The 57671-nt window shown below is 67.0% G+C and carries 51 protein-coding genes, 1 tRNA gene and 1 pseudogene (2 of these 53 only partly in view); 19 read left to right on the top strand and 34 right to left on the bottom strand.

Going from position 1 to position 57671, the window contains the following annotated elements; translation table 11 throughout:
* The 5 genes in view from BJ972_RS16420 to BJ972_RS16400 are tightly spaced (at most 38 nt apart) and all read left to right on the top strand, a layout consistent with a single transcriptional unit that may run on beyond the window.
* A protein-coding gene (locus BJ972_RS16420; RefSeq protein WP_129175802.1) for an acyl-CoA dehydrogenase family protein crosses the window boundary here: on the top strand, positions 1–45 show its 3' end. 1122 nt of this gene lie to the left of the window's left edge; only the last 45 of its 1167 coding nucleotides appear in the window; the start codon falls outside the window, past its left edge; the stop codon is at positions 43–45.
* 38 nt (positions 46–83) lie between these two features.
* On the top strand, positions 84–260 hold the full coding sequence (locus BJ972_RS16415) for a hypothetical protein (RefSeq protein WP_164989958.1): 177 nt from the start codon (positions 84–86) through the stop codon (positions 258–260).
* Between the two features lies 1 nt (position 261).
* On the top strand, positions 262–1137 hold the full coding sequence (locus BJ972_RS16410; protein WP_129175800.1) for an alanyl-tRNA editing protein: 876 nt from the start codon (positions 262–264) through the stop codon (positions 1135–1137).
* Positions 1138–1146: 9 nt separating this feature from the next.
* On the top strand, positions 1147–1641 hold the full coding sequence (locus tag BJ972_RS16405) for a cation:proton antiporter regulatory subunit (RefSeq protein ID WP_129175797.1): 495 nt from the start codon (positions 1147–1149) through the stop codon (positions 1639–1641).
* Positions 1642–1656: 15 nt separating this feature from the next.
* A complete protein-coding gene (locus BJ972_RS16400; protein WP_129175795.1) occupies positions 1657–2850 on the top strand; it encodes a cation:proton antiporter in 1194 nt (397 codons plus the stop codon).
* On the opposite strand, the gene BJ972_RS16395 is transcribed toward BJ972_RS16400, so the two are convergent.
* Positions 2836–3903, bottom strand: a complete 1068-nt coding sequence (locus tag BJ972_RS16395; protein ID WP_129175793.1) for an LLM class flavin-dependent oxidoreductase — start codon at positions 3901–3903, stop codon at positions 2836–2838. The two genes, BJ972_RS16400 and BJ972_RS16395, sit on opposite strands and share 15 nt — an antisense overlap.
* Before the next feature lie 110 nt (positions 3904–4013).
* Here BJ972_RS16395 and BJ972_RS16390 point away from each other — a divergent pair, with 110 nt between their 5' ends.
* Entirely contained in the window at positions 4014–4670 is a 657-nt protein-coding gene (locus tag BJ972_RS16390; RefSeq protein ID WP_164989957.1) for an NADPH-dependent F420 reductase, read from the top strand.
* Here the strand turns inward: BJ972_RS16390 and BJ972_RS16385 are convergent.
* From BJ972_RS16385 to BJ972_RS16370, 4 genes are all read right to left on the bottom strand, one after another.
* Positions 4667–5884 carry an MFS transporter gene (locus BJ972_RS16385; protein WP_129175789.1) on the bottom strand — a complete coding sequence of 406 codons (1218 nt, stop codon included), beginning with the start codon at positions 5882–5884 and terminating at the stop codon, positions 4667–4669. The two genes, BJ972_RS16390 and BJ972_RS16385, sit on opposite strands and share 4 nt — an antisense overlap.
* Entirely contained in the window at positions 5881–6495 is a 615-nt protein-coding gene (locus BJ972_RS16380; RefSeq protein WP_129175786.1) for an ArsR/SmtB family transcription factor, read from the bottom strand. The genes BJ972_RS16385 and BJ972_RS16380 overlap by 4 nt, the downstream gene beginning before the upstream one ends.
* 41 nt (positions 6496–6536) lie before the next feature.
* Complete coding sequence (locus tag BJ972_RS16375; RefSeq protein ID WP_129175784.1) at positions 6537–6986, bottom strand: helix-turn-helix domain-containing protein; 450 nt, start codon at positions 6984–6986, stop codon at positions 6537–6539.
* 201 nt (positions 6987–7187) lie between these two features.
* On the bottom strand, positions 7188–8201 hold the full coding sequence (locus BJ972_RS16370; protein WP_129175782.1) for an NADP-dependent oxidoreductase: 1014 nt from the start codon (positions 8199–8201) through the stop codon (positions 7188–7190).
* A gap of 73 nt (positions 8202–8274) precedes the next feature.
* Between BJ972_RS16370 and BJ972_RS16365 the strand changes: the two genes are divergently transcribed.
* The 4 genes from BJ972_RS16365 to BJ972_RS16350 all read left to right on the top strand — a co-directional run bounded on the left by BJ972_RS16365 (position 8275) and on the right by BJ972_RS16350 (position 13924).
* Complete coding sequence (locus BJ972_RS16365; protein WP_129175780.1) at positions 8275–8865, top strand: TetR/AcrR family transcriptional regulator; 591 nt, start codon at positions 8275–8277, stop codon at positions 8863–8865.
* A 32-nt stretch (positions 8866–8897) separates the two neighbouring features.
* Complete coding sequence (locus BJ972_RS16360; protein ID WP_129175778.1) at positions 8898–9362, top strand: hypothetical protein; 465 nt, start codon at positions 8898–8900, stop codon at positions 9360–9362.
* A 117-nt stretch (positions 9363–9479) separates the two neighbouring features.
* Positions 9480–11036 carry an RICIN domain-containing protein gene (locus BJ972_RS16355; protein WP_129175776.1) on the top strand — a complete coding sequence of 519 codons (1557 nt, stop codon included), beginning with the start codon at positions 9480–9482 and terminating at the stop codon, positions 11034–11036.
* Positions 11037–11089: 53 nt separating this feature from the next.
* Positions 11090–13924: a LamG-like jellyroll fold domain-containing protein gene (locus BJ972_RS16350; RefSeq protein WP_164989956.1), complete on the top strand. Its 2835-nt coding sequence runs from the start codon at positions 11090–11092 to the stop codon at positions 13922–13924.
* A 65-nt stretch (positions 13925–13989) separates the two neighbouring features.
* On the opposite strand, the gene BJ972_RS16345 is transcribed toward BJ972_RS16350, so the two are convergent.
* From BJ972_RS16345 to BJ972_RS16330, 4 genes are read right to left on the bottom strand one after another with little or no spacing between them, the layout of a single operon-like run.
* The gene (locus tag BJ972_RS16345; RefSeq protein ID WP_129175772.1) at positions 13990–15708 is read right to left on the bottom strand and encodes a choice-of-anchor G family protein; all 1719 of its coding nucleotides are present in this window, start codon (positions 15706–15708) and stop codon (positions 13990–13992) included.
* Between the two features lies 1 nt (position 15709).
* On the bottom strand, positions 15710–16492 hold the full coding sequence (locus tag BJ972_RS16340) for a hypothetical protein (protein ID WP_129175770.1): 783 nt from the start codon (positions 16490–16492) through the stop codon (positions 15710–15712).
* A gap of 46 nt (positions 16493–16538) precedes the next feature.
* Positions 16539–17093, bottom strand: a complete 555-nt coding sequence (locus BJ972_RS16335) for a signal peptidase I (RefSeq protein ID WP_164989955.1) — start codon at positions 17091–17093, stop codon at positions 16539–16541.
* 34 nt (positions 17094–17127) lie between these two features.
* Positions 17128–17838 carry a SipW-dependent-type signal peptide-containing protein gene (locus tag BJ972_RS16330; protein WP_129175766.1) on the bottom strand — a complete coding sequence of 237 codons (711 nt, stop codon included), beginning with the start codon at positions 17836–17838 and terminating at the stop codon, positions 17128–17130.
* Positions 17839–18157: 319 nt separating this feature from the next.
* Between BJ972_RS16330 and BJ972_RS17005 the strand changes: the two genes are divergently transcribed.
* Together BJ972_RS17005 and BJ972_RS16320 are read left to right on the top strand one after the other, a co-directional pair.
* A complete protein-coding gene (locus BJ972_RS17005) occupies positions 18158–20116 on the top strand; it encodes a helix-turn-helix domain-containing protein (RefSeq protein WP_206736528.1) in 1959 nt (652 codons plus the stop codon).
* 159 nt (positions 20117–20275) lie between these two features.
* A complete protein-coding gene (locus tag BJ972_RS16320; RefSeq protein ID WP_241830837.1) occupies positions 20276–22315 on the top strand; it encodes a phosphatase PAP2 family protein in 2040 nt (679 codons plus the stop codon).
* A 117-nt stretch (positions 22316–22432) separates the two neighbouring features.
* Here BJ972_RS16320 and BJ972_RS16315 read toward each other — a convergent pair whose 3' ends face one another.
* The 10 genes from BJ972_RS16315 to BJ972_RS16270 all read right to left on the bottom strand — a co-directional run bounded on the left by BJ972_RS16315 (position 22433) and on the right by BJ972_RS16270 (position 30140).
* Positions 22433–23425 (bottom strand): diacylglycerol/lipid kinase family protein, encoded by a 993-nt coding sequence (locus BJ972_RS16315; RefSeq protein WP_129175764.1) that lies wholly within the window; start codon positions 23423–23425, stop codon positions 22433–22435.
* A gap of 135 nt (positions 23426–23560) precedes the next feature.
* Positions 23561–23824, bottom strand: a complete 264-nt coding sequence (locus BJ972_RS16310) for a GlsB/YeaQ/YmgE family stress response membrane protein (RefSeq protein WP_129175762.1) — start codon at positions 23822–23824, stop codon at positions 23561–23563.
* Positions 23825–23943: 119 nt separating this feature from the next.
* Entirely contained in the window at positions 23944–24117 is a 174-nt protein-coding gene (locus BJ972_RS16305) for a CsbD family protein (protein ID WP_129175760.1), read from the bottom strand.
* 70 nt (positions 24118–24187) lie between these two features.
* Positions 24188–24793 (bottom strand): hypothetical protein, encoded by a 606-nt coding sequence (locus BJ972_RS16300; protein WP_129175758.1) that lies wholly within the window; start codon positions 24791–24793, stop codon positions 24188–24190.
* Entirely contained in the window at positions 24790–25431 is a 642-nt protein-coding gene (locus BJ972_RS16295) for an Asp23/Gls24 family envelope stress response protein (protein ID WP_129175756.1), read from the bottom strand. The genes BJ972_RS16300 and BJ972_RS16295 overlap by 4 nt, the downstream gene beginning before the upstream one ends.
* Complete coding sequence (locus BJ972_RS16290) at positions 25428–25823, bottom strand: hypothetical protein (protein ID WP_129175754.1); 396 nt, start codon at positions 25821–25823, stop codon at positions 25428–25430. Before BJ972_RS16290 ends, BJ972_RS16295 begins: the two co-directional genes overlap by 4 nt.
* A complete protein-coding gene (locus tag BJ972_RS16285) occupies positions 25820–26017 on the bottom strand; it encodes a DUF2273 domain-containing protein (RefSeq protein ID WP_129175752.1) in 198 nt (65 codons plus the stop codon). The genes BJ972_RS16290 and BJ972_RS16285 overlap by 4 nt, the downstream gene beginning before the upstream one ends.
* Entirely contained in the window at positions 26014–26448 is a 435-nt protein-coding gene (locus BJ972_RS16280; protein ID WP_129175750.1) for an Asp23/Gls24 family envelope stress response protein, read from the bottom strand. Before BJ972_RS16280 ends, BJ972_RS16285 begins: the two co-directional genes overlap by 4 nt.
* Before the next feature lie 216 nt (positions 26449–26664).
* Positions 26665–29106, bottom strand: coding sequence for an ATP-binding protein (locus BJ972_RS16275; RefSeq protein ID WP_129175748.1), 2442 nt, complete (start codon positions 29104–29106; stop codon positions 26665–26667).
* A 59-nt stretch (positions 29107–29165) separates the two neighbouring features.
* A complete protein-coding gene (locus BJ972_RS16270; RefSeq protein WP_129175746.1) occupies positions 29166–30140 on the bottom strand; it encodes a hypothetical protein in 975 nt (324 codons plus the stop codon).
* Between the two features lie 96 nt (positions 30141–30236).
* Between BJ972_RS16270 and BJ972_RS17775 the strand changes: the two genes are divergently transcribed.
* The 3 genes from BJ972_RS17775 to BJ972_RS16255 all read left to right on the top strand — a co-directional run bounded on the left by BJ972_RS17775 (position 30237) and on the right by BJ972_RS16255 (position 34571).
* Positions 30237–30722 carry a helix-turn-helix domain-containing protein gene (locus BJ972_RS17775; protein ID WP_241830836.1) on the top strand — a complete coding sequence of 162 codons (486 nt, stop codon included), beginning with the start codon at positions 30237–30239 and terminating at the stop codon, positions 30720–30722.
* Between the two features lie 451 nt (positions 30723–31173).
* Positions 31174–32586 (top strand): ATP-binding protein, encoded by a 1413-nt coding sequence (locus tag BJ972_RS16260; RefSeq protein WP_206736527.1) that lies wholly within the window; start codon positions 31174–31176, stop codon positions 32584–32586.
* A complete protein-coding gene (locus tag BJ972_RS16255; RefSeq protein WP_206736526.1) occupies positions 32547–34571 on the top strand; it encodes a Druantia anti-phage system protein DruA in 2025 nt (674 codons plus the stop codon). The genes BJ972_RS16260 and BJ972_RS16255 overlap by 40 nt, the downstream gene beginning before the upstream one ends.
* An 83-nt stretch (positions 34572–34654) precedes the next feature.
* Here the strand turns inward: BJ972_RS16255 and BJ972_RS16250 are convergent, their stop codons facing one another.
* From BJ972_RS16250 to galU, 11 genes are all read right to left on the bottom strand, one after another.
* Positions 34655–35896: a PD-(D/E)XK nuclease family protein gene (locus BJ972_RS16250; protein ID WP_129175742.1), complete on the bottom strand. Its 1242-nt coding sequence runs from the start codon at positions 35894–35896 to the stop codon at positions 34655–34657.
* Entirely contained in the window at positions 35893–41478 is a 5586-nt protein-coding gene (locus BJ972_RS16245; protein WP_206736525.1) for a DEAD/DEAH box helicase family protein, read from the bottom strand. The genes BJ972_RS16250 and BJ972_RS16245 overlap by 4 nt, the downstream gene beginning before the upstream one ends.
* A complete protein-coding gene (gene druD, locus BJ972_RS16240; RefSeq protein WP_129175740.1) occupies positions 41442–42077 on the bottom strand; it encodes a Druantia-type antiviral defence protein DruD in 636 nt (211 codons plus the stop codon). Before druD ends, BJ972_RS16245 begins: the two co-directional genes overlap by 37 nt.
* Before the next feature lie 449 nt (positions 42078–42526).
* Positions 42527–45379: a hypothetical protein gene (locus BJ972_RS16235; protein ID WP_129175738.1), complete on the bottom strand. Its 2853-nt coding sequence runs from the start codon at positions 45377–45379 to the stop codon at positions 42527–42529.
* A 209-nt stretch (positions 45380–45588) separates the two neighbouring features.
* Positions 45589–46185: a DUF3846 domain-containing protein gene (locus BJ972_RS16230; protein ID WP_129175736.1), complete on the bottom strand. Its 597-nt coding sequence runs from the start codon at positions 46183–46185 to the stop codon at positions 45589–45591.
* 292 nt (positions 46186–46477) lie between these two features.
* Positions 46478–46924, bottom strand: a complete 447-nt coding sequence (locus tag BJ972_RS16225; protein ID WP_206736524.1) for a hypothetical protein — start codon at positions 46922–46924, stop codon at positions 46478–46480.
* The gene (locus BJ972_RS16220) at positions 46917–47915 is read right to left on the bottom strand and encodes a hypothetical protein (protein ID WP_129175734.1); all 999 of its coding nucleotides are present in this window, start codon (positions 47913–47915) and stop codon (positions 46917–46919) included. The genes BJ972_RS16225 and BJ972_RS16220 overlap by 8 nt, the downstream gene beginning before the upstream one ends.
* 269 nt (positions 47916–48184) lie before the next feature.
* Positions 48185–48260 (bottom strand) — tRNA-Ala (locus BJ972_RS16215).
* 55 nt (positions 48261–48315) lie between these two features.
* A complete protein-coding gene (locus BJ972_RS16210) occupies positions 48316–49257 on the bottom strand; it encodes a hypothetical protein (protein ID WP_129175732.1) in 942 nt (313 codons plus the stop codon).
* 58 nt (positions 49258–49315) lie between these two features.
* Positions 49316–49975, bottom strand: coding sequence for a GNAT family N-acetyltransferase (locus BJ972_RS16205; protein WP_257022756.1), 660 nt, complete (start codon positions 49973–49975; stop codon positions 49316–49318).
* 4 nt (positions 49976–49979) lie between these two features.
* Positions 49980–50873: a UTP--glucose-1-phosphate uridylyltransferase GalU gene (gene galU, locus BJ972_RS16200; protein ID WP_129175730.1), complete on the bottom strand. Its 894-nt coding sequence runs from the start codon at positions 50871–50873 to the stop codon at positions 49980–49982.
* A 51-nt stretch (positions 50874–50924) separates the two neighbouring features.
* Here galU and BJ972_RS16195 point away from each other — a divergent pair, with 51 nt between their 5' ends.
* Both BJ972_RS16195 and BJ972_RS17610 read left to right on the top strand, forming a co-directional pair.
* Positions 50925–51503: a 5-formyltetrahydrofolate cyclo-ligase gene (locus tag BJ972_RS16195; RefSeq protein WP_129175728.1), complete on the top strand. Its 579-nt coding sequence runs from the start codon at positions 50925–50927 to the stop codon at positions 51501–51503.
* Positions 51504–51516: 13 nt separating this feature from the next.
* Positions 51517–51657 (top strand): annotated as a pseudogene (locus BJ972_RS17610) (FmdB family zinc ribbon protein); the annotation flags it as partial.
* Between the two features lie 14 nt (positions 51658–51671).
* On the opposite strand, the gene BJ972_RS17605 reads toward BJ972_RS17610, so the two are convergent.
* Positions 51672–51872, bottom strand: coding sequence for a hypothetical protein (locus BJ972_RS17605; RefSeq protein WP_306457514.1), 201 nt, complete (start codon positions 51870–51872; stop codon positions 51672–51674).
* Positions 51873–51908: 36 nt separating this feature from the next.
* Between BJ972_RS17605 and mscL the strand changes: the two genes are divergently transcribed.
* On the top strand, positions 51909–52349 hold the full coding sequence (gene mscL / locus BJ972_RS16185; RefSeq protein WP_129175724.1) for a large conductance mechanosensitive channel protein MscL: 441 nt from the start codon (positions 51909–51911) through the stop codon (positions 52347–52349).
* Between the two features lie 12 nt (positions 52350–52361).
* On the opposite strand, the gene BJ972_RS16180 is transcribed toward mscL, so the two are convergent.
* Genes BJ972_RS16180 through ald form a run of 3 tightly spaced genes read right to left on the bottom strand, consistent with a single transcriptional unit; the run spans position 52362 to position 57498 of the window.
* The gene (locus BJ972_RS16180) at positions 52362–52550 is read right to left on the bottom strand and encodes a hypothetical protein (protein ID WP_129175722.1); all 189 of its coding nucleotides are present in this window, start codon (positions 52548–52550) and stop codon (positions 52362–52364) included.
* Positions 52551–52570: 20 nt separating this feature from the next.
* Positions 52571–56341 (bottom strand): AAA family ATPase, encoded by a 3771-nt coding sequence (locus tag BJ972_RS16175; RefSeq protein WP_129175720.1) that lies wholly within the window; start codon positions 56339–56341, stop codon positions 52571–52573.
* A gap of 59 nt (positions 56342–56400) precedes the next feature.
* Positions 56401–57498: an alanine dehydrogenase gene (gene ald / locus BJ972_RS16170; protein WP_129175718.1), complete on the bottom strand. Its 1098-nt coding sequence runs from the start codon at positions 57496–57498 to the stop codon at positions 56401–56403.
* 126 nt (positions 57499–57624) lie between these two features.
* Between ald and BJ972_RS16165 the strand changes: the two genes are divergently transcribed.
* Positions 57625–57671, top strand: the 5' portion of a protein-coding gene (locus BJ972_RS16165; RefSeq protein WP_129175716.1) for an Lrp/AsnC family transcriptional regulator. It continues 451 nt past the right edge of the window; only the first 47 of its 498 coding nucleotides appear in the window; the start codon lies at positions 57625–57627; its stop codon lies off the right edge, out of view.

Raw genomic sequence — 57671 nt, 5'->3', positions numbered from 1 at the left:
GCGACCGCATGGCTCGGCCCGGTGCCCGACGGGGCGCCTGGCTAGACTGGAGCGATTGCCCGCCCGGTACCAGGAGGTCCCCCGTGAACGTCGTCGCGTTCCTTTTCTCGTTCGTTCTCTTCAGCTTCGGCATCTGGGTCATGTCGGTCGCCTTCCAGGTCGTCGGCTTCGAGGCTCCGGTCTTCTTCAGCGGCATCGTCGCCGTCTCGCTCTCCTTCGCGATCCCGTTCCACGTGCTCGGCAAGGCCGACGGCGCCTGACATGACGCTGCCGCGCACCGATACGCGCGTCACGTACGCGACCGGCGCGCTCGAGGAGCGGTCGACGGTCCTCCACGTCGAACCCGTCGGCGACCGCATCGCCGTGCTCACCGAGTCGACGAGCGTGCACCCGGTCGATGCCTCGTGGCCCGATCAGGGCGCGGATGTCGCGGAGATCGTCATCGGCGGACGCACCGCGACGATCGTCGACTGCGTCGTCGGCGCGACCGACGGGCGTTCCCTGTTCCTCGGCTCCGACATCCCTGCACGACCGGGCGACGACGGCTGGACCTTCGTCGTCGCGCACCTCGTCGATGCGGATTCGGGGCTGAACCCGGCCGAGGGCGACGAGGCCCTCCTCCGCGCCGACGCCGATACCCGGGGCACGCTCTCGATCGGGCACACCGCGTGCCACCTCGCTTCTCTCGCGCTCAACCGCGCCGTCGCCGACCGGTGGACGAAGGAGACCCGCCTCGATGCCCTCGGTTCGCCCGACTTCGACGCCGCGGCGATCTCCTCCTCGACGATCGAGCCGTTCGGCTCCGTCGACGTCTTCCGTCTCAACAAATCGCTCCGTCGCAAGGGGTTCACGACCGAGGGGCTCACGGGTGACCTGCCCGACCTCGCACGCGCGATCGATGCGCAGCTCTCGGAGTGGATCGACACCGCGGCGAGCGTCACGGTCGAGCGCGACGGCGAGCTGCTCACCGACCTCCGTCACTGGGTCTGCGACCTGCCCGGTGGTGCCGCTCGCATCGCGTGCGGAGGCACCCACGTCACGAGCCTCGCTGAGCTCGGACGCGTCACCGTCGACCTCGCGTCGACGACCGTCGACGGCACCGACATTCTCACGATGACGACGCGCGCCGTGCGCTAGCGTTGCCCCGTGGGCGCACGCATCGAGAAGGTCGATCTGCCGGGCATCGGAGTCCGGCACGACATCGTGACCGAGGGCGGTCGACGTGTCGGCGTGGTCTCGCACCGCGACGGTGAACGCGACCTCACGATCTTCGACGTCGACGATCCCGACGCGTCATCCGATTCGATCTCGATGAGCGATGACGAGGCCGCAGCCCTCGCCGACGTGCTCGGCGGTTCGGTCATGCTCTCGAGTCTCGCGAGCCTCGCGGAGGACATCGCGGGCATCTACGTCGAGAAGATCGAACTGCCGATCGACTCGCCGTTCGCGGGCCGCCCTCTGGGCGACTCGAAGACGCGCACCCGCACGCACGTCTCGATCGTCGCACTCTCTCGCGACGGAACCGTCATCCCCTCGCCGACGCCGTCCGACGTTCTCTACGCGGGCGACATCATCGTCGCGGTGGGCACGCGCGCGGGGCTCGACGCCGTGAGTCGCCTCTTCGCCACCGGACCGGACTGAGCCGAGGAGAGAGCCGTGCACGAGACGACGCTCATCCTCATCGAGATCGGCGCGCTCCTGTTCGGCATGAGCCTGCTCGGTCGTCTCGCGATCCGCATCGGCATCTCCCCCATCCCCCTCTACCTCGTCGCGGGCCTCGCCTTCGGCAACGGCGGCATCGTGCCGCTCGGCGCGAGCGAGGAGTTCTTCGAGATCGGCTCGGAGATCGGCGTCATCCTGCTGCTCGCCCTGCTCGGACTCGAGTACACGGCCGGCGAGCTGCTGACGAACCTCCGCCAGTCGAAGATCGCCGGGCTCATCGACGCGAGCCTCAACGCGGTTCCCGGTGCGCTCTTCGCGCTCGTGATGGGCTGGGGGCCTGCGGCGGCCGTCGCTCTCGCGGGCATCACCTGGGTGTCGTCGTCGGGCGTCGTCGCCAAGGTGATGCGCGATCTCGGTCGGCTCGGCAACCGTGAGACGCCAACTGTGCTCGCCGTGCTCGTCATCGAAGACCTCGCGATGGCGTTCTACCTGCCGATCCTCTCGGCCGTCGTCATCGGCGTGAGCCTCGTCCAGGGCGCCGTCGCCGTGGCCGTCGCGGTCGGCGTCGTCTCCGTCATCCTGTGGGTGGCTCTTCGCCACGGTCCCGTCATCTCGCGCGTCTTCACCCCCGACCACCCCGAGCCGCTGCTGCTCGGCGTACTCGGGCTGACGATGCTCGTCGCAGGGCTCGCCGCGCAGGTCAACGTCTCGGCCGCGGTCGGCGCGTTCCTCGTCGGTATCGCACTCTCGGGACGGGTAGCCGAGCACGCCGGGCGACTGCTCACCCCGCTCCGCGATCTCTTCGCCGCGGTCTTCTTCGTGTTCTTCGGGCTCACGACCGATCCGGCGGACCTGCTTCCCGTACTTCCCGCCGCGATCGTGCTCGCCGTCGTCACGATCGCGACCAAGGTCGGCACGGGATATCTCGCCGCACGCCGCGCGGGCATCGGCGTGCCCGGCCGCTGGCGCGCCGGGTTCGCCCTGACACCGCGCGGCGAGTTCTCGATCGTCATCGCCGGGCTCGCCGTGGGGGCGGGCGTCGCGCCGCAGCTCGCACCGCTCGCGACCGCCTACGTGCTCATCACCGTCATCGCGGGGCCCTTCCTCGCGCGCGTTCCCGACACGGCGTGGTTCCGCGGCTGGAGCCGCCAGCAGCGCTCGGCGGCGATGCGCTCAGCCCGCGGATGACACCGGGTCGGCCTCGGCGAGGGCCGCGAGCCGCTCTCGGACGAGAGGCGCGACGACGGTGCCGTACAGCTCGATCGTGCGCATCGACGCCTCGTGGGGCAGCGTTCCGCTCGAGTACTTGAGATCGAAGCGGCTCGCACCGATCTGCACGATCGAGTCGACGATCTTCGCTGCGACGGTCTCGGGCGATCCCGCGTAGAGTGCGCCGTCGGGGCCGGCCTCGTGCTCGAATTGCTCGCGCGACGTCGGGCCCCAGCCGCGCTCGCGTCCGATGCGGTTGTGCATGCCCTCGTAGTGCGGCCAGAGTTCTTCGAGCGCCTGCGCGTCGGTCTCGGCGATGAACCCGGGCGAGTGGATCGCGATGGGCTGGAGCGGCGTGCCGAACTGTGCGAGGGCCCGGCGGTACAGGTCGGCGAGTGGTGCGAAGCGACGGGCCGAGCCGCCGATGATCGCGAGCACGAGCGGCAGCCCGTACTTCGCGGCGCGCACGACCGATTCGGGGCTTCCGCCCACGCCGATCCAGGTCGTCAGATCGCCCGCGACCTCGGGGTACACGCGCTGGCCGTCGAGCGACGGGCGAAGCGTTCCGTTCCACGTCACCGGCTCTTGCTTGAGGAGCTCGGCGAAGAGGTCGAGCTTCTCGTCGAACAGCTGCTGGTACTGAGCGAGGTCGTAGCCGAAGAGCGGGAAGGACTCGATGAACGAGCCTCGCCCGAGGATGACCTCGGCGCGGCCGTTCGAGAGGGCGTCGAGTGTCGAGAAGCGCTGGAAGACGCGCACGGGGTCGTCGCTCGAGAGCACGGTGACGGCGCTGCCCAGGTGGATGCGCTCGGTGCGTGCCGCGATCGCCGCGAGCACGACCTCGGGTGCTGAGACGGCGAAGTCCTCGCGGTGGTGCTCGCCGACGCCGAAGAAGTCGAGACCGACGCGGTCGGCCAGTTCGCCCTCGGCGACGACGTTCCGAAGGACCTCGGCGTGCGAGAGAGTCGTGCCATCGGGTGCGACGGTCACGTCGCCGAAGGTGTCCAGTCCGAGTTCGATCGCTCCGGTCATCCGTTCGGCTCCCTTTTCATACGTTTGCATATTTGCACCAACCCGCCCTGGGTCGACCCTATTCCCCGCCCGCGCGGAATGATCGGCGACGCCCGAGCGTTGAGCACAGCGTGGAGTCAGAGAACGAACGGCCGCGAATCGGCATCTACGGCGCAGGCAAGGTGGGCACGGCACTCGCGCGACTCTTCGTCGCCGCCGGCCACCCCGTGCTGATCGCCGGCTCGCCCCGGCAGAGCGCCCTCGACCTGCTCGTCGGGGTCGTCGCGCCCGGCGCCCGCGTCGCCGACGCCCTCACCCTCGCGCGCGAGTCGGACATCATCATCGTCGCCGTGCCGTTCGGCAAGGCCGACAGTCTGCCGTGGGACGAGTTCGACGGTCGCATCGTCGTCGACGCGATGAACTACTGGCCGCCGATCGACGGCACGATCGACGAGGTCGAAGCCGACGGTCGCTCGACGAGCGAGATCATCGGCACCCGGAACACCGCGGCGCGGCTCGTGAAGTCGTTCAACCATCTCGGCTATCACGAGATGGAGGACGACGCCCTGCCGGCCGGTGCGCCGCTCCGCCGAGCACTCGCGGTGGCCGGAGACGACGACGAGGCGAAGGCCGCCGTCGCCCGCATCATCGAGGCGATCGGATTCGACGCCGTCGACATCGGTGCGCTGCGCGAGGGCGCCCACCTGCAGCCCGGCGGTCCGATCTTCGGCCGAGAGCTCGATCGCACCGAACTCGAGCGGCTCGCGCACGAGCGCGTCACCGCCTAGAGCTCCGGCCGCGGCGCGCGCCCCCGCACCCACGCACCGATCGAGGACACGAGGACGACGGCCGCCGTCACCGCGATCAACCAGCGGTAGTCGATGAGGCCGAGGAGCGCCGCACCGCCCAGGGTCGCGACGGTCTGGGGAAGGTTGAAGGCGAGATTCGACGCCGCACCGACCCTCCCCTGCAGACCGGGCGGCGTCAGCCGCTGACGTAGGGTCACGTACGCGACGATGAGCACCGGCACGCTCGCGCCGATGAACAGCATCGCCGCGATCACGAGTGGGATCGACGAGGTCAGGAGTGCCGCCGTGCCGAGGGCGAGCACGACGAGACCGAGCCCTACCGCGGCACGCTCCCCCACCCGCGAGATGACCACGGCCGAGATCGCACCGCCGACGACGGCACCACCGCCCTGGACGGCGACGAAGACGCCGAGCATCGCGGGAGCGACACCGAGCCCCTGCTCCATGATCGGGAACACCGCGACGTTCAGGAGACCGGTCGCGGCGAAGGCGATCGCGATCGTGACCGTCAGCCGACCGAGCGGGCTCGTCCGCGACAGGTGCGCGACGCCCGCGACGATCTCGCGTCGGTAGCCGCCCGATCGCGGAGCAGGGTCACTCTCGACGATGTCGAGTCGAGAGAGGAGCACGGCGGCGGCGAGGAAGGCGACCGCGGTGACGAGGATGACCGCGACGGGCCCCACGAGCACGTAGAGCGCGGTTCCGACGAGCGGCGCCCCGAGCCGGAAGGCCTGATCGATCGTCGAGAGGAGCCCGTTCCCCGCCGCGAGCTCGTCGTCGGGCAGGAGATCACGGATGACTCCGGACTGGGCAGCGGCCGTCAGATATCCCGCGCAGCCGTAGAGGAACAACACGGCGTAGACGAGCCACAGCAAGTCGACGGAATCGACCGCGAGGAGCGCGAGGACGACGGGGACCATCGCCGCGTTCGCGATGACCAGGAGCCGCTTCCGCGACACACGATCGGCCAGCTGGCCGAGGAACGGCGCGCTCACGGCGGCGAGACCGAAGGCGGCGAAGACGAGTGCTGCCGCGACATCCGAATCGCTCAGCTCCTTCACCCACACGGCGACCATGAGGAAGAGCACACTGTCGGCGAGGTTCGTGAACATCCACGCCCCGGTGAGCTGGCGATACCCGCGTCGACGCCAGGCTGCCAGAGTGCGACGACGCGCGCCGGTCGTCGCGGTCATGAGCGCGGGGCGTCGTCCGCCACCGGTCGTTCGCCCTCGGCGGGCACCGAGCCGAGTTCGGCGGGGAGCACCGACCCGAGCAGATGGGCCCGGCGCGCACCCGGCGGGCGCAGCTCGGGGTTCTCGGCCCGACCCGCGAAGCGCGCCGCGAGCGACTGGATCTCGCGGCTCAGTTCGGCGAGCTCGTCGACCGTCGCCCAGAACTCGGCGCGCGTGAGCGTCGTCGCCTGGACCCACTCGTCGGTCTCGAGATCGGCGTGCGCGTAGAACGAGCGCAGGCGTTCGGACTCGCGATCGACGTTCAGGATGGCGAGCTCCTGCACGGCGCGGAACGAGCCGGGCAGTTCGGGGTCGGGCCGGAGGTCGACCTCGCCGACGACGGCGCGCCACGGCTTCTCGCGGCCGCGCCGCTCGGCCCGCTCGATGTAGCCGTACTTCTCGAGGGTGCGCAGATGGAACGAGCAGTTCGCGACCGATTCACCCACGTGCGCCGCGCACTCGGTCGCCGTCGCCTCGCGTCCGCCGCCGAGGAAGTCGAGGAGTTCGAGACGGATCGGGTGCGCGAGGGCACGGATTCGTTCGGGGTCAGTGATGCGCTCGCGGGAGGCCATGCCTCGACACTAGATTATTAACGGTCGTTGCGCAACACTCGTTAAGAATGAACGGCGTCCGCGTCACGCCACCGTGTGACCGTCGGACGCGAGACGCCCGCGAGTTCGGAGACGCGCGCGATCGACTCTCCGAAGGCGAGCATCCCGGAGACGTGGCGGCGCACCTCCTCGCGACTGCGGTCGAGGCGATCGGCCTGGTCGGCGTACTGGCGACGAGCCTGGGCGAGACGCGAGTTGCGCGTGATGAGGATGCCGTAGCCCGACTGCACCGCGTCGATCGTGGGGTCGAACAGCTGCGTCTCCGTGAGCGCATCGACGACGCGCTGAGCGACGATCCGAGCGTCGGGCTCCGAGTAACCACCGAGGTACTCGCCGCGCTCGCCGTCGTGCTCGCGGATCGAGACGCGCCAGAGTGAGACGTTGTGCGCGTTGACGCGCGTCACGCCATCGACGAGCAGGGAGTGAAGGCTCGCCGGAAGGTAGTCGGTCATGGTTTTCCCGTCGGATGAGCTGCATCGGGCGCGCCCATTCTGCCAAAGTCGTTGCGGCGCGCAAGTAAAACGGCATGGTCCTGCGCCGACCAGGGCACGCGACTGCGGCAGATGCGACCCATGGGCTGCTACGCCGTGACGCGCCGTCGTCGCACGGGCGCGCACCTCAGGCGGGCGCGCACGCACGACGACGGCGAGGGATCACACGGCGGTACGGACGACCATCTTCCCCGTGTTCTCGCCGCGCATGAGGCCGAGGAAGGCGTCGACGGAGTTGTCGATCCCGTCGACGACGGTCTCGTCGAACACGATCGAACCGGCCGCGAACCACTCGGCCATGTCGTGCTGGAAGGCCGGGAAGTGCTCGAGATAGTTGCCGACCGTGAATCCCCTGAGAGTGAGCCCGCGCGTCACGATGTTGGACATGTTGTCGGGACCGGCCGGCGTCTCGTCGGAGTTGTAGTTCGCGATCGCACCGCAGAGCGCCGCGCGCCCGCCGTCGGAGAACGCGTCGAGCGCAGCTTCGAGGTGATCGCCGCCGACGTTGTCGAAGTAGACGTCGATGCCGTCGGGCGCAGCCGCGGCGAGGAGCTCGCGCACGGGGCCCGATCGGTAGTTGAACGCCGCGTCGTAGCCGTACTTCTCGGTGAGCAGGGCGACCTTCTCATCGGTGCCCGCCGATCCGATCACACGGCTCGCCCCGCGCAGTCGCGCGATCTGACCCGCGGCCGTGCCGACGGCGCCCGCTGCGCCCGAGATGAAGACGGTGTCGCCCTCGGCGAGGTGCGCGATCTCGAGGAGGCCGACGTAGGCCGTGAGCCCGGTCATGCCGAGGATTCCGAGGTACGCCGAGAGGGGCACGCCCGGCAGTTCGGGAACGACGCGGAAGCCGGAGGCGTCGCCCTGAGCGACATCCCGCCAGCCGAGCTGGTGCGAGACGACGGCGCCGACGGGCACGTCGGTCGACTCCGACTCGGTCACGCGGCCGATCGCCCCGCCCGTCATCGTCGCGTCGAGGGCGTAGGGAGGCGTGTAGCTGCGCACGTCGTTCATGCGCCCCCTCATGTACGGATCGACCGAGATGAACTCGTTGACGACACGCACCTCGCCGGGCGCGAGCGGCTCGAGCTCGACGACGACGCGACGGAAGTCGTCATGCGTGGGCCAGCCGACGGGGCGGGAAGCGAGTTGGATCTGCGTGCTGAGCGTCGTCACGAGAGGACCTTTCTTTGTGTACCGATTGATCCAATATATAGTGGATCGAGCGATACACAAATGGAGGTAGACGATGGGCCGCACCGCTACGTTCGAGACGGGCGCCGTCGTGCGCGCGGCGCGCGACCTCTTCTGGGAGAACGGCTTCGACGCGGCATCCCTCCCCGACCTCGAACGCGCGACGGGGCTCGCCCGGTCGAGCATCTACCACGCCTTCGGCAGCAAGCGCGGCCTCTTCGACGCCGCCGTGCAGGACTACCTCGACGACGTCGTGCGGCCGAGCATCGCGGGCCTCGTCGCCGAGGGAGCGCCCGCCGACGCCATCGTCGACTACCTCGCCCACCTCGATCGGGTGCTCGCGCGGCTCACTCCGACGGCGAAGAGAAGCGGATGTCTGCTGCTCGCGTCGACGACGGGTTCGATCGCCCGCGATGAGACCGTTCGCGCCGTCGTCGATGCGTATCGCGCCGAGCTCCGAGGAGCGCTTCGCGCGGGACTCGCCGCGCGCTACCCCGACCTCGACGCCGATCTGCTCGACCGCCGGGCGGTGACGCTCGTCTCCCTCGTCATCGCCGCGCACACGCTGGCGCGCGTCAACCCGACGGAGGCTCGGGCGACCGTCGCTGCCGCGACCGACACGCTCGACGCGTGGGACGGGGTCTAGCCAGCGCGCATCGCGTGGGTGAGGATCGAATGATGAAGATTCACTCGATCGTCATCGCCCTCATCGCCGTCGGCACCCTCGCCGCGTGCACCGACGCCTCCGACCCGACGCCGGAACCGACGGCCACCCCGTCACCCTCGGCGACCGCGGCACCCTACGCCGTGCCCGAGATCGGTGCCGGTGAGATCGCCCGCGTGACGTTCGACGAGGCCGCTGCGCCCGAATCCGGCGAGATCATCATCTCCGGGGCCATCGCCGACGACGGCGCCGTGCGCGTCGACGGCGATTGCGACGGCAGCGAGGTCGGGTTCCGGGTCATCACCGCGGCCGTCGACGGGGCGGGCGAGACACTCCTCGAAGGCAGCATCCCGTGCGGCGTCGCCGAACCCGATCCGTTCTCGTACACGGTCGACTACAGCGGCCCCGCTCAGATCATGCTCACCGACACCGATGGCTCGACCAAGGGGTGGGTGCGACTCTCCGCCGAAGCGAACTGACACGTTTCATTAACCTCTGCTTCACCCCACGGTCCCTCTCGATCGACCGCGCTGACTACGTTCTTCGTCGGCCCCCGCGCCCCCGCGCCCGGCCCCACGAAAGGACATGTCTCTCGGATGAGATCGACCCCACGCAGAACCCTGCGCACCCTGACCGCCCTGACCGGAGCCGTCGTGCTCGCCCTCTCGCTCTCGCCCGCGACGACCCCCGCGACGGCGGTGACGGAGTCGACCGTCGTCGGATCTCCCGAGCAGTTCCTCATCGAGAACGTGCACGCCGCCCGCAAGGTGCTCGAGATCGGCAACGAGAACGCGCAGAAGACGGGCCCGGGCGGCGCATGGACCGCTGCCGCCGCCATCTTCACGCGCGCGGCCCAGCCCGCCGACATCCGTGCGCAGGCCGTCACCGCCTACCCCGTGCTCGGCCGCGACCGCACGTTCGTCTTCACGAACGATGAGGGCGAGGTGCTCGCGCGCAACGCCAACGACAGCGAGCACTACCGCTACCTGACGCTCGCCGACGTGTCGATCGACGACGCGGCGGTCGACCCCTACGCGCAATGGACCGTCGTGGATGCCGGCGGCGGGGCGGTCTACCTGCAGAACGTGCAGCGCGACCGCAACGGCCGCACGGCGGCCCTCGACATGTACAACTGGGCCACCGCCGACGGCGCCGAGATCCAGACGTACGACGCGGGCACCGCCGCCGTGCAGAAGTGGTACCTGCGCTCGCTCACCCCCGAGGTCGCCGCCTTCTCCGGTCGCACCGACCGCGGTGTCGCGCCCGAGCTGCCCGCCTCGCGCACGGCTCGGTACAGCTGGGGCCCGAGCGTCGAGCTGAAGCCCCTCACGTGGGACGCCCCCGACGCCTCGGTGTGGGACGTCGACGGCACGGTCACGATCACCGGAACCGGCACGGGCTTCTTCGGCGAAGACGTCACGGTCACGGCGGAGTACCTCGTCGGGTCGGTCGGCGATGCCGTCGACGCGGCCATGACCACGAACGTCGGCACGACGGTCAAGCAGCTCCGCATGCACGCGCCGACACGCGTCGAGCGCACCGTCTCGGGCTCCGAGACGACCGTCACCGCGCCCGTCTCGTGGGACTGGTCGGGCATCACCGACGAATCCCTGCAGCAGGAGGGAACCCTCACGATCGACGCGGCGGCCGGCACCGGCTTCGCCGCACGCCTCGTCGTCACGGTCGTCGCGACCGAGACGACGAACATCGTGCGCGGCGCGGGTGTGCACTTCGGTAAGAAGTTCGGCGAGGGCTCGGGGCTCAGCGACGGCAACCGCGACGCCGTCGGGTTCTCCGACTGGAGGAGCGGCGGCGCGACCAACCGGGTGAACCCGAACACCGTCATGTTCTACTTCGACGAGCCGCGCCAGGTGACGGGAGCCTCGCTCTTCGACCGCGGCGGCGACTCGAAGCGGAACATCGGCCAGGTGACGATCCAGTACCGGGACCTCCGCGGCGGATGGGTCGACCTGCCGGTCGCCGACCTGACATGGCCGTACACGAACCCCACGGCAGAACTCGCCCTCGAGGTGCAGAGCTCCCCCGTGCTCGCGACGGGCATGCGCGCCGTCGTCTCGAACAAGTCGAACGACACGTGGATGTCGCTCTCCGAGTTCGAGGTCTACGGACCCGCCTCCGCGAACGCCCGCTGACGATGTCGGCCGCACACAGTCATCCGCCCCTCGCCCCAGCCCAAGGAAGAACCATGCCCCACACCACCTCCCGGCGACTGACGCGCGCGATCGCCGCGTCGATCAGCGTCGCCGTCGCCCTCGGGCTCGCCGTCACCGGCACCGCCGCGGCGAGCGCCGAGCCCGCCGATGCGCCGAGCGACGAGTCGCGCTCGAGCTTCATCCTGCCCGTCCTGCCGGACACGCAGTTCTACTCGCGCTACAGCGCCTCGCAGTTCTACCCGAAGTACGGCACGAACCCCTACGAAGTGCAGACGAAGTGGATCGTCGACAACAAGGACGAGCTCAAGGTTCCGTTCGTCGTGCACGTCGGCGACGTCGTCGACCAGCAGTGGGTCATCAGCGAGTGGGACGCCGCCGAGAAGGCGATGAAGAACCTCACCGACGGCGGGGTGACCTACTCGATCGTTCCCGGCAACCACGACGTCGCGAACCAGGGCGCTCGCTCGTTCGCCGACAACGCGGGCAACTACCGCTCGCGCTTCGGCGCCGCGGCCCTCACGAAGCAGGCCGAGTCGACGGGCGGCACGCTGCTCGGCACCTTCCAGGACGGACTCTCGTCGGCCTACCTGTTCGAGGCCGAGGGCCACGAGTGGATGTCGCTCGCCCTCGCCTGGAACGCATCGGACGACACGTTCGCGTGGGCGCAGGGCATCCTCGACGCCCACCCGGACACCCCCGTCGTGCTCTCGTCGCACGCCATCATCAACATCGCGGAGGACCAGGCGTCGCCGGCTCCGTGGTGGTGGGGCGACCTCCTGTGGGACCAGCTCATCCGCGGCAACGACCAGATCATCCTGACGCTCAACGGTCACTTCCACGGCGCGACGCAGCAGACGCGCCTGAACGACTTCGGCAACCCGGTGCACCAGATCCTCACCGACTACCAGATGGCCGCGGACGGCGGCAACGGCATCATGACGCTCTTCGAGTTCGACCTGACCGATCAGAAGATCGACGTCGAGACGGTCTCGCCGTGGGTCGGAGTCAAGGCCGAGGACGCACGCTCGTCGTCGGACGCGCCGTACTACACGGGAGCGAACCAATCGTTCTCGATCGCCTTCGACTTCGCGGGACGCTTCGGCTGGGACCTCGACCCGTCGAACGGCTCCAACGGCGACCTCTCCGAGCGCGCCAAGGAGATCGTCTCCGAGGGCTGGGACGGCGGTGCGGGCGGCGGAGAACTCGTCGCGGCCGGCGCATCGAACGACTACGTGCAGGTCGACGGCACGATCGCGCACTGGCGCTTCGGCTCGGTCGAGCCCGGCGTCGTCGATGAGAACACCGTCATCCCCGACATCGCCGGCGAGAGCCCGATGTACCGCAACGCGATCGAGAACACCGACTCCCCCGAAGAGCTCGAGGACGTCACGGTGACGCGCGAGAACGCCGCGGGCTACTCGGCCGACCAGGCATCCATCTGCTTCACCGACGTGTCGCGACTGCCCGACGGCCCCGACCGCCTCTCGTACATCACGACGGAGTACGGCGCCCCGGCGACGTTCGCCGACCTCAACTCGACCGACGGCTACACGATCGAGACCTTCCTCCAGCTCGACGAGAACTGGACCGAGAGCGCCAACCGCTGGGGTGCGGCCCTCACGCGCGGCGGCTCGCGCGCGTGGACCGGCATCAACGACAGCTCGGATGCCGGTGCGGGCGTCGCCTGGCTCGGAATCTCGAACCTGCGCGAGTACCAGTACTCGGCGGCCGACTCCGACACGGCGAACTCGTACACGCTGTGGTCGGGCGAGATCATGCAGGGTGCATGGCACCACGTCGCGATCGTCAACGACCCGCGTGCGGACACGGCGATCATGTACGTCGACGGCGTGCCCGTGCTGCGGAACGCCTCGGGCGTCGGCGGCATGATGGCGGCCGACTTCATGCCGTGGATCATCGGAACGTCGACGTGGGACACCGAGGCCGAGCACGGCTGGCACGGCTGCGTCGGCGAGACGCGCGTCGTCGACCACGCCCTGTCGACGGACCAGTTCCTCTACAACCGCGTCGACATCGATGCGCAGGGACCGAACTTCGGCCTCTCGACCGATCTCACGGTCGTGCACGCCCTCGACGCCGAGGTCTCGTCCTTCGCGGGCACCGGCTACCCGGGCGCCGCGGTGCGCATCGAGCACGACGGCGAGGTGCGCGGTTCTGCCGAGGTCGCCGCCGACGGTTCGTGGACGATCGAGACGGCCGAGCCCTTCGCGGGTTCGGGTTCGTACGCGGTGTCGTTCGTGCAGTCGATCGGTGAGCGCGATGGACGCGCGTTCGCCGCGAGCGTCGTCATCGGCGAGTCGTCGGAGTGGGCACCCCACCCCGACGACCTCACTCCGGAACTCGAGAACGTGATCGAGGTGACGCCGAACCCCTTCACGGCGGGCGACTCGATCACGATCTCGCTGCCGGCGGGGCGTGACGGCGAGACGACGTACGCCTTCGCCTTCTCGACACCTCTCGCACTCGGTACCGCGACGGTCTCGGCGGAGAACACCGCGACCTTCTCGACGCCGAAGGACATGGCTCTCGGTGAGCACCGCGTGGCGCTCTACACGGCCGACGGCACGGTGATCGGTTGGGACGCCGTCACCGTCGAGCAGGCACCGACGGAGCCCGGGCAGCCCGGTGAGCCGGGTCAGCCCGGTCAACCTGGGGAGCCGGGCCAGCCGGGCCAGCCGGGCCAGCCCGGTGAACCCGGCACGGGCGAGCCGGGAACCGACGGCCCCACGGCCGGCAGCCCGGGCGGACTCGCCCTCACGGGTATCTCCATCGTCGGCGCGCTCCTGCTCGCCGCAGGCGCACTCGTCGCCGGGTTCTTCTTCGTGAGGACCCGACGCGCGCGCTGACGTTCGCGCACCCCGACGGGGCGTGCGGCACCGGCCACGAGCCGGGCCGCACGCCCCGTCGTCGTTCACGGTGGTGAGATCGGGCCGACCGTCGACGTCGCGAAGGTCAGGCTCGCGACATCGCCCGGGATGACGGGCGCGAGCCCGATCCGGAGGGCCGATACGGTGAAGCCGGGCGTCGCATCGCCCACGGCCGGGGTACTGCTCTGCACATTGGCGAGCAGGCTGAGAACCTCGGGCAACGCCCCGACCACGAGCGAGAGCGCCGACACGATCGGTGCCGTCGCCGCCGCGAGCGTCGAGCCGAGCGACGTGACCGCTGCTATCGCCGTCGTCGTCACTATGTTCGCGACGGGAACGACGAGACCCGTGGCGAGACCGCCGAGCGTCGACAGGAGTGTGTTGACGTTGATACCGAGCGGCGCGAGCAATCCGTTCAGCACACTCACGAGGCCGAGCACCTCCGTGCCGATCGTGAACGTCGCCGTCTGATCGAGGAGGCCCGAGAGCGGCGCCACGAGATCGATGTCGAGACGAACGAGCTGCACCGCCCCCGTGAGGAGGCTCACGGTCGTGCGCAGGTCGACGGTGACGACGGCGGTGCGTATCTCCTCGGTCAGTGCCGAGATGATGTTCGTCGTCCACGTGTCGAGGAGCGCACCGATGCGAGCCACGAGCGCATTGACGACGGCGTCGTTGAGCACGAGCTCGGTGTTGGGAGGCAGCGTATTGAGCGATGTCGACGTGTAACCGAGCAGCGCGTCGAGGTCGACGGCGATGCGCCCCCCGGAGAGGTCGATGCTCACGACGCCGTCAGTGAGCGGCGTCGCGAGGAGGGTCGACACCGAACCGGCGAGGTCGAGCCCCGAGAGACTGACGGTTCCCGTCATCGACCCCACACCGAGACCGGAGACGAGGCTCGCGAGCACCGACGAGCGGATGGTGCTCGAGATGAGACCGTTCGTGCCGAGCAGCGAATTGACCGCGGTCTGAATCGTCGGCAAGCCCGAGTTCACGCTCGTCACGAGTCCACCGAGCAGGGGGCTGTCGATCTCGAGCCCGAGCCCGGCGATGCCGTAGCTGCGCACGACCCCCGACACCGACCCGTCGCCCCACAGGGCCGAGCGGAGCGCCGCGCAGCCGTCGAGCGTCGCGCTCGAGGCCACCGCGCCCACGCGGAGGCGCGCGTCGGTGATTCCCGCTGCGCTCGGCAGGAAGGTGCTGAGTGCGACCGTCGCCGGCTGCGGCAGCTGCGTCTGCGGTGTCGTCGGCGTCACACCGATTCCGCCCGAGTTCGAGACGAGTCCCGATGCGGCCGCTGCGGTGCCGGTCGTCGCGACCTGCGTGTACTGGTTGACGGCACCGGCCGATCCGAGCGGCAGGCCGACGGTGAGCCCCGTGAGGTCGAGACCGACGATGCCACTGAGCGCCGACACCGTGAGCGGGTTCGTGAAAGTCGCCGCGGGAGGCGCCGAACCCTGGTTGATCGACGTCGGCGGATCGACGGCCACGGCTCCCGCGGGCGAGACCGCGAGGTCGACCCCGCGGAGCGCTAGGAGCGAGTCGAGGTCTTGCCCGAGGAGCTCTCCCGAGAGGAATCGCCCCGTCGAACTCGATGCGTACCCCTCGTCGACACCGCAGCGGAACGACGACGTCTCGACCGCGCCGTGAGCCCATTCCTCGTCGGGCCACGAGGCCGTCGTCGTCGCGACCGTGCCCGGTACGAGCACGAGGGCGGCGACGGCCGCCGAGAGGATGCCGGTGAGCGAGCGGGTTCGCGACATGTCACGTACCTTCTGAGTCGTGCGACACCGCGGTGTCGCGCTCGAGCGATCGCCTCCGCCGGGTGAGCGCGAGAGCGAGGCCGAGGATTCCGGCGGTCAGGGCGACAAGCGCGAGCAGACCGGTGAACGCGGCATCCGTGCCCGTGCCGGGAAGCGTCGGTCGCGGCGGGATCGGGGTGATGGGCGCGCCGTCGACCGCGGTCGCCGTCAGCCCGATGCCGAGGGTGCCGCGGAGGCCCATGAGGGTGTCGTCCGCGCGGGCCGCCGCGGAGTCCTCGACGGCGAGGGTGACGAGCAGATGCTCGGGCGAGCCCGCGACGAGGGGGCGTAACTCGAACGACGGGCTCGACGACGAGATGTCGTCCGCCGGCGTGAAGACCGCGATGCGGGCGAGGCCGTTCGAGCACTGCGGTGCCGCAGCATCGCCCGTCGACCACGGCTCCGAGCATCGGTCGATCGTCATCGTGACACCGCGCGGATGACGGGCGACGGGTCCGCCCTGCCGCGCTTCGAGGGTGAGCGTCGCACTCTCGGCGTCGTCGAGTCGAGCGTCGATGCGCCAGAACGCCGGGTCACCCGGGCTGAGGTCGGTGAAGACCGCGGGGTACGGGTCGGAGCTCAGCACGAGCGTGCCCGGAAGCCCCGTCTCCGGCACGTCGATGAATGCAGCCTGCGCCGACTCGGAGAGGAAGAGCGCTCCGAGGGTGAGCGAGGCGAATGAGGCGACCGCGATGAGCGCGGTGACGGTGCGCGACGGCGGTGTCGCGCGGGGCGAGTGACGCATGATCCTCCCTGGAATGCGGTCGGGGGATGTCGCGGTCGCTGTTCGGTCAGTGGCGCCGGCGCGACTCGCGGCGGGGCCAGAGACCCCACGCGACGACGAGAGCGGCACCGAGGGTGATCGCGGTCATGGCGAGCGGGCTGCGGAGCGCGAGAGCGATCGCCCCGGCGCCGGGCAGGGTCGCGACGACGCGGCCCGTCTCGGAGACGACGTAGCGGTCGCGATCAGGATTGACGTTGTCGTCACCGCGCAGCGTGAGTGCGCGTTCGTCGCTCGACGCCGCCGGGTCAATGGCGACGATCCGGTGCGTGACCTGCGTTCCGGTGTCGGGTCGGGTGACGGTCACGACGTCGCCCACGGCGAGCTCGCTCGCCGCGACGGTCTGCACGATCGCCGCGGTGCCGGTCGGCATCGTCGGCGCCATCGACCCCGTGACGAACACGACGATCGACAGCGACAACGCGGCCGAGACCGCGAACCACACCACTGCGATGATGCCGAGAGAGCCGACGATCGTGACGATCACATCGCGCACGTCGACGCGTCCGCGTCGGGGCGATTCGGTCACGGGCACGACCTCGTGCTCGATCGTCGGCGCGCTCACGGTCATCCTCGCAGTGGGGGCGGAACCCGGTCGGTTACGCGGTCTCGCCGTCGAAGACCCACGCGGGCGCGAAGGTGCGGCCCATGTAGTCGTCGAGCGTCGAGCCCGGTGCCGGTGTGAAGCCGGCGGGCAGCGTCACCTCGAAGCAGTAGTACTGGGTGCTCCCCGCGAGGGCGAGGAGGCTCTGCTCGGCCGCGCCGCCCGTCGTCGCGAGCGGTCCGTCGGCGATGACGCCCGGGGCTCCCGGAGCACCGGAGAACGCGGTGAGGTCGCAATCGAAGAGCGCGTCGTCGGTCGCGACCCGCACCTCGAGTGCGTCGTAGAGCAGGTCGCCCGGGTCGTCCTGCGCGATACCGGCGGCCGGAACGGCGGACTGCAGGAGCACGTCGCCGGCGAGCGACGAGTCGGAGGTCTGCAGGGCGACGGCGGCGTAGACCGAGACGCCCGGCGACAGCGCGAGCGCGTCGACGCCGAAGGTGATCTCGCCACCGGGGTTCGCGTCCTCGTTGACCCAGTCGGCCGGGTCGTCGAAGGGCGCGACCGTGTTCTGCAGGATCTCGAACGTCGACGTTCCGATGCCGGGACCGCCGGTACCGTCGCCGCCGAACACCCACTCGGTGTCGGTCCAGGCGGCGAGCGTCGCCGTCACGCCGAGGCCGAGAACCGCTCCTCCGGCGGCGATGGCGAAGACCCGTCGTCGGGTCGTGGAGTCTCGACGCGGCCCCGTCGAACGATGTGATGTCATGTCGGCTTCCCCTTATTTCTCGTGTCCGCCACTCGCCGTGCTGCGAGGCCGGCGATCCTCGACCGGGATCTGAGAAGCACGCTAGGGCGGTGAGTGGACGGGCACACGGGTGCAGGCGGCACTTCGGTGTTAGCCCCGTACTACCGAGACGGGCGGGTAGACGCCTCGGTAGTGCGCGAGACGGATCTCGGTAGTCGACCCCCGCTCGGGGGTCGCGAGACAGGGTGGCCCCCTCGGTAACCTGGGCGGGCGACGACGCATCAGTGAACCCGAACCTCGACGCAGCGACGCATGCAGAGCACTGACCGGGGGGTTCACGATGCCTGACGTACGACCATGGTTCACGACCGACGACGAAGCCGCGCTGGCTTCGGTCACGGCGACGCTCGGCGAGTCCGTCGATCTCGTCAGCCGAACGTCGCTCGTCGCCCGAGCAGCGGGATCGCCGCGACTCCTCGAGCGACTGAGCGCGGAGGCTGCGTCGAACATCCGCGCGCACCGCGACCCGCTGGACGCGCTGCACGGCGGCGCCGCGGGCTCGACCGTCCAGGAGGCGGCACGGGAACTCGTCGAGGACTACTCCGACGACGAACGGCGCGCACTCGCGCTGCTCGGCCGACTCGACGGAGCTGCGCATGCGACGGCACTGCGGGCGCTCGACGCACGCACGGTCGACGAGCTCATCCGTCGTGCCGCCGTACACGACGGCGTGCCGCCGTCACGGGTCCTCCACGCGAACCGGCTGCTGTCGATCGAGGCGGAGAACACGGATGGCACGGAGCACGTCGACTCGGCGCTCGACGACCTCATCCGCCGCGAACTCTCCGCCTTCGGCGATCGCTCGAACCCCGCGATCCTCCGTACTCTCGCGACGGAGTGGTACGCGGATCGGCCGACCGGGCCCACCGCCGACGAGGTCGACGACCGCACGCGCAGCCGAGCGCTCGCCCTCGCCGCGGCCCGGGCGAACGCCGTCGGTGACGCCGACCTCGCTCTCGCGTTCGTGCGGAGCGACCCGTCTCACTCCTCGTGCCTCGACCTCGCCGTCGAGGAGTCGCGCGCACACGCCCGGGCCGGTCGGTTCGACGAGGCCCACGCCGTCGTCGAGGCACGCGACCCCCGCGAGGGCACGACCCGGTCGCGCCTGCGCCTCGTGCAGTGGTGGGGTGCGCTCGTCGTCTGGCACCCTCAGCGTCATCCGCTCGACGCCCTCGAACGCTGGATCGCCCGGGTCGGCAGCGGCCAGGCCACCCTGCGCGCCGAACTCGATGCGCACCGCGCCGATGCCGCGTGTCTCGACCTCGACTGGGCGGGCGCGACCCGCGCGGCCCATCGCACGTTCGACGAGCCGGAAGCGTCGCCTGCTTCGCGAATCCGTGCGAGTCTCTCCGCCGCAGCCGCGGCCGCGGCCGAGGGCCGTTCGTCGGAAGCCGACCGGCTCCTCAGCTACGCCGAACAGGCGACGCGCGATCCCGTCAGCGGCCGGCCGCTGTCGGTCTCGATGGAGCTCAGCATCATCGGGCACCGAGCGTTCATCGGTCATCTCGCCGGTCGGCCGCCGTCGTCGCGTCTCGAACAGCGACTGCAGGTCGCGGTGCGACGTACCGCCGAACGCGACGAACCGAACGTGCGTGCCCTCGCCGGCATCGTCTGCGGGATCGTGCTCGGCATCGCACGCGGCGATGACGCCGTGAGCGAGCGCGAGCTCTCGGCGGCGATCGACCGGGTGTCGCGCATCGAACTGGCCGTCATGCGACCTCTCGTCTCGAGTCTGCGTGCGGGTGCGCTCTCGCGCCTCGGCTCGCCGCACGCCGCACGCGCCGTGCTCGACGAGTCGCACATCGAACCGCTCGGGAAGCACCGGCTGTACCGCTTCGCGCGACACGTCGCCGATTACGACGTCGCCGTCGCCCAGAACGACGTCGTGTCCGCGGGGTCGAGCCTCTCGGCCGCGGCGCGCGAGCACGAGGATCGCAACCGACCGCGCGACGGTGGAGGCACGGCCCGCGCGCGGGCGCTGGATCGCTGGGCGGGGCGCGTGGCGGCCGACGCCGCGGGGCGGCACGCGACCTCGTCGCCCTTTCCGAAGGATGACGTCGCCGACCTCACCGATCGCGAGCGCGAGATCGCTGTGCTCGTCGGCCGTCGTCTCAGCAACAAGGAGATCGCGGCGCGCCTGTACATCTCGGTGCGCACGGTCGAGTCGCACGTCTACACGGCCCGCGGCAAGCTCGGTGCGGAGTCCCGCCGCGAGCTCGGCTCGATCGTCGGCCTCTGACGCCGGGGAGCACCGGGCGTTCACCCGCCGCTTGCCTCTCGTTCGCCGTGCGCTCGTAGCGTGACGCGCGGTCGTCGCCGACACGCGAGGACCGCTCTGTGTCGTCACGTGCGCCGACGCCCACGCACGGAAATCGATACGAGTGGGGACACGCGAAGCATGACGAACACCAGCACGAGACCACGCCGTCGCACGGTCGGAACGATCGGGGCGGTGATGGCGACCGCCCTCATCTGCGGATCGGGCATGAGTGCCGCGGCGGCCGAGGGCGATCAGCTCCTCGACGACACGGCGATCGCACCCGTGGCGGCCGACTACGGCTACTTCGTCGACGGCTACCGCAACAACACGACGGCGAACACGACGCCCGCGACGAACCCGGCCATCGGTGTTCTCGAGGGCATGCTCGACCTCTGGCAGCCCGGCACCACGTGGGACTCGGGCACCGCACTGAACCCCGCGATCCTCGACGAGAACATCGCGAAGAACCTCCGCATCGCCGCCGAGCGCACCCCGGCCGACGAGGATGCCGCGTACGTGATGGACCGCCGTCACCAGAGCTACAGCGCGATCGACGGTCTCGGCGCCGCCGCGGACGAGTTCCGCGAGCGCTCGAACGCGGGCACGACCATCCCCGACGAGGTGCCGGCCGACGCGACGACGACCGTCTACAACGACGGCCGGAACGCGAACGGCGCCTGGGCCGACACCGACTCCGAGCTCGGCGGCATCGTCTCGCTCGTCGATGCGCTGCGCGGCACCTACGCGACGAGCAACAACGCGAAGTCGTACTACAGCTACGCCCGCCCCTTCCGCTGGGCGAACGACGACGTCATCATCGAGTCGCTCCGCCCCGTGCGGAAGCCCGACACCGAAGCTCAGTCGGACGGAGGGTTCCCGAGCGGTCACACGAACGCCGGCTACCTCGCCTCGATCGCCCTCGCCTACGCCGTGCCCGGCCAGTACGACGGGCTCATGACGCACGCCTCCGAGCTCGGACACAGCCGCGCGGTCGCCGGAATGCACTCGCCGCTCGACGTCATCGGCGGCCGGGTCCTCGGCACGGCCCTCGCCGCGGCCGCCCTCGACGACCCCGCGAACGAGGCCGTGCTGGAGCGCGCCATCGCCGAGGGCGCAACGCTCGCCGACTACCCCACCGTCGACACGGCCGACTACGCCGAACGCGCGGCCGAGTACCGCGAGCGCATGACCTACGGCTTCCCGCAGATCGCCGAAGCCGGTCTCCCGGCCGTCGTGCCGGCCGGCGCGGAGGTGCTGCTCGAGACGCGTCTGCCCTACCTGAGCGCCGACCAGCGTCGCTGGGTGCTGCAGTCGACGGCGATCGACTCGGGATACCCCGTGCTCGACGATGCCGAGGGCTGGGGCCGCCTCAACCTCTTCGAGGCGTCGCACGGCTTCGGCGCGTTCGACACCGACCTGACGGTCACCCTCGATGCTGAGCTCGGCGGGTTCTCCGCCGCCGACGCGTGGCTCAACGACATCGAGGGCGCGGGTTCGCTCACGAAGGCGGGATCCGGATCGCTCGCCCTCGCGGGCGCGAACTCCTTCACGGGCGGCACCGTCGTCACCGGCGGCGAGCTCGTGGCCCGATCGGCCAGCGCCCTCGGCACGGGCGACGTCGCGCTCGACGGAGGCTCGCTCACCGACGAGGTCGACGGTACGGCGGTCGTCGCGGGCGACTTCAGCCAGAGCGCCGAGTCGACGCTGCGCGTCGGCCTCGAATCGCCGGCACCCGCCCTCACCGTCTCCGGCTCCGCATCGCTCGGCGGTGTGCTCGAGGTGGATGTCGCGGGCGACGTCACCGACGAGTTCACGGTGCTCGAGTTCGGGTCGCTCGCCTCGGGTTCGCGCTTCGCGGAAGTGCGCTTCTCGGGTCTGCCGGACGGATTCGAGCCGGCTCTCGAGTACCGTGCCGATGCGCTCGTCGTGGTCGATGCCGCGGCCGAGCCGACCGAGCCCACCCCCGGTCCGACGCCTGAGCCGTCGCCCGAGCCCACCCCCGGCGTCACGCCCGAGCCCACCCCGGGCGCGGGAGGCGACTCCGCCGGCTCCGGCACGGCGGGCCTCGCCTCGACGGGCATCGAGACGACGGGAGCCGTGATCGCGGCCGCGCTCGCGCTGCTCCTCGGCGCCGGTGCCTACCTGACCGCTCGCCGTCGGGCCCGCGCCACGCGCTGACCCACGGTTCGACGACGAGAGTCGCCGTTCGCGCCGAGTCGACCCGCTACAGCGGCGATTCTGGACGCTAACGGCGACTCTCGATGCGTTTCGTGAGCGCGGGGTGCGCGGGTGGGGTCAGTCGGACTCGGCCGCGTCATCCGTCTCGGGTTCGAGCGCCTCGGCGCGGGAGAGTCCGGGGCTCTTCGGGGTCGGGACGGGAAGGCGCACGATCAGCGCCCCCGGGTCGACACCGAAGCGGCCGCTCGTCGTCTCGCCGACGGGGTCGCCGTCGAGCTCGGCGAGCACGGGGCCGTCGAGCGAGAACTCGAACTCGCGCCCCGACCACTGCTTGAGCGATGCCAGTCCGTTGCGGTTGCCGGTGGCGACGTCGATCGCGACGCCCACCCAGCCCGCGACGACGTTCGGCCGCAGCATGACGAGTTCGAGGTCGCCGTCGTCGAGCACCGCGCCGGTGGCCAGCTCGATGTTCGCGACGACCGAGCTGCAGTTGCACGCGAGCACCATGAGGCACTTCTGCGGGTCTTCGGGCTCGCCGTCGATCGAGAGAGTCGCCTCGAAGCCGCCCTTGAGGAGTGCGGGCGCGCTCGCGGCGACGTACGCACCCCAGCCGACCTTCTTCTTCAGGTCGTCGTCGGTCTTGTCCATGATCTCGGCGTCGAGTCCGACGCCGCCCATGACGACGAAGACACGCTCTTCGCCGTCGTCGAACGTCGCCGTTCCGACATCGATCGCGTGATCCTGTCCGAGGAGCGCCACCTCGACGGCATCCTCGAGGGAGTTGATGGGGAGGCCGAGGTTGCGGGCGAGGAGGTTGCCCGTTCCGCTCGGCAGGAGGCCGTACGGAACCGATGTTCCGCGCAGCACGGCCGCGACGGCGCGGACGGTGCCGTCACCGCCCATCGCGCAGACGAGATCGGCGTCGGCGTCGAGCGCGGAGTGCGCGGCGGCCGTGCCGGCATCCTCGATGCTCGTCTCGAACCACAGCGGTTCGTCCCAGCCCGCGCGGCGCGCACCGTCGGCGACCGTCGCCTTCGCGGCATCGACATCGTCGAACTTGCTCGGGTTGATGACCACGGCGAGCGTGCGTCGGTCCTGTTCAGTCGTCATGGGCGGACTGTACCAATTCTGTGAGGAGGGCGGGGAAATGGGCGTTCGGGGCCCGGCTGAGCCGAGCCCCGAACTGAGGGTGATCGGGGTGCCGCGGCGGCTGGCGCGGCGGCACCCCTTCGGGTTGACGAGTGGTCAGGCCTTGCGACGGCCCACGATGAGGCCGTAGATCAGCAGAACGATGATCGAGCCACCGATGGCGAGCAGCCAGGTCTGGATCGAGAAGAACTCTTCGAGCGGGGCGTTGAAGAGGAGACTGCCGAGGAACCCGCCGAGGAGGGCGCCGACGACACCGAGGAGCAGCGTGATGAACCATCCGCCGCTCTGCTTGCCGGGAAGGATCAGCTTGGCGATGGCGCCGGCGATGAGGCCGAGGAGGAGGAATCCGAAGAAGCCCATGAGTGCTCTCTTTTCTGTGTGATGCGAGGTGGATCGTGGTGGTGAGGGCGCCGGTCCGCCCGGACCGCGGTCACCGTGAACGGTGATGCGGTCCGGGCTTCACCGGAACGTCGTCGACGTCAGTGCTTGAACGCGTCCTTGACGTTCTCGCCGGCCTTCTTCGCGTCGGCCTTGGCCTGCTCGGCCTTGCCCTCGGCGACGAGCTTGTCGTTGTCGGTCAGGTTGCCGACGGCTTCCTTCGCCTTGCCGGCGAGGTCTTCTGCGGCGTTCTTGATCTTGTCTCCAGCGCTCATGTCGAGCTCCTTTCATCTGTTCTTCGGGAAGGGCGTTCGCGGGGTGCAGACGCCGTGGGTCAGTGAACAGTCATTGCAGACGGGTCGTCGTGGTCACGCGGGCCCGGGAGCCGCCGCTGATCTGGATGAGGGTCGGGATCGAGCGGCCGAGCAGGGTGTCGAGGGCACGCAGAGCGTCTTCGACGATGTTCGCCGCGTCCTTCGGCGAGACGCCGCGTCGGCAGGTCACCGAGACCTTCAGCACGGGAGTGCGACGCACCCGGTAGGTCGAGACGTGCGAGGCGACGAACTCCGGGCGGCCGTCGATGGCCTCCTGCAGGGCGTGCTCGGCGACGGATGCCTCGATGACGGTCGTTCCGTGCTCGCTCGTCGGTTCGGTGACGGCGACGCGCGTGTGGCCGCGGCCCTGACGAACGATGAAGACGACGAGCAGGATGACGGCGAGGACGAGAACGGCGAGCCCGGCGACCGTGATCCAGCTGATGCCGGCGGTGCCGATCTGAGTCTGTTCGACCCAGGTCGCGATCTGGTCGTCCACCGCACCCGCCTGGTCCTTCCACGCATCGCGGACGACGGGGACGAGTACCGCTGCGGCTCCCGCCGCACCGACGACGAGCAGGACGAGGCCCGTGACGAGGATGAGGAATCGGTTGGCGAATCGGTTCGTGCTGTTCATGCGCCGATCCTTCCGTTCTCCGCGATCCGCACGCGTGCGCTGACGCGGGGCCGTAGTCCGTACGATTCGAGCTGCTCGTCGACGACCTCGGTCACGACCGAGCGGTCGACCGGCACGCCGGATGTCGGCGAGAGGTCGATGACGGCGCGGGTGTGCGAGACCGACACGGTGACGTTGTCGGGGTCGACGTTGCCGGCGTATGCGGTGTGGCGGGCGAGCGCCGAGGCGATCACCTCGTTGTCGACGACGACAGCGGCACGATCGGCGTTCAGCACGTGGCGGGCCCGACGCCCGGGGGCGAGGGCGGCGATCACGAGCAGGAGGCCGACGAGGGCGATCCCGATGCCCGCCGCGGCGACGATCGCGGCCGGAGCCTCCGCGAGGGAGACCGCCGAGGCGAGGGCGTCGTCGGGGTTCACGAGCAGAGCGGGTGCGCCGAGCTCGGCGATCACGATCTCGGTGCCGATCCAGAGGAAGACGAGGATGAGCAGGGCGGCGAGCGTGATCGCGAGGAGCGATCGCGGCGAGTGCGTCTCCCGTCGCACGATGCGGCGGTAGACGGTATCGAACGAGGGCGCCTCAGCCGGGCGGTCGACGATCGCCGTCGACTCGCTCGGAGCTGTGAGTGTCGTACTCATCGCACTCTCTCCTCTTCCTGGATGTCGGCTGCCGAGAGCTTCACGGTGACGCGGGCGATCTGCGATCCGGTCAGCGCGCTCACGCGCTCACGGATCGTCTCCTGTGCTCGCGCCGCTCGGTCGACGATGGTTCCGCCGGAGCGTTCGACGACGCCGGGGGCGGCGTGCACCCGGGTGAGCGACGCCACTCGGATCGGCGTCGTGACGGTGAGGACCAGGAGCCCTTTGTCGTCGGAGAGGCCGACACCGACACGCGATGCCTTCACTCCGAGTGCATCGGCGGTCACAGCGGCGACGACCCGGGTCAGCGCCTTGGCGGTGACCCTGTTCCGGCCCCGGTCCGTCAGGTCGACGGCCTCGGATGCTCTCTCGGGCGTCGCGACGGCGGTCATGACGACGAGCGCTTTCCGCGGAACGCGTTGACGAGTCCCGTGAGATCGAGCTTGCCGTCGATGATCCGGCCGATCAGCGCGCCCACCGCGATGGCGAATGCCACGAAGAAGAACGCCCAGAAGCCGAGGACGATCCAGGTCAGGGCGAGGACCGCCCCGACCAGGATGCCCGTGCGGGTGGCTGAGGGGGTCACTGGACTCGAGCCTCAGCCTGGTCAGCGTCGTCGGACGGCAGGTGCACGTCGTTGACGGTGACGTTGACTTCGGTGACCTCGAGCCCGACGATCGACTCGATCGCGCGGATGACGTTCGAGCGAACGCCGTCCGAGACCTCCTGCAGCGCGAGCGGGTACTCGGCGACGATCGTGACGTCGACGGCGACCTGGGTCTCGCCGACCTCGACCGAGATGCCCTGGGCCTGGTCGGTTCCCGCGACGGCCTCACGGATGGCGCCGAAGGCACGAGCGGCTCCGCCACCGAGGGCGTAGACGCCGCGCGCCTCGCGGGCTGCGATGCCGGCGACCTTAGCGACGACGCCGTCGTTGATGACGGTCTTGCCGCGCGTGGTCTGCACGTTCGTGGGGGTGTTGACGGTGGCGGGCGTCGGGGTGGTGTTCGTGGCCATGGTGCTCTCCTTGACGTGTCTGTCCCGGAAGCCCCGGGATCGGTGTGTTCAGAAGTGAGACGCAGCCCGGCCGCGATTCGTCACGGTCGATCTCGAAAAACTCGAAAAAGTTGTGCCACTCAACTAGATGGTCTAGTGATTAGACAATCTAGCCATTTCGGAGGCGCACAGAACGGGGTTGACAAAAGGGATCGAAGCGCGGCGAATCGCGCGTGATCAGCGCGGCGAACGGGCGCGCGCGAGCGCCGAACCGACCGCTGCGCGCGAGGTGAGCCCGAGCTTCGTGCGCACACGCGACACGTGCTCCTCGACAGTGCGCACACTGATGCTGAGGAGCGCGGCGATCTCTTTGTTCGACGATCCCTCGGCGACGAAACGGGCGACCTCGCGCTCGCGCTCGGTCAGCACCGAGAGCTCGTCGGAGCGGTGCCGCTCGTCGATGAGCGCGGCGCGCAGTTCGGCGGCGTGCTGCAGCCCGTGGAACTGCACGCGCTCGAACGAATCGCGCGCCGCCTCGATGCGCCGCGCCGCCTCATCGAGCTCGCCCGACACGAACAGCAGCTCGCTCTCGAGGTAGTCGACGCACGCCGCGTGGTACGGAACGTCGGACGCAGATGTGGCCGCGCGAGCGGCTGCGAGCATACGTGCGGCATCGCGCGGCTTGCCCTCGGCCGCTCGCGCGTAGGCGCCCGCTGCGAAGTGCAGACCGTTCCAGACACTTCGGTGCCAGGCTCCGGGGTCGCTCGGTGCCGGCCGCCTCTCGTGCACGGCCGTGACGAGGAGGATGGGGTGCGTGAGGCGCCGCACCCACGCGCTGCGCGCGACGTGCTCGGGCAGCCACGTGTCGGTGTTCGGTTCCCCCGTGACGAGACGGTGCAGTCGGCGTGCAGCCGCAGTCAGCTGCCGGGCGTCGGGGTCGCGCGACAGGCGCGCGTAGCGCCGGGCGTCGGTGATCTCGGCGCGAGCCGTCGAGTGCTCGCCCCGCGCGACGGCGGCGATGGCACGGAACGCCGAGAGCTGCGCGAGCACGGCCGTGTCGCCTGCCGCTCGCGCGAGCCGCCCGCCCACCGAGATGGCGATCGACGACTCGTGGGGCAGGTCCAGCTGCACCGTCGCCCCCGCGATCCAGACGAGCGCGAGCAACGCGGCCTCGACGTCGCGCTCCCCGACGGCGGCGATGCGATCGGCCGACGGGAGTGCGGCACGCGCGGCGTCGACATCGCCCGCTTCGACGGCACGCAGCATCCGGAAGGCGTCGAGCACGAACTCGACCTCGAGGTCCTCGGCCGCGGCCTCGACGAGCAGGGCCTCGGCTCCGCGCCAGTCATCCTTCGCGACGAGCCCCTGCGCGTGCAGCACGGTCGTCTCGCGCGAACGGCGACGTCGATCCGACGCCGCATCGGCGAGGTCGTCGATTCGCCCGAGGGCGTAGAGCGCACGTGCCCGCTCGGCCGTGACGACGACCGATTCGTCGTGTCTCGGCTCGCCGAGTCCGCGGAGCGCCCCCGCGGGTTCGCCCGACGCGAGGAGCGCACGCGCCCGCAGCACGTCGCGCCGCTCGCTCGACAGGTGCAGCGTCGCCGCCGTCCAGCGGACGACATCGTCGGGGTCGGTGGCGATCCTCGTCGCCGCGGTCGCGCAGATCTCGTCGAGCTCGGTCGCCGTGAGCTCGTCGCCGAGCAGGGCGAGATTCTCGGCGCGCTGCACGGCCGAGAGACCGTCGAGTTCGTCGAGGAGCAGGCGGTGCTGCGTGCGTCGATGGTCGAGGGGGATGCTCCGGTAGGCCGCTGCGCGGATCAGGGGGTGCGCGATCACCGTCTCACCGTCGGCGCGCACGACGAGGAGTTCGCGCGCCCTCAGGATCGCGAGCGATTGCGTGACGTCGTCGGCCGTCATCCCCGACAGCCGGCAGATCGTGGCGAGGCGGAACGTGCCGCTGAAGGCCATCGCCCGGAGCACCTCGCGTTCACCCGGAGCGAGTCGATCGAGGTCGGTGCGGAGGGCGCCGTGCGCGGACGGGAGATCGCCGAGGCGCACGCCCTTGAGCGTCGATGCGAACCGATCGGCGTCGGGGATCGCCCTCCACACCTGGGTCAGGAGGGTCACGAAGAGCGGATTTCCGTCGGCGTGCTCGACGATTGCCGGAACACCCTCGGCCGCGAGGATGTCGTCGTCGATGGCATCCGTGATGAGGGCCTCGACCGCCGCCGAGTCGAGCGGGCCGACCTGGATGCGGTCGAGCCGCGCCCCCGACCGACGAGCGGCGGCGAGGAGGCGGAGGGGAACCCCAATGGGTCGATGGATGACGATGAGCGAGAGCGGTGCCCCGAAGCCGGCGATCCACGACTCGAGCTGGTCGAGGAGAGGGTCGTCGGCCCACTGCACGTCGTCGACGACGATGACGGTGGGTCGACCGTCGTGACTCACGATGTCGATCGGGCGCGTCGCGGCGCGGTCGTCGGGGTGCGCGCTAATCCACTCGATGCGCGGGGCGAGTGCCGCGGCGTCATCCGAGTGGAGCGCGGAGAGCGCCGTGCGGACGAGCGCCGTCTTGCCGATGCCCATCGCCCCGTCGACGAAGGTCACCGAGAGATCGGAACCGAATCGCGCCGCGCGGCGAACCGCGACGACGTGCCGTTCACGACCGACGAACTCCATGACACTCCCGTGAATCGGCTATGAACGGTGAACCTCGACGCTATCTCACGCCGTGCGAGTCAGCACGGGACGAGGATGATGTACCCGGTCCAGTTGACCTCGGGGCACCAGTCGCCGCCACCACCGCCACCACCGCCGCCGCCGCCGGAATCTCCCCCGCCGCTGTTCTCGCGCGCGGCTTCCTCCTGGCGGGCGATCTCGGCCTGGCGTTCGGCCTCGATCTCGGCCACGCGCTGATCATGCGTCGCCTGCGCTGCCGGCACCGTCGCCGCGTACGCCTCGAGCCTCTCGACGAGGGGCACCCACTCGGTCGCCGCGGTGCTGCCCGCGGCGCTCGCGGCGAGCTCTCGGAGGGCGGCGGAATGCTCCGTCAGCTGAGCGCGGTAGTCGCCCGCATGTTCGAGCCGGTCGTGCGTGGCCGCCGCTCGATCGCCCGTGTCGGTGGCGATGAGCTCGAGACTCGCGACGACCTGGTCGACGAGGGCTGTTACCTCTACCGTGTGCGCATCAGCGCTCGCTCCGGCGGCCGCAAGTCGCTGCACCTCGGCGTCGGCGTCGGCCTCGACGGCGTCAGCGTCGCCCCACTGCACCGTGTCGGTGAGCTCGTCGGCGCTTCGCGCGAAATCGGCGCGGACCTCGACCGAGCCGGGCGCCGACGCGGTCTCGATGTCGGAGTCCGAGTTTCCGTCTCCCGTCACGACGGCGCTCACCTCGCGGAGAGCGGTGACGATCTCGGGCGAGAGCAGATCGGGCGAGGCGTCGGCGAGGGCGAGCACGCGGGTCACGGCCGAGTCGTTCAGGGCCACGAGCGTCGCGCTCACCTCGGCGGCGCGGGTCGTGGCGCGCTGCGCCTCCGCCTCGGCGTCGATGACCCGCGTGACGAGTGCATCAGCCCGTGCGTGAGCGTCGCTACGAGCCACACTCCACCACGTGATCGTGCCGGCGGCCAGCACGATCGCGAGCCCGAGGGCTGCGATCGTGATCACCCGGCGTCGTGGTCGGCCCGTCGTCGCGGTGTCGACATCATTCGTCACTTCTGCAGGATCGCCGGATCGCGTCGTGTCGGTACTCACCGATTCAGCGTGCTCGATCGCCGCCGCGGGCAGTACCCGTGAAACTACGGGTACGCGGTGCCGTACAACGAAAAACTGCCCCGTCGCGAGACGGGGCAGTTGATCGGTTCTGCGGGCATCCTGGGTGCTTACTCGATTACGAAAGTGGCAACTAGTCAAGTTCGTGCTCTTGTAGCTAAGGCTCGTTCGGAGACGGTGGTTCGTGAAGCTCGAGAAGTTCCGCCGCGTCGTCCAAAGAGTCTGGATGCTGACATTCAAGGTGCGATCGTCGACAGATATCTTGCTGGAAGAACCATGAAGGCTCTTGCCGCCGAAATGAAGGTGCATCGCACGACCATCCGGACAGTCTTGGATCGTCACGGCATTGCGCCTAGAGATACTCAGATTTCGGATACCGATGTTGCTCGTGCTGCCGCTCTCTACGAGAGTGGACAGTCGTTGGCCACGATCGGTGCTCAGTTGGGATTCAATCCTCAAACGATTTCAAACCGGCTTCGCCAAATTGGTGTCGCGCTACGCGATCCGCATGGACGAACTCGGTGACGACAGATCCCGCACAGAGCGGGGTCTGTCCTCGGTCTATCAGAAGAAAACACAGCAAATGTCGAACAAATAGCTCATGCGGCGCGTTTCTCGTCTTGTTCCTTTAAGGCCTATTCCAGCGCTGCCGCAACCAGAATGCGTGCAAACGCCGCTGGATCCAGATAAGGTTTCACTTCGCTAAATGCCCAGTTGAACCTCTTCGCGTTCTCTTGAAACGCGGCCGTGCCCCCGCCCATTCGAGGTAGCCAGGTAACACAGCACACCTAAGCGGCCACCGTCGCCGTTTCCCCGGCGCCGTGCCATCGACTCGCGAAGGGCCTGAGAACCGGAAGGGCCACACCGAGCATTGCCCTTCCAATCTAGCGTTCCGAGCAGCTACTCTTGAGGAGCCGGCGGATCACGGCGGAGCGGAGTGAGAATGGTGGCCCATCGACAGCAAGCAGGCGATCTCATGGTGTCGTCCAACTTCATACGGGCCATACGCGAGGCCGGCTACATCAGCGTCCCAACAGCGGTTGCTGAACTGATAGATAACGCCCTCGAGGCCAACGCCAGCGAGATCTCCGTGGGCATCACCCGCTCATCATCCAGCGGTCTGCCACAGATTGAGGTCGAAGACAACGGGATTGGAATGAGCAGCAGCGAACTCAGCGCCTGTCTTCGATTTGGCGGATCTTCACGATTCGGTGGCAAGGGCTCGTTCGGTCGCTTCGGCATGGGTCTTCCATCGGCATCACTCAGCCAGACCCGCAATGTGGAGGTGACCGCCTGGCAGAATGGCTCCCCCGCGCTGACTGTTTCGCTCGACGCTGATCGGATTGCCGCAGGCCACCCGGCCGAGTTGACCCCTCGCCCAGGACAAGCGGCCGGGACGGCGTCGGGTTGCCGGGTTGTTTGGCGGGATTGTGATCGAATCGAGTACCAACGCCTAGCCTGGCTCGAGCGCGCTTTGCACCGCGATCTCGGTCGAATGTACAGACGTTTCATCACGGCCGACCTGCGCCTCACGATCAATGGTGTGGTTGTCGAAGCCACTGATCCAACCCATCTCACGACCGTGTTGGATGGGAGCACGGCACTCCCTGCTTTCGAGCCACTCAAGTACGAAATCGCTGCCGAACCCGATGGGACCGCATTCGTCACCGTACGGTTCTCAATGCTGCCCGTAAGTAGTTGGCACGCGCTCGATAACGCCACAAAGCGCCACATGGGGATCGTTGGTAAGGGCGGGGTCTCGATCCTTCGTGCTGGGAGAGAAATCGCGAACGGCTGGTACCTCATGGGATCTAAGCGAAAGGAGAATTACGACGATTGGTGGCGCTGTGAGATTGAGTTCGACCCACTTCTCGACGAGCAGTTCGGAATAACAATCAATAAGCAGGGCATCAGGCCTTCACGCGCGCTCCGGGAAGCATTGGAGCCAGAACTTGAGTCCATTGCGCGCATATTGAACAACCGCGTTCGCCAGGCCTTCGAGGACGTCAAGTTTCGCGCAGCAGCAGAAGAGTCATGTCGGATCGCCGAAACGGCTGATGCAGACCTTCCAGTACTCAAGGGTCGCGGCGGTCCGGCCCGCCCCCTTCGCTACGAGATCCGGTCGGCGCCGTTGCCGATCGACACTATGTTTCGCACCGAACTGACTTCACAGACGCTCACACTGGTCCTCAACGTAGATCATCCGGCGTTTAGCGCCCTGTACGTGCCGCTCCAAGATCTGCAGGAACTCCGTTCATCTGAAATGCGGACGGCTCTTGAACTATTGATAATCTCGTATGCACGGGCCTCCCTTCAGGTCGGCAGCGACAGCGACGATGTTCTTCGAGCATGGAGCTCAACATACGGACGGATGCTCCAGCGGTCATGACGAAGGAACGAAAGTACATCCCGCTCAGCATGCCTGCGGCAGCCAAGCGCTCTGAGCGCCTGGGATTTGCTCGCCTCGCCTCGTACCTTGCAACCCTCGACCCAACAACGGTCGGGTCCGGCCTCGACCACGACGAGTGCGCCAAACAGGCGAATCTCGGTGTCTTGTTCGAACACCCCGCGTTGGCCGCCGCCGCGCACACCCTGATCGATCTAGTCGATCAGGGATGGATCATCACGGTCGACCGGTTGGGTCCAATGCTGAGTCCGCCCGAAGTGAGCAGTGAGAAGGACGTCGAACGAACGCGCGTCCGACGGCAAGAGCATGTGAGGCGCAACGAACAACTCCGCAAACCAAGTGTTCGCCGATTCCTCCTAGGCATGGAACGAGCCCACCAGCACGGGGACCGTGCTATCTCGGTGTTCAACCTCATGCGTGACGGGCGAGAACTGGCAGACTCGCTGGCTTCAGCTATCGACTCGAGTTCCGTAATCAAGCCATACGTGCAGATTGTCGATGGCTCAGTATGTGAACTCACCGGATTTCGCCTCCACGACATCTGGCGGTACTTCCGTCACACCTGGTCAAATGCTTACTCGACGGTGCCCGGCCGATCGATGCCGATCCTCATCCGTGACGCAGCCACGCCACATCACGCCGTCATTGGTCTCGCTGCGATTTCAAGCCCGGTAGTGCAGATCGCCGAACGAGATGCATGGATTGGCTGGGACACGGACATGTTCCTGTCCGACTTAGAAGCGAACCCGACCGAGAAGGCTGGGCGGTGGCTGGAGCACCGGATCGAGTCACAGATCGATGAGATCTACACCGACGACTTGGTGCAAGCGGGGGTTATAGAACCTGGCGGGAGGCGCAGCTACACTGCCGACACGGTCGCCCGTCTGCGCGCGGACGCGGAACGATACCGTCAAAAGCACCACCGTGGTAGCACGATTCGAGCGGTACGAAACATCGAGAAGGACGCGTGGGTCGAGCGTGCCGAGTCGCATCTCTTCAGGAGCAAGCGGTCAGCCGTCCTCGCGGATCTGTTCGAGATTGCTGAGCGCGTTGGCGGTCACTTTGCCGACGAACCAGACGCCCTTCAGGCACTAAAGCAAGCGCTCCAGGACCCGAAAGCAAGGGCCCAAGTTCGGAAGGTGATCCGTCGGGCCCGCGGAGAACGTGTAGGAACAGTTGTGGCGGACCTGACCGTGTGCGGGGCTGTCGCGCCTTATAACGCACTCGCGGCAGGCAAACTAGTCGGCGCTCTGGCTGTATCACCAAAGGTGCTGTCGGCCTACCGAGCGAAGTACACCCGCCCTAGCGAAATTGCCTCAGCGATGGCGGGTCGTGCAGTTGAGCGGGAGGCTCGGCTCTCTTTCATAGGGACCACCTCGCTATACGGCAGCGGCTCGAGCCAATACAACCGGCTCTTCTGGCCCTCGACGGTCATGGGCGGCTCGGGCACAACCAAAATGGGCTACTTTGAACTAGGCCGTTCCCGGTCGTTCGGCACATCTCACTTTTCCGAGGAGACCGTAAGCGCACTTGTTCGGCTGTCCCAAGTCAGCGGCTCATCAGTGCGGGTAAACAGTATCTTCGGCGAAGGCGTGAGCCCGCGACTGCGAAAGGTGCGGCTGGGACTGGCTGCCTTAGGCTGGCCGGCGAACGACCTACTTCAGCATGGTCGCGAGCGCATCCTCTACGGTGTCCCACTCGTGGATAACCTTCGAGACTTCTCCCTTGGGCTCGATACCGAGCCCAAGTACCTGCTCGACCCAGATCTGGAGAACGCAGACGAAGCAGTTGCCGGATGGTGGCTCGAACGGTGGGCGCTGAATCGGGCGTCACAGCAATCTGTCCAGGATTCAATGCGAGCGAACAGTCTCGTGCGACCGGTGCATCACGGAGCTCGCGTGCAAATGCCTGTTGATGTGGAGACAGAAGAGGAAGGTTTCACACAAGCGGCGGAGGCAGGCCAGTAGAATGAGTGCCCTTTAAAAGGAAGTCAGGGCGACCGACCCGGGCCACGAACTGGGCCAGCCGAAGCAGCACGGGGTTGCCTCATTCAACGAGTTCCTGCAATCTCGCCGGACAGAATGAATGACTCGGACGTCGTTGTCAGGGTCGCGACAATCCCGTCGACTCCTGGATCATGATCCCGTCGAATACCGAGCAACCGCAGTCGTTGCCCCTGAGCAAGCTCGGCTCCCGACGCGATTCTCAATAGCAAGACACGCCGGGAGCCGAACCGATCCAGTAGCCACCAGCTCTTCGCCCCGTTTTGATCGCCAACGATTCCTTCGAAGTCGAACCACGAGTTTGGCGCAACGCTTGTTGGATCGTGATTCATCGAATCCCAGTAAGCGGGGCAGATGCTTCGCACCGGACATTGCACGCAGTGCGGGCCGGTCGTCGCAACGGGCGGGTCCGCTTCAATCTGCTCGTCCGCCGCGCGCACGCGACTTTTGATCGATTGGGTGATGCGGTCCAGCTCGGAAGCATCGGGAGATTGGATCGTGATATCTGTGGCTGGATAGGCGACGGTCAACTCGCCCATTGGCATCCGTGAAGGATTCGCTGCCAGATCGTTCTCCCAAAGCACCCCATAGAAGCGCAACTGGTCGAGATGGTCAGGGTCCTCTCGGCCGGTCTTGTGATCAACGATGTCGACGTGGGAGGCGGAGATGGTCAGAAGGTCAAGACGCCCTTTGATCCGAAGCTCGTTCGCCCGGAGAGAGACCTCTGCGTACGAGCCGGGGCCCAGCGCTGTTCGCGTATGACCGCCGGAATGCAACGCTAAGCCAAGAGCAGCGGGGCGGCCTCGACGCGGCACCAGAGTCAACCTGCTAAGACGGGTCTGGACGTCCACACGAGCCTCAGGCACTCGGTCTGCAAGTAGTCGTTGGATCTGTTCTCGTCGAGTTGCGCTCACCCTCGGGTTGCCATCGAGCATCGCCATTCGCTGCTCCAGTGCCTCGGTTGCCACGACCGAATACCCGCCGAGCGCCCGAAGGACGGCCACCGCCTCGGGCGTACTTGCGGCGCTACACCCGGCTGCGACGAGAGCCCGGACGATTCGCTCGAGTGAGTCGTGCACAATGTCGCCAAAGAGGGCCGACGGATGCACAAACCTCGGATACCCATAGCCATCCCAGAGGTCCGGATAACTCGCTGAGCTCAACGCATACCGGAGAGCGCACGTCTCGACCTCCCTCAAAGACGAGTACGTCCAAAGTTCAGGTGCGTCAGGAAGCAGTGCTCTTGAACGCTCAACCCCGGAGTCGAAAGCGCGTTGCCCACCGCTCATGACAGCGTCTTGATGACCGAGTTAGTCGCGAATGGCAGGTTGCGTGCGATGACCATGTCATCGATCAGGGGAACTTGGACTCCCCCGTACTCTTTGGCATCGTGCAACTCTTGGGTCGGTGGAACATCCAGCGTCAAGGGACCATGGATACCGATGATCCATTGTTGTCCCACTCGCGTGGCAAGAATCGGTGCAGTGATTGGTCCCAGCCCAGGAACTTCGACGACTTCATTCCGCTTGAAAACAGTGTCGGGGAGGTCTCGGCTCTCTAGGTCGGCGAAGAGCTTGTCCGCCGAAAGATCTAACCTCGTTTGATCCAATGTCGGCGGCTCCCCGAAGAGTAGATAGCGCAGCAGGCTCGCGCCCACCTTCCGATCGAGCAAGCCGTGCTCGAATCGGTTCCGGAAACTTCGCAGGCACTGGTAGCAGGACTCATCGCATCCGGCGGGGCACTGCTCGAGACGCTCAAGCGCGTCCGTGAAGATGGACAACCCGAACTCTTGGACGCGGCGAGTGAAGCCGGCTCCGCCTGCAAGGGTGTCGTACAGGTAGATCTCTGCCTCTTCACCTTTGTGCCCGAGCGGTGTGAGCGCCGGCCTGTACTCAGCCTGGATCTCTGATGCCTCGATGCCCAGCTTCTGAGTTGCGGCAATGGTGAGTGCTTCTGCCAGGGTGCGCAGCGCGACATGGGTCGACAACCACTCAGGACGAAGGCGGACCGGGGAATTTACCCGCAGGCGAACGAGAAGCACATCTGACTTGAAATCGGTGCCGAGTACCAGTCCGCGTGACGACTTTGACCCTGGGCAATCCTGGTTCTTGTCATCTGGGTAGGGCTTCTTGTGCGAGCCGAAGACTTCGCCGCTGGCGTTCTTCACAGGCTCAATGAGTCCACAAATAGTGCAGTAGTTGTATCCCTCGTTGTTCGGCCCAGTATTAGTAACAAGCAGCGTCGAGCGCTGATATGCCTGCGTCACCCTGTCGCTCACCGCGGCCCACTTGCCCTCCTCGTCAGGTCCCTCAGCGACCAGTTTCGCCCGCGTTGCATAGCTCACCGCTGGTGCATCATCGGGGCTCGTCCCTGGATCCTTCGTCGCTCGATGCGCAAAGCCAGGCGGCCGCATCCAGTTCATTGCCTTGCCGAACGATTCCGGAGTTCCGCAGGCTGGGCACTCACGTTCTTCGCCGCGTTCGGCCTCGGTGGACCTAACGTGCATCGCATAGTGACAGACCGAGCACTCAAAGTAGAGCCAACGCTCTTGCCATGCTTTGAAACGGTCGGCTTGCATCGGCGAATAGATCGCGCCGGAGGTCCATTCCTTGTTGTCGATCCAGACGACCTTTCCGGGTGCGTACTGGCTCAGCGCGACATTCAGGCCCTGGCTCGGCGTGTATTGGTAGGCGGTGTTGAACTGCTCCGACTTGTTGACGTCGAATACGTGGAACGAGACGACGTCGGTTGGGAAGGCATAGCGCGGGAGCACCCCTTCATAAAGCAAGCGATCGAGTAGATTCGTCTGGCTTCGTTCTTCGTCCGGTAGTTCCGCCCCATCTTCGGCAGGACTATCTCCCTCGATCTCGTTCTGCTGTGGTGCGAGGCCTCCTTCTGCTATCTCAGGCACGCTTCCATCTGCACTGATCTTGAGAGCCCGGTCAATCTCCCTAAGCGTCGCCGAAACGAAGTTGTCGAGAATCTCGGAGCGGACGGTCGCAAGTTCGGAGGGCAGCCAATCATCGATCTCCGCTCGAAGCACCGTCTTGTTCTGGCCCAACCAGTCTTCGAAGTCAGTGCGGTTGAGCGACGAACTCGTCCCTACGAACCCAGGAACGGTGCCCAGCACCTCGAAGAGTTGCTTTTGCTCGTCCGGATCAATGGTCGGAAGCCGGTCCTGGTGATACCGCTGCAGCAGATACGCCGTGACGTGCCGGCGAGCAATTTCATCATTGTCCATCGTGAGCCGAGGGTCTTCGACCTTGCCTCGGATCATCGCCGCTGGATTGCGGAAGTACTGATCATCGTGTGTGTCCGCGCTACCGAATGCTACGACAGTGGCAACAGCATTGCCGCGGCGGCCAGCGCGACCAGCGCGCTGCTGATAGTTCGCTCGAGACGGGGGCATATTCCGAAGGGCAACGCCGCTCAGGCTACCGATGTCGATGCCGACCTCCATGGTTGTCGTGCACGACAACACGTCAACAGCCGGTTGCTGCTCGCCGTCTTGGCCGGGAAGAGAAACATCGATGTCTTGGAAGAGCAATTCATACTGCTCGGCCCGGGAGAACACTTCGTCCGACTGTGCGGCGTTGAGCTGCGCCGTGTGTTCGCGCGCGATGATGCCCATCGGCGTTTCAGGGAACTCCTGCAAGGCGCGAGCCGCGCTGGCACGGTAGTAGCCCTTTCGCGCCTGGAACACCGCATCGGTATTGGGATCGAGGATACGGACTGCATTCGCACGACAGTTGACGCACTTGGTAGATCCAGGGAAAGGACGCTGGGTGTACCTGCAGTGCTCGCAGTATCCCCATGCGTCGGAGACGTCGAGCGCGACGTCCCCTGCGCGCAGGCGATACTTGCCGCCGATCGGCTCACAGAAGGTAGCTAGAAGGGTCGGCAGCCACTCGTCGTTGAACTGCTTCTTGAGCGGCTTGGTGTCGAGCCACCTGGCGAAGCCATCGAACTTTCCAGAGTGGGGGTGGACGCCTCCCTTCACCTTCCACCACTCGCCTTCCTGCATCGACTGGAACCAGATTCCTTTGCTCGCCCAGAAACCGAGCCAGATCCGAACCAGCGCCAGCTTCTCCTCATCCGTGGTGGCGAGGTCATCCAAAGCGGGGAGCTTGGCGAGCACGTCCTTGCGCTTCGCCCCCTTCTCCCGGAACGAAGCCAGACCCAGTGATGTAAGGCCGTAGTACTTATCTGTGAGCGTTGCGTACATCGCGCGCAATAGCGCCACCGGAGGGGTCGGCTGAAGGATCATCAGCCCCAACAGTTCGGACGTCTCTCCAGTAAGCGCTCCTGCTGCCACCTTCGCCGCAACATCGTCCAAGATCTTCATCGACTCGGCAGGCTTTAGCTCAGGCCGCAGGCGAGCCTTAAGTGCGCTTGCGCCAACCATCGTTGCCAGGAACATCTGCTGCAAACTGAGCTCATTGCGAATAAGTACCTGCGCATCGAGATCGGTCCAGCCACGAAGCACAAGGGGGCGGATGACGTCGCGCATCGAGTAGTTCTGAAGATTCGGTGCAAGGCGTGCCGCTACTTGGCGGGAGTCAGAGAAGGCGAGGACTTTCCGCCCACGAAGCGGCGTGAATTCGCTGTGCTCCCTGCTCGGAGGTTGGACCTCGATCTGCCGCGTGATGAGTGCCTGAAACGGCTGATCGCCTTTCGTCTGATGGTCTTGTACCGAGGAGCGACCGTAACCGGCCGAGCGTGCGCAAACCCCGCAGGGTTTGAACTCACCGTTCGCATTGCTCTGTTCATGCTCATCATCGTCGCCCTCGGTCGTGATCAGTTCGCCGCCCCGAAGTTCGGGCAAGTAGACGCGTCGCACTCTAGAGCCAAGCCTCTTCGAATCGAGCGCTCCGGTGACAAGATCTAGATCGGCCAGCTTGACGTTGGTAGTTGGGTCTTCGAGCAACAGATCGAGCGCGAACAGTTCCGGGATCGAGCCTGCGGCAGCCTGGAAGGCACCGCCTTGCTCGTGCCACAAATACGAAGGTTCGATGAGGTCGTCGGTGTACGCACGCGCGTACGATGAACCACAGTGCCGACAAGTGAAGTACTCGAATACTCGAGCACCGCAGGCACAAGCCGAACGCGGCTGGTGATAGAGCTTTCCGATTGGACCAGTCCCGCGCAGATGCTCGTCAAGCGCCTCGCATCCAGGATCGAGGCAAGCCCATAGGCCTGCTAGCCCTCGAAAGAACCCGTGCACGCGGCAGGGCAAGAGGCCGGGCTCGTCTGGACTTTGTCGCGCCGCGCTTCCCAGAGCCAACAACGTTGAAACGGCCCGATCAGCGATCGTCCGATCGACACCAGGAAAGATCACCGTCCCGAGTTCACTCACTGGCTGAGCCTTTTGCATGGTCTCATTGACGAGCAACGCGAGGGGCTCGAAGTCGTGCAACGCGTCAAAAAGGGACTCACCCACCGGTCGGTCTTGCAGATCCTGCCCGCGATACTCAAGCAGATCGCTGACCGCGAGGGTCTTGTCTTCACCAGAGTCACCGTTATAATAATCCCCCATCGGCAGGGAGGCGAGCAGCGCTGCATCGACTGCAGATCCTACGGTTGCAGGCTCCCGCAGTTTGAGCTCGCCCTCGACGGTGCGGAAATCCGCTATGTCCTTGCCGCTGAGTTGAGCCGCGAACTCTCTCGCGTACTCGGCGCTCGCAAAGCTCGCGCTTGTCGTGATGACCTGGAGACGATCGGGCGTAATACCAAGGCGGGCACGCAGCCGTCTGAGCAGCAGCGCGACTTCAGCACCCGCTGCTCCGCGATACAAGTGGGCTTCATCGACAATGAGCATGAATCGCTCGTTCGGATTGTCGGCAAGCCACTGGCGAGTCTCGTCGAAGACCGGACGCTCGAGCGGTCTCATGAGCATGTACTCCAGCATCGAGTAGTTGGTGATGATCACATCTGGGGGCGAAGCGAGCACCTCGTGCCGGGTGAGCAACTCAGGGTCGTCGGGCTGCATGACCGCCCGAATGAAGTTGCCATCCTTGTCCTGCCAGCGACTCCCTGTATCGCCGTACCACTTCTTGATGTCCGGCTTGGCCGGCCACTTGCCTCGTACCTGAAGTTTTTCGATCAGTTCGACTGCTTCAGCATGCCATTTCGCTTTCGGGTTCTCAGCTCGATCATGAAGCAGCACGTAGAAGTCCTCGATGGATCCGAGCCGTCGCTGATCACGTTCGCGCGTTCGCACTCCGGGATATAGCGTCCGGCTCGTGTAGCGCGCAAATCGCGCCGGCCGACCTGCCCAAGCCGTGAACTGCGTGGTAACTCGAGGGTCGCCGAGGAGGCGACGGAGGCGGCCCAGCTGATCGTTGACGAGCGCGTTCATCGGATACAGGATCATCGCTCGAACAGCCGGGGCGGCGAAGGAGGCAGGGCTGTGAGCGGCCTCCGTCGCCAGCTTGGCCAGCATCGGAAGCAAGAACGATTCTGTCTTTCCCGATCCCGTCCCGGTGGTGACCGCCAGGCTCGAACCATCGCGGCAAGCCCACTCGAGGGCATTTGCTTGATGCGTGTACGGCGGGTCAAAGAGGAGGGGGTCGAGGTCGCCTAGACGGTGGGTCAGCGCTGAAAAGAGTTGCTGAACGGCAACGTCGACTTTAAGGTCTGCGAACTTCCGTTCGGTTCGGTAGCGCGGTGTGCTCTCGATGAAGGGCTCTCGAAAGATCACCCCCTCCTCATTGAGAAGCTGACGGCGCTGATCGATCACCATCGGATGCCCGACGTGGTAGGTCGCCTCGATGTATTCGCGAAGGGCCGCTTGGATGTCGTCGATGGTCTCGGCAATCGTTGGGGCTTCGCTCGTCAAGGTGTTCCTTCCACGGAGATTGTCGTCATCCACAGCATGTCGTTAAACAACTGCATCAACGAGGGCATTGCGCCGATTGGCACCCGGTAGGCAAAGAGCGCTCCCGACGTTTCTAACGAAAGTCCGATCAGCTGAAGATAACGCTCCGCGAAACCCGGAATCGGAGAGAAGAACTTCACGATTACTGCATCACCAGAAGAGAAAGGCTCCAATGCAAACTGCTGGGGCGCGCCACGAGTCGCATCGATCGCCATCTGGAGCCGCCACGCTTCATCCCTGCCCGGAATCACCGGGTTGTCGATCGGAAACTCGGCCAACTTCGTGGCCGTTCCGTTTACCAGACGGACTGCACACCAGAGATCTGCTCCGTAGGCTTGTGGACGGCGGGCCATAAAGTCGCCTGTATCTCCAACCACAGGCGCGCGCCAGCGGCCGCGGTAGTAGCGGACCTTGGAGCTTGGATCGACGATCTGCAGTCCTTCGATATCTCCCGAGGAAGAAGCCGCATCCAGCCGACCGCTGATTCGTTGCAGCAGCGTCTCGGACTGCTCGGGAACCGGCGATCCGACCCAGCGTTCTCGCTCGATAGGACGAAGTCCGGCGGTTGCAAGTCGCTCGACCGCGCTCGCCACATCGATACGGAGTGTCCGTGTGTGACCCTCTCGCTCGACTAACGGCGCAAGCTCAAAATCCACAAGGGAGGCTCCATGTGGTCGAACACCTGAGATCAGATACGTGCCCGGCTCTCGCTCAATGTATGACGGAGGCCCGAGGTAGAGAAGTCGAACCGAGCGATCCTCCTCCCGGCGCAGTTCTAGCAGGTCGCCACCCGCGACCATCAGGTCGAGAAGCTCGGCTAACGTCTCGCGGGAAACTTCCCCGTCCTCAGCGACTGGACGAACGGCTCCCAACACTGCCCCGATGAGCCGACTCGGGCTGGTCGGGCACATGAACGACGCTGCGCGCCTCAAGGACGCTGCGAGCCCTTCCCTGCTTGTTAGGCCAACGAGCTCTGGATCCAGTCCTAGCGTCCGCACTGACAATGCAGAAGCGTCTGCGGGACTCAAGCTAGTGACAGTCATCAAAAACCTCGTCCTACGGATTGCGGATCGTTGAGGGCTCGACTCCCGAGCACTGCGAATCTCGCCGCACGAATGAGCACCGGCGAACTGATGATGTGCCCGATCAGATAGTCGCGCTCCCCCGTCGGCCAAGTGGTAATCAGGCCAGGTTGGCCGGCCAGGGTCAAGAGAAAGCGAGCGGCCGATGGTCGGTCTTGGACTCCGTTCTCCACGAGGGTTTGCGCGACGACGCTGTCGAAGCCCGGGATCAGCGTCGCGGGCTCTGACCACCGGTAGAGGTTTCGACCGATATCTGATGCCAGCGACTTGTGGCTCGCCGTGACACCGAGGGTCTCTTGCATCTCGTCGAGATGGTCGGCCAACTCACTCGCCCGAGCCAACTTGCGCTCAAGCGCTGCCCAATGAGAACCACCGAGCAGGACCGCGTTTGCGCGCGCTATCGCCTCGAGCACGTGCGCTTGTTCATGCGCGGCGAACAAATCTGCCGGCATTTCTGCTGTCGCCCACCGGTGGTGCGCCTCGACATACTGCATGACTCCCGCGATCGATCTTCCAACTTCAGGAACGGAAGGTCGCGAGGCCCCAAGGGCAATGACGGCGCTGGGGTTAGTTGGGGCCAAGACGGCCAACTGCGCTTCGCCCGCATTTGCACACAGCAAGCCACCACGGGGTAGGAGCGAGATCGGGTGCCCCTGAATCTGAATGATGCCTTGAAGTGGTTCCTCGACCGTGAAGTACGCCACATTGGTAGCGCCGCCATCCGTCCGGTCATGGAGCTTCGCTACCCTCTGCCCATCACGGTCAGGCTTTGAGAACTGCCACCGGAGCGGCCGAAAGCCTCGTTCAAAGGTGAGCGATGCCATACCAAGGCCATCGCGGTGCACTTCGACAAGGCAGGATTCCGTGTCGTCGTAGGCTGCGCCGAAAGACCGATCTGAGCGAAATCTCTCGACTAGCGAGGCCCATTGTTCAGCATCTATCGGCAGAACCACTTTGAGGCGGATGGCGGCGAGTTCACCACCTTCAACGTCGCGAAGCTGTACCGCAATATCGGCTGACGCGCCCGGAGCACAGTCCACGGTGATAGAAGCACGACCTTCCCACAGCTCGGACAGAGTCGGGCGGGCCGGCGAAGCCAGCATCCGAATTCCCTCACCGTTCGATGCGTTCTCTGGTCGAACTTGGGGATCACGCACTGTTATAGCCAGTGTGCCATTGGCAAGCTCGCGGTCGTCGGCACCAATCACGATCGCGCCGACCTCATGTGAGCCAACATCCAAACCGTCGAGCGACAAGACGAGCTCTGGGTTGTCTGAGGGCCACGGCACGAAGTGAGCGTGACCATCGACAGTCAGCAGACAACGGACTGGGATGAGTTCTGATCGAATGCCGATGACTGCCGGCTCTCCAGCGAGCCATTCCGCGGCCCCTTCACCATCCCAAGAGCTCGCAACGAGTCCGACCGGCCGCACAGTGATGGCTGAGAGCGCCGAGAGCCCAAGCGAAACGAGCGCGTTCGCGTCGCCCTCCGTCAATTGCTCCGGCACATCCAGTCTGTAGGCGTGTGCGCCGGGCGTTTGAAGCGGCACCGGTGCACTCCACGCCACATCGGGCGAGTCCTCCCCTTGTGCACCCACGAGAACGTAGCTATGTCCTGGTCGCACGAATCGTCCCTTTACCTCGATCGCGAGGCCGCGCCCTTGAGTGCGATACAGCCACCACGGCCCGTTCGTCATGACGCTTTGGTCGGTGAGGAGCGTATTGACCGTGCTCGAGCCTCCCTCCAGTTGGAGGAACGGTCGGAGCGGGTCTGGCCATGAATCGAAACGAAACTCCTGCCCAGGGAAAACCAGGCTGCCCTGCGGCAGTGGTCTGCCGCGACCATTCGCTATTGGGCGAAGCGTCCGAAGCTCCTCGAAGACGTGGGGCAGGCGCTCGCTGAGCGACGTCATGTCGGGTAGTTCCGCGTAAGCATTCCACACACCATCAAGCTGCTTCAGAAAGAATCTAGGATCGGTGGCTATCGACTGTCGTCCTTGCTTTCCCGCTTCTTTTCCTTGGGACTGACCGCTTGCAAACCCACTTGCGCGAACCCGACTCGCCGCCTGCCTCGCCGACGCGAGCCATCGCCGAGACTCCTGCTCTCTCGATAGTCCTTCAACCAACCGGTCGAGCGTTGACTTGACCAGATACGGTGACTCCTCCTCCTCGCCGGAAAGGAGCGCAGCAGCCACTCGTCCGAGCAATGCCGTGTTCTGGCTGAAAACTCTGAATCGGTCGCTGTACAAGCGCGCCCGGACGGCGAGACGTTCGCCTAGTTCGTCGAGATCACCAAGAAGCGCGGAGGTAAGTCCAGCGCGGAATTCAAACAACAGTTGCGCGAGTTGCCGTTGGAGGTACGTCGGCAACACTGCGTGGCTGATCGGCCAGGCGATTATTGTGAACGTTTTAGCAAACGCACCGGTTGGCACGACGCCGCCGTACTCGGCGGCGAACTTGGCAAACCAAACCTTGATCCAGTGACGATGCTCGGATTGCCAGCCCGGAGTCGATCTCTCAAAGCTGGTCCAGTACTCATCTCCGACATAGTCGTAGCCCGACTCAGCCGCGTAGACGACAAACGGCAGCCAAGCAGTCCGATACCGCGTGGTGAGTCCGCTCGCGACGGCCAAACGAACGCTGCTGACGAGCAACGCATAATCTTCCGGCCCGAGGTCGTGTTCGAGCGCAAACACTGGAGACGGCGGCACTAGTGCCTCGCGCCGTTGATGAAGTTCAGCGAAGTGGTCGCCAAGTTTTTGCTGGAGATACATCAGCACATCGATCGCGCTGCTGGACTGAACGACCGACACTTGGGCATCACCTTCCTAGCAGGTCACGGCGGCAAACTCGACACGCCCTTCATCATCGAGGGCGCCACCGACATTTTGTCATGAGGTCTATTCACCACAGCGGAAGCTGATGGTCGGCCCGCCCCCGGCTCTACAAAGCAGAAGCGGCAGACCGCCCGAGAGGGAACTTGCATGTTCTCGATCCCGGACGACTGCCGCCTTTGCGCCCGCTAGTCGGACGGTGCCGTGCCCGTCGCTCGCTGGAGATGCGCCGGCAGGTCCGTGGCGGGCATGACTTTCGTATCCACCGCATCGCTCCAGCGTTCGAGCAAGACCATCGCCCAGATCGCGGCTTTGAAGTAGTCCGCGTACCTGGCTGAGCTGAGGTACCAGTTGGGCCCTCCATAGACCAGAGGGAGCACGACGCAAGTCATCCTGCTCCGGGGGTCGCTTACCCACGCGGGACTTCCCCCGACCTTGATCAGCACGGCGTTCTCCGACTTGCTCGTCAGCATCGCGACCAGTTCGTCTGACACGTCGGTGTTGTCGCCGTCCTCGTCAGGCATACCAACGATGACGGCGTTCCCGACCAGCATCGCCTGACGCGATTGGGGCACGTTGTACCTCCACAGGAACGAGGCGAGGGAGTTGAACGGCAGATGCCGCAACCGACCTTCCTCGTTGACGTAAATCGTGATGCCAAGGTCGGGGATATCGACCGGTTCAATCCATCCTTCGACCGCGGCCTGGTACGCCGCGAGATTAGCAAAGTCGCACACCTCGAGGGGCTCGGACGGGTCGACGGGAACGTGGATGCCTTTGACCATTACTTCTCTCCTTGCTGCAAGCGGCCGGCGAACCAGGTGGTTCTCCTTGAGAGCCGCGCCGCAGCAACGAGCAGGAATGGTGGGTGGAGGTAGTGAGAGCGACAGCCGCTCCGGGAGAGAACTCGTGAGGTCTCGATCCCGGAGGCGACTGTCGCTGTTCAGGCTTCTTCCGTTGCCTGATTGCCCCGTCCGCGCGAGCCTCCGGTGGTGCCGGAGGCTTCTGCACTTCTGGGCGGAGCCGCCGAAGATGGCCGTGATCGCGTGCATCAAGCGGGCGCGGCGAGCTTGAGCGCTAGAACTCGAAGACAGCGTTTGGGTCATCCATCGCTCGCCTGAGTTCGCCGATTCCCGCCATCGGAGAGGTGCGCGCGACGTCAACGATTCCGCCGACAACTGCCTGCAAGGCGGCTACGTCACCGGATTGCAGAGCGAGATCGAGGCTGTCAAAAAGTCGCTTGTTAGTCACTTTGCGCTCGTCGAACACTCGATCAAAATACTCACGCAAGATTCGCTCAGACGCCTTGATCCGGGCAACCTCGGTCTCCCGGTAGGTGACCAGCTTCTCGCGTTTGGTGCTCTCAGTCTCATGAATCTCAATCGACTCACGCACCACGCTAACGATCTGGGTCAGCGCACCGAACGCATCCGCAGGGCTAATCTTGCCCACTACGCCGACAATCACCTCGGTTGCTTTCGCGGGCATCGGCGTGCTCTTGATCACGTTCTTCGAGTCAGACATCAGCCGCCGCCTTCGATTCACTTGTCGTATCTCGATATTTGAAGAATAGTCGCTCAGCGTCCTCGTCTAGTTGGCCGTCTTCATCGGCGATTGACGCAGTGGCGACATCGCGAACCGACTTGACGAGGATGAGCGCCGTTTGCAGTCGCCCGGCATGCAGTTCGTTGTCGTATGTCTCCGACTCCAGGATGTTGAGCGCATCGGTCGCTTGTGAGCTCAATCGGAGAAGGATGTCCTGCAGCTCTCGGGCACGCGACTGCACACCCGCGAGGATCTGGTCTCTCGCGTCCAACTCCGCGACCGCGACGTCGACCTCCGTGTGGTGTTTGACGGCCTCGGTTCGCGCCTTGGTTCCTTGGGTCTTGACGGTCACGCCGAGCACCAGGATGCTCGGCCCGATCATCGCGACGTTGAGCATCTTGCCGCCCAGTTTCACGCCGCCACCGCCCGAGACAAGACTTCCGCCGCCGAGGAATGCCAACGTCGCGTTCTGCGCCGCCGCTCCTGAAAGAGCCTTAATCGCGGTCCCGGTGCTGGCCTTTGCGAAGTTTGTTGCCGCTGCCCGCATCGCGACAGGTGTCGCCCCGCCTGCGATCACTGAGCCGACGACGCCACGAACCCATCCCGCAACATCAGGATCCAACTTGGCCAATCCAACGACACGAGTGTTCGATCCATCGACGCCGTCCAAGATGAGGTGCTCGTGAGCGCGAACTTGCTTGGCATGACGCTCGAGGAAATCGCGCATGCGAAAGATGACTCCACGTTGGGCGGCTTCTTGGACTTGCCCGAAGGCTCGAAGCGCGGCGTTCGTTCTCTCCACCTCAATCAAGTGGATGCCGTGTCGCTTCTCGTAGCGCGCCGCGTGGGCGTTGATCTTTACCCGGGCGAGTCGGATCTGCGCACCGCCGACGGCTCCGACAACCACACCGCCAGTAGCGGCCGCTGCACTGCCAACCACAATGACCAGCGGTATGAGAGGAAGGGCCACGGTCTGCTCCTCCTTTAGGCACTGTGTCGTTACGTAAACCCTATCCAAGGCCGACGGCATCTCATTAGCGAGAGCCCTCCGTGCACCGACGACGCGGTGTAGCAGCACCGATGCATCGGAGGACGTCGCGTCCCGCGAACGGAGGCGCCACTCGCCACTAAGAAAAGAGACCGCCTCGGAAGGCGGTCTCTCTCTGCTTAGTGATGAAGCGTTATGTAGTGCACTTCTCCATGGCATCTGCCTGGACGGTAATTCTAGTAATGCTCTTTTGGTGGACCTAAGGAGATTCGAACTCCTGACCTCCTCGATGCGAACGAGGCGCGCTACCAACTGCGCCATAGGCCCAAGGTGCACAACGATATCACCCGCCCAGCACAGTTCGCCAATCAGCGAGAAAGGCTCAGCCGGCGAGGCGGCGACGACGGAGGGCTGCGTCGAGATCGAGCGACGGAGCGGCCGAATCATCGATGATGCCCATGCTCGCGAAACGACTCGGGGCCTCGGCAACGGGAGCCTGCGCGGCAGGAGTCTCTTCGACGGGAGCAGGCGTGAGACGGCGCACGGTGGCCGGGAGGGCCTCGGCGGCGCGGCGCTCGAGCTCGGCGAGAGCGGCGGCCTTCCGCAGTTCGGCCGCGGCGTCGATGGAGGCCATGGCGCTCGCGGCGATCGTTCCGCGCGAGAGGTGCAAGGGCTTCGGCAGGGGGCGCGGCGTCCACTCGCGAGCGACGGTCTCGCTCTCCTCCCACTCGACAGGCTCGAACGCGCCCTGCTCCTGCACCGGCGCGACGGGCGCGGCGACGGGCAGCGGCGCCCGGCGGCGAGCCGCACGAGCGAGGGTCGAGAGCGTCACGAACGCGGCACTCACACCGACGAGTCCGGCACCGGCGATGATCCAGCCCGCACCGAACGCTCCCGCGATGACTCCGCCGATCGTGACGAGCAGCGAGAGCAGAAGACCGAGGGATGTCAGTGCGCGGCGCTTCCTGATCGAGCTCGACCGGCCCGCGGCATCCGCGATCTTCTTCGCGCGAGCGGCGGCCTCGGCGGCCTGACGTCGCTCGGCGGCGGCGAGGGCCGCGGCGGCTTCGGCCTCGAGGCGCTCGACCTCTTCGCGCTCACGCAGGATGCGCTGCTGGGCGGCGACGGTGCGGGCGTTCGCTTCGAGGCGCACGGCCTCGGGCGTCTCAGCCGTCTCGGCGAGGATGCGGAGCGTCTGCTGCAGACGCACGGCGTTGCGCTCGTGGGCGTCGTACTGGTGGCGATTGAGCCACATCGGCAGGAGGTAGACGATCCAGAGTGCAGCGGCGACGAGCACCAGCACTCCCCCACCCATCGCGTCCATGGGTCAACGGTAGGAGTTCGAGCGCGCACCGCTCCGCAGAACGGCGGGCGTGTCCGAACTAGCGCTCGATGTCGAGCGGTCGTGATGCCGCAGCGAGGTCGGCGTCGTGCACGCGAGCAGCATCGGGCGACACCCGGCCCGCGCGCCAGCGCGAGAGCACGCCCTCGCGCACCTCTTCATGCACGAGCGCGAAGCAGAAGTGGTCGCGCCAGTCATTGTTGATGTGGATGTAGCGGCGGCGGAGGCCCTCGTAGCGGAACCCGAGCTTCTCGACCACGCGCAGCGACGGGCCGTTCTCGGGTCGGATGCAGATCTCCATGCGGTGGAGGCCGAGACCCTCGAAGCAGTGGTCGGTCGCGAGGGCCACGGCTGTCGGCGTGATGCCGAGCCCCGCGAAGCGCTGCGACACCCAGTAGCCGATCGTCGCCGACGACAGCGAGCCGTAGGTGATCGACGAGACGTTCAACTGCCCCGCGAGCTGGCCCTCGTACTCGATGAGGAAGGGAAGTGCGTGACCCGACCGCGCGTGCGCGAGCAGGTTGCGGATGCTCGCGCGCGTGTCGAAGCGACCCGGCCCGTGGGGATTCGTCGCTTCCCACGGCCGCAGCCACGATCGACCCTCGATGAGCTCCTGCTCGAGAGCACGCGCGTCGCGCACTCGGATGGGCCGAAGAACGACGGGTCCGTCTCTCAGCACGGGAACCGGCACCGTCGCCAACGGATCAGTCCAGACCGGCGACGAACTGCTTCAGCCAAGGCTTCAGCTCAGGGCCGAGGTCGTCGCGCTCCACGGCGAGCTGGATGACGGCCTTGATGTAGTCGCCCTTGTCACCGGTGTCGTAGCGCCGCCCGCGGAACACGACGCCGTAGACGCCGCCCGTGCCCTCGACATCCGCGGCCATGGTCTCGAGCGCGTCGGTGAGCTGGATCTCGCCGCCCTTGCCGGGGGGCGTGTTCTCGAGGATTCCGAAGACCTCGGGGCGCAGCACGTAGCGGCCGATGACGGCGAGGTTCGACGGAGCGACATCGGCGCTCGGCTTCTCGACGAGACCCGTGACACGAACGACGTCGTCGTTATCGGTGGCCTCGATCGCGGCGGCACCGTAGAGGTGGATCGACTCGGGGTCGACCTCGAGCAGGGCGATGATCGTGGCGTTGCGGTTCTCGAACTCTTCGAGCATGCGCGACAGCAGCGGGTCGCGCGCGTCGATCAGGTCGTCACCAAGGAGGACGGCGAAGGGCTCGTTGCCGACGTGGCTGCGAGCGCGAAGAACGGCGTGGCCGAGGCCCTTGGGGTCGCCCTGGCGCACGAAGTGCACGTCGGCGAGCTCGCTCGACTCCATGACGCGCTGCAGCTTCGCCTGGTCGCCCTTGGCGGTGAGGGTCTGCTCGAGCTCGGTGACGCGGTCGAAGTGGTTGGACAGAGCGTTCTTGTTGCGGCCGAGGATCATCAGCACGTCGGAGAGCCCGGCGGCGACCGCCTCCTCGACGACGTACTGGATGGCCGGCTTGTCGACGACCGGCAGCATCTCCTTCGGCATGGCCTTCGTCGCGGGCAAGAATCGCGTGCCGAGACCGGCTGCAGGGATAACGGCCTTCGTGATGCGCTGGGTCATACGCATAGGCTAGCGGCACTACGTGTCCGCCCGGTTACTAGGATGGACCGCATGTCTTCCGAGCCCGAGCTCCAGAAGCGCGCACTGCGCGCCGAGCTCAGGGAGCGACGTCGAAACCTGTCCTCCCTCGAACGCGAGAAGGCCACGGCCGGGTTCACCGAGAACCTGGAATCCCTGGTCACAGAGCTTTCCGCCCGTTCCATCTCGTGCTACCTCTCGGGCACGAACGAACCGAATGTGCGCCCGTTCCTCGAATGGGCCGAACGTAGCGGAATTAGAGTACTTTTCCCCATTACGCGCGACGACGGACTGCTCGACTGGACCGTCGGCGAGGGTCGAAGCGAGACCTCGAGCGTCTACGGAGTGCCCGAAGCGGTGGGCGAACTGCTCGGCCCCATCGCCATCAACGACGTCGATCTGATCCTCGTTCCCGCAGCCGCGATCGACGCGAGCGGCATGCGGCTCGGCTGGGGGCGCGGCTACTTCGACAAGACCCTCGGTTCGATGGAAAGATGTCCTCCGGTGTACGCGATCGTGTTCGACGGCGAATTCCTCGACGAGGTACCCCGCGAGGTCCACGACCAACCCGTGAACGGCGTCGTGACCCCCACGCGCATCATCGATTTCTGACCCGAAAGCCGCCGTGCCTACCTATTCCTACCGCTGCACCGAGTGCGACAACGCCTTCGACATCCACCAGGCCTTCAGCGACGACAGTCTCACCGTCTGCGACGTCTGCGGCGGCAAGCTCCGCAAGGTCTTCTCGGCGATCGGCGTGACCTTCAACGGGTCGGGCTTCTACCGCACCGATTCGCGATCGACCTCCTCGTCGACGGATGCCGCGAGCACGTCGTCCGGTGCATCGACGACGTCATCCGGTTCGGGCTCGTCCGATTCCGGGTCGAGCAGCGGATCGGGATCAAGCAGCAGCTCCTCGTCGGGATCCGGCTCGACACCCTCGAAGAGCGCGTCGAGTTCCAGTAGCGTGACGAAGACCAACTGATCGGGCGGCAGTCCCGAGGGAAGGAGCCGACGATGCTCAAGGGCTTCAAAGAGTTCATCATGCGGGGCAACGTCATCGACCTCGCGGTCGCTGTCGTCATCGGCGCGGCGTTCACGGCGGTCGTCAACGTCGTGGTCAACTCGGTCATCAATCCGCTCATCGGTGCGATCTTCAAGGCGGACAGCCTCGACGACGCCATGAAGTGGACCATTCCGGGCACGAGCGCGACGCTGGAATTCGGAGCCGTCATCGGCGCCGTGCTCAACTTCCTCATCATCGCGGCCGTCGTCTACTTCGTCTTCGTGCTGCCCGTCAACACGATCAAGGAGCGCGCCGAGGCGAAGCTCAAGCGCGGCGAGCCTGCTCCCGAAGAGCCCGACGCCGAGACCGAGCTCGTGCTCCTCGGTCAGATCCGCGACCTGCTCACCGAGCAGCGTTCCGCCGCACCGGCGAAGCACGTCGACCCCAGCTGACGCCCGGGGCGCTCACCAGTGCGGTGGGCGCTCCCGGCGCAGCCGATCGTCGTTGCCGCTCGGAGCGGGCGCAGGGCCCGCCGGCGTCTCGTCGCGCACGGGCGCCTCGGGGCTCGGATCGCTGCCCTCGACGGGCGTGAGCCGCGCCCGACGCCCGGACGACGCGCGCTCGACGCGCTGACGTTCGGGATCGGGAGACATACGGCCAGACTACGCGCGGGTCAGCGGTGCGCGCCGGTCGACGCCGTCTGCGCCGGCAGGCGACGCTCGGCGCCGAGAACGGATGCCACGCGGTCGGCCACGGCATCGGGAGCCGCGAACAGTTCGAAGCTGTGCACGCGCAGGTAGTGCCATCCGAGCCGGCGAAGCACCTCGGGCCGGAGCCGCAGCGACTCGCGCAGGCTTCCGTTGCCGATGCTCGCGTCGGTCTCGACGACGACGGCCTTGCCCGCGAACGCCGCAGCGAGCGGGAGCTTGCCACGGTACCCGAGCGTGACACGGATGCCGCGGGCTTCGAGTCGCGCCGCCAGATCGACGAGCATCGGCTCGGGCGTCTCGGTGCCCGTGGGCTCGGCCGCGCGCGCTTCGGTCTGCGAGAGCACGTTGGCGAGTGCGACGACGCCGTGCGCTTGACGCTCTTCGTCGATGTCGTCGGCGTGGAAGCACGACACGATGTCCATCGATCGCCGCGCACGCGTCATCCCGACCGCGAGGAGGCGGTCGCCGCCCGGCTCGCCGAGCGAACCGAAGTCGCTCAGCAGTCGGCCGTGGGGCGTACGGCCGTAGCCGATCGAGAAGATGACGCGGTCGCGGCTCTGCGCGACGGCCTGCTCGAGGGTGAGCACGGTGAACGGCTCGGCGCGGTCCTTCAGGATGAAGTCCGACAGGTCGGTGCGCTTCGCGAACGCCGCGAGCACCGACTGGTGCACGCGTGCCGCGTGACGCGCGCTCGCGGTGATGACCATGAGCGACTCGCGCGGGCGCTTGACGGCGTGCTCCATCACGAGCTCGACGACCTTGCCGACCTCGGCGTCGACACTCTCGACCGCGCCCGTGACGGGGTCGGGCAGGCCGTTGCCGTTGACGTAGTGCAGGTTCAGGCTGCCGTGGCCGAGGAAGCTGCCGGCCCACGGGAGCGAGTCGATACGACCACCGTAGAAACGACGGTTGACGAGCTCGGCGAGGTCTTCGCCGCCCGCGCGGTAGCTGCGCGTGAGGGTCAGTGTCGGCAGCAGTTCGCCGAGGCGCGCGAGCGCCGAGTCGGCGTGCAGCGCGTCGAGGTTCTCGCGCGAAGCGGGGGTCTCGGCGTCGACGATGCCGGTCTCGAAGTCGGTCGGCGTCTGCGTCACGGGGTCGCCGAACGCGACGACCTGCTTCGCGCGGCGGATGGCACCCAGGTTCTCGGCGAACGTCGTCGCACCGGCATCCACGAGGATGACGGTGTCGAACGCGATCGAGTCGTCGACCGCCGGCACCTCGTAGGGCGACGCGAGCCAGACGGGCGCGAGCGCGCGGAAGAGGTGCGGGGCCGCGTCATTGAGGGCGCGCGGAGTGGCGCGATCGCCGCGCAGCAGACGGCGCAGCTGGTCGGCCTCCTCGGGCCAGTCGACGACGCCGATCTTCCACGACTCGGCGAGGAGCCAGGCGAGCACTCCCCCGGCGGCCGCGGCGTGCGCTTCGTCGACCAGTCGGAAGTCGGCCTCGAGGCGGTCGAGGACCGTCGTGTTCGCGCTGAGCAGGGCCTTGTCGCCCGCGAGCATGAGCTCGAGTACGGACTGCCACCACGCGAGCTCGAGCTCGGCGGCGACGCCCTGCTCGGGAACGTGACGCTGCGACAGGTCGACGAGCAGCGGATCGAGCTTGAGGGTGCGGAGCTCCGACAGCACGGCGGTGCGTTCCTGCAGGTTCGCGAGCACCTCGGACTCGGCCGCGAGACCCGACATCGTGTAGATGAGGTCGCGGATGGGGCGCGACGCGAGCTGACGCGGAGTCGACGACACACCGAGCGGCTGGTCGAGCACAGCGAGGTCGTCGGCGACCTTCTGGTACGCGACGTGGACGTCGGCGATGCCGACGGGCACCGCTGGGATCGCGCCGGCCTCGGAGTAGCGCTGCCACAGGGTGCGCTGCTGCTGGATGCGGCGGAGCGCGGCGTTCATGTCGGTGACGTGCACGCCGGGTCGGAGGAACTCGAACGCGAGCTTCCGCAGACGACGACGGTTGGCACCCGTCATGCCGGGCGAATCACGGCGCGACGACGTCGCGGAGATGAGTTCGCCGAGCGGGCGGTCGTAGACCGAGGGCTGGAACTTGTCGAGCGTCTCGCGCACGTCGAGGAGGAGGCGGAGGAAGACGCCGAGCTCGGCGATCGACTCGAACGGGCGGAGCTTCGTCTGACCGATGAGGGCGTTCGCCCGGTCGAGCAGGCGCGGGATCTCGACGGAGTTCAGTCGCTTCGCGAGGTCGTGGGCGCGCGTGGCATCCGCCGTCGAACTGAAGGCTGCGCCGTACCAGGGCGAGTCGCCGGGGCCGTAGCGGAACTCGCCGAGAGCCGCGGCGCGCACGAGCTGGCGGGCGGCACCGGGGCGGTCGTCGGCGATCGCCTCGAGCGATCCGCGGTCGAGGCGGGCCGTCGTCGCGGGCGGCTCGGGAAGGAGGGCGAGTCGAGCGAGTTCGGCGAGCGCGTCGAGAGCCGAGACGCCGAGCGCCGGGTCGCGACGCGTGAGCGCGACGCGGTAGTCGAGCAGCACCTTGCGGAGGCGCACGAGCGCGTCGTCGATGTCGGCGGCGTGCGGCTTCTTCGCCTTCTCGTTGCGCGAGATCGACGAGATGAGATCGCGGCGCAGGGTCGACGTCGTGACGGCCGCGCCGCCGAGTCCGATCTGACCGAGGCGGTGAGCGATGCCGTCGAGGCTCGACCGACGGGCACCGACGACGAGCACGCGCTTGTGCTGGCCGACGAGCGACCCGATCGCGTTGACGATCGTCTGCGTGCCGCCCGTGCCGGGCAGCGTCTTGACGACGATCGACGAGCCGGCGGCGATCTGGGCGATCACCGCTTCCTGCTCGGGGTCGGCGTCGAGGAGGAAGGAGTCGGTCGCGGGCGGACGCTGGTCCTGCGGCGTCACGGTCACGGGTTCGTACGCGCCCTCGACGGCCGCACGCGACGCGGGGTTGCCGGCGACGGCGGAGACGATGAGGTGGTCGGAGGCCCGGCCTGCTGCAGACGGCGCACGCGCGGCATCCGCCGCCATCGCCGGGCCGACCTCGGCGAACGACGAGACGACGAGACGCGGGGCGACGCTGAACCACGCGAGGTGAGATGTGAGGCCGCGGAGGCGATCGATCACGGGCTGCGGCTTGAAGACGCCGTTGGTGATCGCGAGCGCGACGAACGCGTCGGCGTCGAGGGTGATCTTGAACTGCTCGCGCAGAGCACGGGCGAGTGCGGGGTTGAGGTAGGGCTGGCCCTTGAGCTTCAGCTCGAAGTCGCGGCCGTAGCGGCGGATCGCGAGCGGGCGCAGGAGCACGGGCGCGAGGTAGTCCTGACCATCGAGGCGCCACTTGGCGAGACCGATCGCGAGGTTGACCGATTCGATGCCACGCACGGATCGCAGCTCGGTGCCCTTGTGCGTGATCTGCGCGGCCGCGAGACGTGCGTTCCGCAGCGCGAGCTCGTCGCGGATGAGGCTCGACAGCAGCGTCGACTTGCCCGTGATGAACTGGGGAAGACCGCCGGGGTGGGTGGTCGAGAGTTCGATGCGCGTGCGCGGCGAGTCGTCGAAGCGCAACAACGGCGATCGGCCGCCGAGAGCGGCGAGTTCACTGCTCCAGCGCGTCCAGGCCGAATCGGTCACATCCCCCGTCGCGACCGTCGCGTCGCCCACGCTCACGGAATGGGCTGATCCCGTCGGCGACGCGAAAACGGGTGCGCTGAGCGCATCGCCCTCGTGTTCCGACGCGTCGTCGTCTCTTCTGTCAAGCCGCCACACACCGACACCCTAAGACTCGGACGTCCCGAATCCGTGCAGCATCGCCGGTATTGCGTACATCACGGCGCGGTGAACTCGATTCCGTGCGCCGCGGCCACGGATGCATTCGTGAGCCGGCCGCCGCGCGTGCTCAGTCCGTTCGCGAGTGCGGGGTCGCCCGCGAGTGCCGCATCGACGCCGCGATCGGCGATCGCGAGCGCATAGGGAAGGGTCGCGTTGGTGAGGGCGGGGGTGGATGTCGCGGGCACGGCACCGGGCATATTGGCGACGCAGTAGTAAATGGAGTCGTGCACGCGGAACGTGGGGTCGGCGTGGGTCGTGGGGCGCGAGCCCTCGAAGCATCCGCCCTGGTCGATCGCGATGTCGACGAGCACGCTGCCCTTCTTCATGCCCGCGACCATCGAGTCGGTGACGACCTTCGGGGCTGCCGCGCCCGGCACGAGCACGGCGCCGATGACGAGGTCGGCGTCGACGAGCTGACGCGCGATCTCGTACGGCGACGACGCGAGGGTGCGGATCGCGCCGCCGTAGCGGGCGTCGATCTCGCGCAGTCGCGGCAGAGAGAGGTCGAGGACGGTGACGTCGGCGCCGAGACCGTGCGCGATGTAGGCGGCCTGCTCACCGGCGACACCGCCGCCGATGACCACGACCTTCGCCTTCGCGGTGCCTGGAACGCCCGAGAGCATGATGCCGCGACCGCCGCGGCTCGCGTGCAGGTGGGCGGCGCCCTCCTGCGGGGCGAGACGCCCGGCGACCTCGCTCATGGGGGTGAGGAGAGGGAGGCTTTGGTCGGAGAGCTGCACGGTCTCGTAGGCGATCGACGTCGTGCCCGCGGCGAGGAGCGCACGGGTCAGGGCCTCGTCGGCGGCGAGGTGCAGGTATGTGAAGAGCACGAGGTCGGGCCGGAGGAAACCGTACTCGGCCGCGATGGGCTCCTTGACCTTGAGCACGAGGGCGGCCGCCCACGCCTCGTCGGCCGAATCGACGATGCTCGCGCCGGCGGCGAGGTAGTCGCTGTCGGCGTATCCCGCTCCGACGCCCGCACCCGACTGGACGCTGACGGTGTGGCCGCGCTCGGCGAGGGCGTGTGCCCCGGCGGGAGTGAGGGCGACGCGGAACTCATTGTTCTTGGTCTCAGCGGGAACACCGATGTGCATGGTCGACTCCGATCGTGCGGGCAATCCTTCAAGCGTGACGATTCATGCGTCGATACGGAAGACCTACCGCATATAATTCGGTGAGCGGCACCCATCGTGCCGCTTCATGAGGCAGATGGGCCCGAGATGAGCGAGTCACCGCAGTTCACGACTCCCGCGGTCCTCGACGACAT

Source organism: Agromyces atrinae (genome assembly GCF_013407835.1).
Taxonomy (GTDB): domain Bacteria; phylum Actinomycetota; class Actinomycetes; order Actinomycetales; family Microbacteriaceae; genus Agromyces; species Agromyces atrinae.
Note: the sequence above shows the minus strand (reverse complement) of the source record. Positions and strands in the feature narration are given on the sequence as shown.

What these genes read in the sequence shown, in the direction of transcription:
- BJ972_RS16365 (WP_129175780.1), top strand. Translation starts at nt 8,275, where the DNA reads ATGGGCCGCACCGCTACGTTCGAGACGGGCGCCGTCGTGCGCGCGGCG.
- mscL (WP_129175724.1), top strand. Translation starts at nt 51,909, where the DNA reads ATGCTCAAGGGCTTCAAAGAGTTCATCATGCGGGGCAACGTCATCGAC.
- BJ972_RS17005 (WP_206736528.1), top strand. Translation starts at nt 18,158, where the DNA reads ATGCCTGACGTACGACCATGGTTCACGACCGACGACGAAGCCGCGCTG.
- BJ972_RS16350 (WP_164989956.1), top strand. Translation starts at nt 11,090, where the DNA reads ATGCCCCACACCACCTCCCGGCGACTGACGCGCGCGATCGCCGCGTCG.
- BJ972_RS16385 (WP_129175789.1), bottom strand. Translation starts at nt 5,884, where the DNA reads ATGACCGCGACGACCGGCGCGCGTCGTCGCACTCTGGCAGCCTGGCGT.
- BJ972_RS16260 (WP_206736527.1), top strand. Translation starts at nt 31,174, where the DNA reads ATGGTGTCGTCCAACTTCATACGGGCCATACGCGAGGCCGGCTACATC.
- BJ972_RS16340 (WP_129175770.1), bottom strand. Translation starts at nt 16,492, where the DNA reads ATGCGTCACTCGCCCCGCGCGACACCGCCGTCGCGCACCGTCACCGCG.
- BJ972_RS16290 (WP_129175754.1), bottom strand. Translation starts at nt 25,823, where the DNA reads ATGACCGCCGTCGCGACGCCCGAGAGAGCATCCGAGGCCGTCGACCTG.
- BJ972_RS16255 (WP_206736526.1), top strand. Translation starts at nt 32,547, where the DNA reads ATGGAGCTCAACATACGGACGGATGCTCCAGCGGTCATGACGAAGGAA.
- BJ972_RS16355 (WP_129175776.1), top strand. Translation starts at nt 9,480, where the DNA reads ATGAGATCGACCCCACGCAGAACCCTGCGCACCCTGACCGCCCTGACC.
- BJ972_RS16395 (WP_129175793.1), bottom strand. Translation starts at nt 3,903, where the DNA reads ATGACCGGAGCGATCGAACTCGGACTGGACACCTTCGGCGACGTGACC.
- BJ972_RS16275 (WP_129175748.1), bottom strand. Translation starts at nt 29,106, where the DNA reads ATGGAGTTCGTCGGTCGTGAACGGCACGTCGTCGCGGTTCGCCGCGCG.
- ald (WP_129175718.1), bottom strand. Translation starts at nt 57,498, where the DNA reads ATGCACATCGGTGTTCCCGCTGAGACCAAGAACAATGAGTTCCGCGTC.
- BJ972_RS16300 (WP_129175758.1), bottom strand. Translation starts at nt 24,793, where the DNA reads ATGAACAGCACGAACCGATTCGCCAACCGATTCCTCATCCTCGTCACG.
- BJ972_RS16210 (WP_129175732.1), bottom strand. Translation starts at nt 49,257, where the DNA reads ATGGACGCGATGGGTGGGGGAGTGCTGGTGCTCGTCGCCGCTGCACTC.
- BJ972_RS16225 (WP_206736524.1), bottom strand. Translation starts at nt 46,924, where the DNA reads ATGTCTGACTCGAAGAACGTGATCAAGAGCACGCCGATGCCCGCGAAA.
- BJ972_RS16345 (WP_129175772.1), bottom strand. Translation starts at nt 15,708, where the DNA reads ATGTCGCGAACCCGCTCGCTCACCGGCATCCTCTCGGCGGCCGTCGCC.
- BJ972_RS16360 (WP_129175778.1), top strand. Translation starts at nt 8,898, where the DNA reads ATGAAGATTCACTCGATCGTCATCGCCCTCATCGCCGTCGGCACCCTC.
- BJ972_RS16250 (WP_129175742.1), bottom strand. Translation starts at nt 35,896, where the DNA reads ATGAGCGGTGGGCAACGCGCTTTCGACTCCGGGGTTGAGCGTTCAAGA.
- BJ972_RS16330 (WP_129175766.1), bottom strand. Translation starts at nt 17,838, where the DNA reads ATGACATCACATCGTTCGACGGGGCCGCGTCGAGACTCCACGACCCGA.
- BJ972_RS16195 (WP_129175728.1), top strand. Translation starts at nt 50,925, where the DNA reads ATGTCTTCCGAGCCCGAGCTCCAGAAGCGCGCACTGCGCGCCGAGCTC.
- BJ972_RS16180 (WP_129175722.1), bottom strand. Translation starts at nt 52,550, where the DNA reads ATGTCTCCCGATCCCGAACGTCAGCGCGTCGAGCGCGCGTCGTCCGGG.
- BJ972_RS16380 (WP_129175786.1), bottom strand. Translation starts at nt 6,495, where the DNA reads ATGGCCTCCCGCGAGCGCATCACTGACCCCGAACGAATCCGTGCCCTC.
- BJ972_RS16375 (WP_129175784.1), bottom strand. Translation starts at nt 6,986, where the DNA reads ATGACCGACTACCTTCCGGCGAGCCTTCACTCCCTGCTCGTCGATGGC.
- BJ972_RS16315 (WP_129175764.1), bottom strand. Translation starts at nt 23,425, where the DNA reads ATGACGACTGAACAGGACCGACGCACGCTCGCCGTGGTCATCAACCCG.
- BJ972_RS16230 (WP_129175736.1), bottom strand. Translation starts at nt 46,185, where the DNA reads ATGGTCAAAGGCATCCACGTTCCCGTCGACCCGTCCGAGCCCCTCGAG.
- BJ972_RS16295 (WP_129175756.1), bottom strand. Translation starts at nt 25,431, where the DNA reads ATGAGTACGACACTCACAGCTCCGAGCGAGTCGACGGCGATCGTCGAC.
- BJ972_RS16305 (WP_129175760.1), bottom strand. Translation starts at nt 24,117, where the DNA reads ATGAGCGCTGGAGACAAGATCAAGAACGCCGCAGAAGACCTCGCCGGC.
- galU (WP_129175730.1), bottom strand. Translation starts at nt 50,873, where the DNA reads ATGACCCAGCGCATCACGAAGGCCGTTATCCCTGCAGCCGGTCTCGGC.
- BJ972_RS16320 (WP_241830837.1), top strand. Translation starts at nt 20,276, where the DNA reads ATGACGAACACCAGCACGAGACCACGCCGTCGCACGGTCGGAACGATC.
- BJ972_RS16410 (WP_129175800.1), top strand. Translation starts at nt 262, where the DNA reads ATGACGCTGCCGCGCACCGATACGCGCGTCACGTACGCGACCGGCGCG.
- BJ972_RS16280 (WP_129175750.1), bottom strand. Translation starts at nt 26,448, where the DNA reads ATGGCCACGAACACCACCCCGACGCCCGCCACCGTCAACACCCCCACG.
- BJ972_RS16310 (WP_129175762.1), bottom strand. Translation starts at nt 23,824, where the DNA reads ATGGGCTTCTTCGGATTCCTCCTCCTCGGCCTCATCGCCGGCGCCATC.